Genomic DNA, 57311 nt, shown 5'->3' with positions numbered 1-57311 from the left:
GGGACACCGCCAGGAGCGCGGCGGCCGGTGACCTGGGCACGGCCCGCATCGGATACAGCCTCAGCGCGGGGGCAGAGACGGTGCCGGCGCTGGTGGACAGGTTGATGCGCGGCAACACCGGACTCGAGGTCGGCGCGGTCCCGATGGCGACACCGGAGATCTCCCCCGCGGTCGCCGACGGCCGCATCGACGCCGGGATCACCCGCGGTGAACAGCCGGGCCGTGGCGTGCGCCGGTTACTGCTGCGGCGTATGCGCGTCGGGGTCCAGCTGGCGCAGCACCATCCGCTGGCCGAGCAGCCGGAGATCGAGATCGCCGACGCGGCCGCCTATCCGCTGCGGCTCCCGGACCGTGCGGCCAACCCCGTGGTCCACGATCAGCTGTCCGCACTGTTCCGAGACACCCGGCCACAGCCCCGATTGCACACGCCGGCAGTCTCTTTCGACATGTCGCAGCGCGACCTGCACGACGGGGTCACGCTCGCCCCGGCCGGAGAAGCCGCGGCCACGGCACAACCGGCCGGTCTCACCTGGCGACCGCTGCGGGGCGCGCCCAGCCTGACGATCCATCTGGTCCTCCCGCGAGAGCAGTCGCCACTGCACCGCCGCATCCGTGCCGTCGCCAAGGCCCTGGCGCACGAATTGCACTGGCTGCCTGAATGACGCGAGATGTCAAGCGAGCCGGGCTCCTGCGACGGCAACCACACGCTGCGGCGCTCTTGACTCGATCATGATCTGGTCTTCGTGAGACGGTCCGTGACTGGGCTCAGGCCACCGGACCTGCCGACGCCGATGATTCCCGGCCCGTGCGGGAGTCTGTCCTTCGACAGCACCCTTCCGGAAGGCGGCCTCATGACCACCCTGCACGATTTGCTCGAAGCCCACGTCAGTGCCGGTGCATTGCCGGGAGCGGTTGGCCTCGTGGCCCGGGGGGACCAGGTCGAGGTGGCGGCCGTCGGCGCGCAGGACGTCGGCGACGGCGCCCCAATGGCGAGGGACTCCATCTTCCGGGTCGCCTCCATCACCAAGTCCGTCACCGCCGCCGCCGTGCTGATCCTCGTGGAGGACGGCAGGATCGCACTGGACGACCCGATCGGGACGTGGCTGCCGGAGCTGGGGAAACCGATGGTCGTACGGACGCCGGCAAGCCCGGTGGACGACGTGGTGCCCGCCGACCGGCCCATCACCGTATTCGACGTGCTGGCCTCCCAGGCCGGGTACGGATTCCCCTCCGACTTCACCCTGCCGGGCGTGCAGGAGTTGTTCACGGTGCAAAAGGACGGCCGGGTGCCGAGCAACTTCCCGCCGGCCGACGAGTGGATGGCGGCGCTCGGCCGCATCCCGCTGCTCTACCAACCGGGCGCTGCCTGGCTGTACGACACCTGCTCCGTCTTGCAGGGAGTACTGATTTCGCGCGTCACGGGACAGTCACTGCCGGAGTTCCTGGATGAGCGGATCTTCGGGCCGCTGGGCATGGTGGACACCGGTTTCGAGGTGCCCGCCGCCAAGCGGGGCCGGTTCACCAGCTTCTACCGGCCAGGCGACGACGGCAGCCTGGACCTCGCCGACGGCCCGGACGGCGAGTGGAGCAGCCTGCCCGCCCTACCGCTCGGCAACGGCGGGCTGGCCTCGACCGCCGACGACTGGCTGGCCTTCTGCCGGATGTTGCTGGCCGGCGGGGTGACTGCCGACGGCCGCCGGGTTCTGTCTGCCGACTCCGTGCGCATGATGACCACCGACCATACGAATCCGACGCAGCGCGACATCGGCCGACTGTTCCTGGAGGGCCAGGGCTGGGGTTTCGGCGGCTCGGTCGACATCGACCGGATCAACCCCTGGAATACGCCCGGTCGCTACGGCTGGGTCGGCGGCACGGGCACAGCGGCACACATCGTCCCGGCCACGGGTGCGGTCACCATCCTGCTGACTCAGGTGGCAGCGATGGGCCCCGTGCCGGCACCGGTGATCAGGGAGTTCTGGCGGTACGCGGCGGACGCCTGACACAGGGCAGGAAGGATCATGATCGCGTCATGCGCTCTTACCGAGCTGTGATGGCGATGGCGACCAGCGGCCGTTGTCGCCGCATGATCCGGTCGAGGAGGCGCACGGAGGCGGGCCGCTGCGGGGGTGGTGGGTGCGCCAGGGGGCGGGGACGGTGCCGCTCATGCGCACAGCGCGGGTGGCGCGCATGGCCTGCGCCCCGGGCCGAGCACGGCCGGGGCGCAGGTCAGGACGGTGGGCGTCGGCGACGGCCTTGGCCGCGGCGGCGGGCACAGGGGGCGTTCAGGGACATCCGTGTCCTCGACGTAGTCGCCCTCCGGGCTCGGCCAGGGCACGCTGCGAGCGGCGCGCTACTTGCTGACGGCGAAACGCATCAGGGAGTGCTCGTCACCCTGCTTGATCTTCCCCGTCACATTGATCACCTCGAGCTTCCAGCTGCCGCCGACCCGTATCGCCTTGGCCACGGCGCATCCGTTGTCCTGGGTGAGCAGGCTGGGCCAGATGTCGGCGACCTGCTGCGAGCTCCCCCCGGTCGCGTCGTAGACCTTGAAGCTGATGTTGCGCGCCTTCTGGAAGGAGCTGCCCTTCTTGAACGCGGCTGCCACGAACACGATCGACGTGATGTGCGGCGGAACCCCCGCGAACTCGACGGTCACCACCTCGTCGTCACCGTCACCGTGCCCGGTCTGGTTGTCGCCGCTGTGCACCAGCGAACGGTTGCCCATGGGATCGAGCGAGTCGAGCCCCGCCAGGCGTACCGGGTCCGCGCCCTGCATGGCGATGGCGATCAGATCCAGGTCGGTGCCCTGCTTGCGGCGCAGCTTGCCGAGCACACCGCCGCTGCTGCCGGCGGTGGGGTCCCAGGACACGCCGATGGAGAGGTGGGTGACTCCGTCGAGGTCTGCTGGGCCGTCTTCCTTGGTGAGCGTGATCATGACTGGTTCGTCCTCAGTGGTGTGGTGAGTTGCTGGGCCATGATGGGGTGCGCTCGGCGGCTCACGCCGCCGACCGCTGTGGAGGTCCGTACTTCCGGCGCTTCTTGGCGCCCATCTCCGCATCCGAGCGGCGCCGCATGCCCGCGTAGAACAGCGTCACGGTGGTCACGGCGAACAGGCCGCCGGTCGCGGACAGGCTGAGGGTGTCGAGGCTGCGGTCGTCCGTGGCTTCGATCCAGGGCTTGAGGCCGCCGAGCGGGTCCGTGAACAAGACGACGTGCTGCTTGCGCCGGTACTGGCCATCGCAGTTCTGGAGGTCCTCCAGGTCCTGCACCGTGCCCGAGGTGTCGACGACTCGGCAGGTCCACAGCTCGGTGCCCTTGCGGTTCACGTGCTTGGCGGTGTCGACCACCAGGGCATCGACCTTGTCACCGAACTGCTTGACGTACGTCTCGTGCAGGGTGGGACCCGCGAAGAGTCCGAGTGCCATGGTTGTGGCGGTCGCGAGGAGCGCGGCGCCCGCTCGGTTCCACACGCCGCCGGCCACGATGGCGGCCGTGGCGGCTGCGGCGAGTACGAGGACGACGCCCAGCCAGCCCCACAGGTAGACACCGATGAGTGCACTCAGCATCGTAGCCAGCGGAAGGAGGACGGCCCACGCCACGGATCCCAGCACGCGGCGGTGCGGCGGACGGGTGGCTTCTCCTTGACCAGGTGCGGCCGCCCCACTCGCCGGGGCCGTCTCGGTCATCCCCACGCGGTATCCCTCGCTCACATCAGTCGGACAGTCCGGCAGAAACCCTACGCGGCGGCCGGGCGGGCCGGGCCGGGCCCCTGCCAGATGACGAAGCGGCGTCACTCACCGGTTCCATGCGATGTGGCGTGGCGTAGGAGGTGCTCACGACAGCGACGCTGATCGACGATCCGCCGCTGAACTGGAACTGCACATCCGGCAACAGCGATTGGCCGGCACCAGGGCCATGTCGATGAGGCCGTCGCCCTGCTCGGCCGGAGCAGCGAGCACCACCTCGTTCAACGGCCGCGACAAGTTCGCGGACTTACTGGCCGGGCATGGCCGAATCGGCGAGCTGCGTGCCTGCGCCGCGACCGAGGGCCTGGGCCGGGGCCGCGCCACACAACGGCTCGCAGAACTGCCGTAGGAACGCGCTGACTTTGAGGGCGTGCCTCTGCCGGGACCCTCGCCCGCCGCGACGCCTTCACCCCGGAGGGCAGCGGCGAGCAACCACCCTCTCCGTAGGTCTTCGGCGTGCCCGACGTGCAGGGGCAAGCCCGCACCGGCGTGGGTCGCGAAGCACCAGCCGAACTGCACGACAAAGGACGGGAAGTCGCCCTCCACGACCACTGAACCTTTTCTGTCCTGACTGCGGCGTCGGGGTTCCAGGTCGGCGCGCCTGCCGTTCAGAAGGCGGAGTGGGCGAACCAGTGGGTCAGCAGGTCCTCGTCCCCCTCGTGAGTCAGGGTCTGCGCACGGTGAGGCAGGCGGCCGTAGACGAGCAGGAGCAGGTCGGCCGCGGTTCCCCGGACGGTCGCGTCGGCGGTGTCGGCGGCTGCGCCGGGGGCGTCCAGGCCGAAGCCGTCGGGGCGCAGGCGTACGAGCCAGGCGTCGTCGCCGTCGGTCGTGCGGAAGCGGATGGTCCTGTCGGGGCCGCGCAGTTCGGCCACGTTGGGGGCGAAGGGCGTGGCGAACGGCAGGTTGACGAGGAACTCGTCGATCCCGTCGACGGCGAGCGAGCGGTCGATCGCGGGCCGGAGCCCGAGGGCGAGCTCGGCGTCGGCCCGGTGCAGCAGCGTCTCGAAGAGCATGCGGCGGGCCCAGAAGCGTGCGTGCTGGTCGACGCCCCACGCCCACATCGGCAGGTCCGGGTCCGTGGCGGCGAAGGCCTCGGCGGCCACGGTCGCGCTCTCGGCGAGCCAGTCGGGGTATCCGTCCTCCCGTTCCGGAAGCCGCAGGTCCACTTCGCGCGTGCGCGGCGGCTCCTGGACGCGCGACCGCAGCAGGACCGAGAACCAGCGCTGCACGCTGCCGGTGTGCTTGACGAGGTCGGCCAGTGTCCAGCCGGGGCAGCTCGGCACAGCGGTGGTCAGGTCGGCGTCGCTGAGGGTGGCGACGAACCGTGCGGTCTCCTCCGCGACCGCCGCGCGGTGGTCGACCCGCGGGGCGGGGGAAGCGGGGTGGGTGTCTTCGGACATGGTCATCGTGCGCTGCCTTTCCGGGAGGGTGCGGGGTCAGGGGGCCGGCTGGTCGGCGACGGCCCGGGAACGGGTTTCGGCGGCCTTTGTCAGGACGGGCGTACGAGGAGCGTGTGCCGCCTTGATGCCGACGAGCGATACGGCGACCACCAGGCCGAAGGCCACGCCCGCGAGCGCGAAGCCGATCGTGAACTGGCTCTCCTGCGGCAGTGCGGGCATGCCGTGCGGCAGCGCGATGGTCTTCGACGCCAGCAGCGTGGTGATCACCGCGCTGGCGACGGCGCTGCCGACCGAGCGGGAGATGGAGTTGATGCCGTTGGCGATGCCGGACTGGTGGGCGGGAACGCTCGCCACGATGAGGGCGGGCATGGCGGCGTAACCGAAGCTGATGGCGAGTCCGATGACCATGCCCGCGCCGATCACCGAGGCGGACGTGTCGTGCGCCAGGGTCAGCCACGTGAAGCCGGCCACGCCGAAGCAGGCCCCGGCGGTCAGGGTGACGCGCGCCCCGAGCCGGCGCACCAGCACACCGCCGAACTGTGAGCCGACGAGCGAGACGAGAGTGGTCGGAAGCAGGTACACGACGGACGCTCCGAGCACGGAGGCGCCGAAGCCGTAGCCTGCGATGGCCTCGGGCACCTGGACGAGGTAGGAGACGCCGATGAACTGGGCGAACATCGCGAAACCCAGCAACAGACCCGCCAGGTTGGTGAACAGCACGGGCCGGTGGGTGAACATCTTCATGTCCACCATGGGTTCCTTGACCCGGCTCTCGGTCATCACCCACACCGCTGCCATGACGGCCGCCCCGACGAAGGCGCCGAGGGTACGGCCGGACGTCCATCCCCACTCGTGTCCCTGTGAGACGGGCAGGAGCAGCAGTACCAGCAGCGCTCCCAAGGTGACCGCGCCCAGCCAGTCGGTCCGCCCTCCGGTCGCCGCCCGGGAAGCGGGCACGGCGAACCACACGCCTGCCAGCGCCACGACGGCGAGCGCCACCGCGAGCCAGAAGACGCGGTGGTAGTCGGGGTCGGTGCCCCGTGTCAGGAGTCCCGCGCCGACCAGGGCGAGCCCGCTGCCGAAGGCGAGGGTGCCACTGACCAGGGCCATGGCACCGGGCAGCTTCGCGGGCTCGATCTCCTCGCGCAGGACGGAGAGGGCGAGCGGGAAGATCGCGGTCGCCGCGCCCTGCATGACACGACCGACGATGAGCCAGGTCAGGGAGGTGGTCGTGGCGGCGAGCACCGAGCCGGCGACCATCACGACCAGAACCCCGACGAGGGTGCTCTTCTTGCCGTGCTGGTCGCCGAAGCGGCCGAGCAGCGGGGTGAAGACGGCGGCCGACAGGAGCGTGGCGGTGGTCACCCAGCTGACGTTCGCCGTGGTGGCCTGCAGATCGTTCTGGATGATGCCGAGGATCGGGACGACCAGCGTCTGCATCATCGAGACGACCATCGCGGCGAGCCCCAGGGTGAGGATCAGCACGCTGTCCGGTGCGCGCCTCGGGCCCGCCGTGCGCGGTGCTTGTGACACGGAATCTCTTCCTTGGTGAGACCTCGGCCCCGGCGAACGCAGAGCACGCCGAAGTCGGAGGACGATGAAACTTGAGAACATGGAAGCTTGAGGACTTCAAGCAATTGCGGATGACCGTAGCCAGCAATATTTGAGATCGTCAAGTTTCGCGGCGTAGGGTGACGCACATGACAGCACTCCCCCGCGTCGACTCCGCCCGGCTCATGGAGCTGCTCTCGGTGTCACTGGCCGCCTATTACGGCGACTTCACCATGGCCGCCGCCGACGAGAACCTCACGGCCAGCCAGGGCAAGACGCTCAACGTGCTGCGCCGGGGGCCGGCCTCGATGAGCACCCTGGCCACCACGCTGACCTGTGACGCCTCCAACATGACCGGCATCGTCGACCGGCTGGAGAAGCGCGGCCTGGTGCGCCGGGAGCCGAGCGCCTCCGACCGGAGGGTCAAGAACGTCGTCCTCACGGAGGAAGGCGAGCGGGTCATCGACGTGATCCGCGGCAACATGCATCGCACGCTCGCCGGTCTGGACAGACTGGACGAACAGGAGCAGGGCGCCTTGGGAGCCCTGCTGGAGCGCGTCTTCACCGGGCAGCCCGCTCCCGCCGCCCGGCCCTGAGGCCGCCACGGGCCCGCCCCGAGAACGCCCTGCCCCGATAAGGCCGGCCCCCGAAAGGCCGCGGCCGGCAACTGATCAGCGGGGCCGGTGTCAGGATGCGCGGCGTGCGCTCGCCTCGACGGGCTCCTTAAGTGGCGGGTTTTCCGGACCGCCGGCCAAGTTCGGCACTCACTCCCCGGCCCGCGCCTTTCGATCCTGCTTCGGAAGCCCCGCTGCTCCGGCTTTGCCCGGCCGTGCGACAGGTGCAAGCTGGAGGGGAGGCCGCCTCACGATCCTGGGAGCGGGCTCGGGTGACACGCGGTCTCGCACTCCGAGTGGGCTCCTGCGAGCCCGGCGGGAGGTGAGCGGGATGACAGAGCAGGTCACCACCGGTACGCGCTGGCGCCTTGCCGGTGACTGGTTCGACGTGTGCAACTGCGCGATACCGTGCCCCTGCACCTTTGCGCAGCCCCCGACCTACGGCACATGCGAAGGTGTACTGGTGTGGCACATCCGCGAGGGCACGTTCGGTGACGTGCGGCTCGACGGTCTCAACGTCCTGATGCTCGGCTCCTTCGTCGGCAACATCTGGGCCGGCGAGCACACCGACGCGTATGCCGCAGTCTTCCTCGACGAGCGCGCGGACGACCAGCAGCGCGGTGCGCTCGGCGCCATCTTCGGTGGCGAGGCCGGCGGATGGCCGGCGCAATTCGGCGGGATGCTCCAGCCCGAGATGCGGGGTATGGATTTCGCTCCCATCCACGTGGAGATCGACGAGGACCTCGCCACCTGGCGGGCCGAGATTCCTGGCCGCGTCACAGCCACCGTCGAGGCTTTGGCCGGTCCGACGACTCCGGACGGCGCACGCGTCCAGGTCCACAACGCCCCGGGCGCCGAGGTCGGGCCCGGCCAGGTCGCCACCTGGGGGCGAGCCACCACCGACCGCGCCGAGGCATTCGGGTTCTCCTGGGAGCGCTCGGGGAAGTCGAGCAAGCACTTCCCCTTCGACTGGAGCGGACCCGAATAGACCCTCGGTGGAATCGGCCGAGCCCCGCGGCCCCAAGGGCGCAACGCCGGCGGAGCCGGTCGATCGGCAGACGGTCCATCGCCGGGGCGCGCTGCGTCACATGCCGCCCATCGACGGCATCGCGCCCCGCAGGCCCGGCAGCAGCCAGTCCTGGAACGGGGTCACCACGGCCAGGACGACAAAGGCGACACCCACGGCCCGGGCGAGCAGCGGACCGCGGGACCACAGCTTCTCCACGAAGATCACCACGGCCAGGCCGGCCATCGCCGCCACGTTCATCACGCCGAGCGGGACGAGGACGACCATCAGTCCCGCACAGCAGCCGGCGCAGTAGGCGCCGTGATGGACACCCACCCGGAGGTCGCGGGCCGGCTGCGGAAACCCGGCGTAGCGCACCAGGTGGCCCATGGGGTCGCGGCAGTGCCGCAGGCAGACGTGCTTGAGGGGGCCGAGCTGGTACAGGCCCGCGAGCAGGAAGGACACGGCTCCGATCCAGCGTCCGGCGGTCGGATGGTCGTCCACCAGGCCGCCGGTGAGGGCGAGCACCGCGTACGCGAGCAGCCCGAACGCGGTCCACACGAGGAGGTATCCGCCGATGAACTCCGTGGTGCGCGCGGTCCGCGCCCAGCCCGAGGACTGCCGGCCGATGCCACGCGCCCAGGTGATGGCCACGGGAGCCATGGACGGCAGCATCATGGCCGCCATCATCGTCACCCACAGCAGCAGGAACAGCGGTAGCGCCATCCCCATGGTGCCGGGCTCGACGCCCATCTGCCGGGCCTGCCCGATGGTCAGCACCCAGGCGGGCACCGCGATCAGCACGACCAGGAACCACGCGGCCGCCAGTTCCCTGGTCGGAAGCAGACCTCCGCCCGCTCGGGTCGGTGCGGGCGACCGGGCGGGTGCGAGGGCGGAACTGCGGCTGCGACGCATCGGTGTCGGGCTCCTGTGGCTTCTTCCAGAACAGCACGCATCCCCGTCCCGTGCGAGCGCGCAGGGCCTCGGTGCGCCGCTGGAGCGGTCGCCCCGGGCGGCAGGCGCTGCAGCGACGACCCTGGTTACGTCGAGCTGCGCAGGGTCCAGGGCGGTGACGCGGGCCACCTCATGATCCTCAGCTTCCCCGGCGAAGCGGCGGCCTCGCTCGAACTGGTCCACCGTCCCGTCGCCGGACGCGTCGACGTGGGCACCGGTTTCGACCACCTCGCGATCCAGGTGGACACACTGACCGCCACCCTGGACCGGCTGACCGACGCCGGTCTGGAGCCGGGACCCGTCCAGTACCCCGGCGGACCTCGCGGCCCGAAGACGTCGTGGCTCACCGACCCGGACGGCTACCGGATCGAGTTGGTGGAGTGGCCGCCCGGACACCCCGACGGCATCACCGCCGCGGACTTCTCCTGATCGGTTGGGTGAGCGGCAGTCGGGACCGTCCTGGTCAACGAGTTACGGCGCTGAGGCGGACACTTGGCACGCCGTCAGATGGTCGGGGTGTCCGTGCTGGCCCAGGTAGCCCTCTCCGACTGTGGCGACGGCGCCTGGGGGGAGGGTGGTGCACGGGCCGGCCGCTCCGTCTTGGTACGCGACGGAGATGCTGACGGCGTCCGCGCAGTTGTTGGCGGCACTCGTGTACCGCCAACTCTCATACATCGTCACGCAGGCCGGGGCAGGCGCCGGCGGCTCGTCCTCGGCGACGGCAGGTGCGGCCGGAGCGAGCGGGAGGATCAATGCCGTGAAGCCTGTCATCGCCGCAACTGCCGGTTTCGTCCAAGGTTGCATCGTCAACTCCTTAAGAATAGTGAGACGCGAACGCCCGTTGTGGAGACCTACATGTTCAAGAAATGAAGCTTGCAGTCATGGAGGGGCGGCGCAAAGGGCAGTCGCTCGCTTTGGGACAGCCCAGTGCTTTCATGCTGGGAGGGGCGTCACCAGCGCACATGGGTTCGGAACGGCCTGATTCGTAAGGTGACCCTTCAACCATTTCAGCGGCAAGGGGACCGTTGAGGCCGTCTGGCCAGGTTGCCGACGCCCAGCGCATCACCGGTGAGCCGGGACCTGCAAGGCGTCCACCCGCGGCAGGAGCCGCAAGATGGCCGGTACGACGTGCTGGAAGCCGGCAGGCCGTGGCCGCCGGGTCGGGTCAGGCCGGGTCGCTGCGGTTGCTTACCGTGTCCCGTGCAGCTGAGGGGGGTCAGTGTCCGACGGCATCCGGTGACGGGTAGATACTGAGCACGCGATCCACGCCGGTGAGACGCAGCATCTGCTGCACAGGGGGACTTGGTGCGATCAGTGCGAGGCGGGCATCCGTGTTCCGGGTGGCGCGGTAGGCGCTGATCAGGCTGGTCAGGCCGGTGGAGTCGAGGAAGGTGACGGCGGACAGGTCGACAAGCACCAGATGCTCGGCGTCCAGCAGGGGTTCCAAGGCCTCGCTGAGACAGTGGGCGGTGTGCAGGTCGAGGTGACCCGTGACGGTCACCAGGGTCCGGTCTCCGGCCAGACGCTGGACGCCCACCGTGACAGGTAGGTCCCCGTGCTCGTCGTGAGGTGTCGGTGGGACGCTGCTCACGCACGCCTCCTTCCCGCGAGGGCACGGCTCAGGGGGTCAGTTCTTCCTGGCGGCCACCGCGCCATTCGGCGATCAAGACCGTGGCGTCGTCGTTGAGTTGCCCGTCGTGATGCTCCATGACGGCCGCCATCAGCCGTCGCAAGGTTTCATGGAGTGCGTGCCGGCCGGCGTGCTCACGGCGGATGAAATCGACGAACCGGTCGCGCCCGAACTCCCGGCCCCGGCCGTCCCGGGCCTCGACGACCCCGTCGGTGTACAGCAGGAGACGGTCATCGGGCTGCAACTGCTCCTTGCACGTGGCCACCGGCAGCGCGAGGTCGGTGCCCATGGGCCCGGCGGGCGGGCAGCCCAGTTCGGTCGTCCAGCGATTGTCGCGGATGAGGACCGGGAGGTGATGGCCACGGTTGACCCAGGTCAAGCGGCCGCTCTCGGTGTCGAGTTCGGCCAGGATCGCCGTGACGTAGCGGCTTGTGCTGAACTGCCTCAGCAGCACGCGTTCCACCTGCTCGCTGGTCTGAGCCAGGGACGCGCCCTGGCGGCGGGCGTTGCGGCAGGCCGCCACCGCCACGTTCGCGGTGATGCCCGCAGTCGTGTCGTGCCCCATGGCGTCGAAGATGCCCAGGTGCACGGTGGTGCCGTTGACGGCGTAGTCGAAGGCGTCACCGCCGAGCTGGTAGGCCGGTTCCATCACGGCGGCCACGGTGACGTCCCGCCCGGCGTAGGCGGTGGGCGGGGTGAGGTTCCACTGCATCTCAGCGGCGACATTCATCGCCTCGGTGCGCACCGACTGTGCGTAGGAGTCACTGAAGGACCGCTTGCTGAGCAGGAGCAGAGCCGTCATCGACGCCAGATCACGCAAGATGTCCCGGGCCGTGCCCTCGTTGGTGCCGCTGTCGGTGTCGGCGCGCAGGACCCCGAGCCGCTCCACTCCGTCGGTGACAGCCACCCACCAGCGCCGCAGTCCTCCCGGCGCGCCGGCGGGCCCCGGCTCGGGCAGCACGTCCACCCGTTGGAAGGCCTGGCCCGGCAGGCTGCCCCGGACGGTGAACATCTGCTCACCGCTCGCTGTCTCGCTCCCGCGGCGGGCAAGCCGGCGCAGCACCGTCTCACGGACGTCCACGACGAACAGGGCCGTGTCGTACAGTCCGGCTTCGGCGGCGTGCTCGGCGATCAGGTCCGGGAGCTGGTCGAGTGTGACGGTGTGGCTGGCCTGCATCATCCGAACCAGCACCAGGGCTGCCGCAGCTCTGTCAAGCATGGCAGGTGCCCCCGCGGCACTGGCCGTCCCCGGTGGGCAGAACACCGGGCCGGGACGGTCGTGCGGGGTGACGACGGGTCGTCGGCATCGCGGTTCCTCCTGGGCAGAACCGGACGAAGTGCTTGTCGGGCTCCTCCCCCCTCAAGCACCACGGGGGCGGTCGCGGAGTCGCGTTCCGCGTCCACACCGGGTACCCGACCCGCGCGTCCGGAACAGCCCGTTGTCGGTCACCGGCAGCCCGTGCGTCACGCCGGGTCGCCCGAGACTCGGGTCAAGGTCTCCGGGGGCGAAGGAACTCCGCCGTCGCCTTCGGCTCCCGCTCGCGTGCTTCTGCGCTTGTTGGCTTGGAAGCGGGCCTTCTTCTGCCGGTTCCCGCAGGTGTTCATGTCACACCACTTGCGGGTGCGGCTTTGACTGGTGTCGAAGAAGGCGGCTCGGCAGGTCGGGGATGCGCACAAGGCGAGTTTTCCGTCTCGCTCGCCCGCGATGATGCTGATCGCGTCGGCGGCGATCACACCGAGAGCGTCCTCCACGCAGGAAGGCGAGCTGAGCCGCCACTGCCGCTTGCCCTCGGGTGTCAGGATGGCCGCGGCCCGGCCCCGAGCGCTGCAGTCGTTGATGACTTGGACAGCGGGCGCGGGGAGACCGTCCTGGACCGCGGCCGCTGTCGCGGCGGCGTGAATCGCCTCCCTCAGTTCCCGGGCGAGGTCGAGCTGAGCAGGGGTGCAGGAGTCCACGGCGAGGCCGTTCACCGCCAGCCAGTCGACGAGCCGCTGCGGCGTGGGGATGCGCTCGACGGCGTCGCCGTGACGCTCCGACAGAGTTCCCGTGAAGCTGGTCGCCAGCACGCTACCGAGGCGGAAGTCGGGGAACGCAGCAGCCATGGAACCAGCTTAGCCGGTTGCCTGCCGGCATGACATCCTGCTAGAACCGGCTTAGCCGGTTCGCAGTCGTTCGCGGCCGGTTCCGCGATGGCCAGGAGGTCTCATGCCCCGTCCAGCCGACGACGTACGAGCGTTTGCAGCCCACGCGCCCGACGCCGACCTCGACGACCTGCGCGCCCGACTGGCCGCGGCGCGGCTACCGGAGGCCGAGACGGTCCGTCCCTCCGCGCCCGGTCCTGGCCGGTGGGGCCAGGGCGTTCCGCTCGACTTCCTCGTCGATGTCGTGCACTACTGGCGCACCGAGTACGACTGGCGGGCGTTCGAAGCACGCCTTGATCGGATGGGCCAATTCCGAACGACCATCGACGGTCTGGGGATCCACTTCCTGCACCGCCGATCTCCGCGGGCGGACGCCACTCCCCTGGTCCTGACGCACGGGTGGCCGGGCAGCATCGCCGAGTTCATCGATGTGGTGGACGATCTGGCGGACCCGGAAGACGCGGACGCGCCGGCGTTCCACGTCGTGGTGCCGTCGCTGCCGGGCTTCGGCTACAGCGACAAGCCGGTCACCACCGGGTGGGGAACCGAGAAGATCGCGGCCGCGTGGGTGGAACTGATGGTCAGGCTCGGCTACAGCCGGTTCGCAGCGCACGGCGGCGACTGGGGAGGCAATGTCACCACGGTCCTCGGCGGCAGGTTCCCGGAGCACGTTCTCGGCATCCACACCACGTTCGCGCAGGGGCCGCCCGCGTCGTCGACGGACGGGCTGACGGCGGTCGAGCGCAGGTGGGCCGAGGAAACCCACGACTTCTGGCACCATCGCGCGGCGTACGCGAAGCAGCAGGCCACCCGACCGCAGACCATCGGCTACTCGCTCGTCGACTCACCGGTCGGGCTGCTCGCCTGGATCCTGGACAAGTTCGCCGAGTGGTCGGACACCGAGGACAGCCCGTTCGAGACGATGTCCCGAGACCGTGTTCTCGACGACGTCACTCTGTACTGGCTGACACGGAGCGGTGCGTCGGCGGCCCGCATCTACTACGAGAGCCACAACTCCCTCGATCCCGAACTCCGGGTCGACGTCCCCTCGGCGATCACCATGTATCCCGGCGACATCGAGAAATGCCCGCGCCCCTGGGCGCAGGAGCGGTACCGGCAGATCGTCCGCTGGAGGGCACCCGAGACCGGAGGTCACTTCCCGTCGCTGGAGGTTCCCCAGTACTTCGTCAAGGATCTGCGCGAGGGCCTCGCGGCGGTGCTCGCCGCCAACCGGTAGATCAGGAAGGGGAAGGGCGGCCCGTGATCGGCGTCCCTGTCCGTGTCGGGGCCGCGCTGTCCTCCGGCGTCGCCTCCGTGGCGGGGTCGAGGCCGCAGGTGCCGCTCCGCGCGGCGCCGTCCTGGCCCTTGAGGTGCACGGTGACCGCGCCGTCGGTGTTCCTGGTGTAGGCGATCGTGCAGATCAGCTGGCGCAGGGCCGTCCGGTTCAGTCCGCCCAGTGCGAGGGGAAGGCCGACCGTGACCGCCCCGTCGGGCGAGGCGTTCACCGTGACGGCCTTGCCTCGGCCGGCGGGTGGAAGCGAGGTGCGCAGGCCCACGGCCCGGTCCTGTGCGCTGGGGCCCTCGAGGAGGGCGACGACCACCTTCTCCGTGGTCACGGGTTGCTTCGGCTGGTTGCTGCCCTGGCCCGTGCCCGACCGTTGGTACTCGTCACCGAACCGGGCCGGGGGCTCCGTCGAGCGGATCACGGGGCTCAGGCTTCCGTCCGGGGAGGTGAAGAAGATCAGCATGCGGGTGTCCGGCGCGAGGAAGGCCTGAACGGTCGCGGGGCTGCCCGCCCCGATGGCCTCGGTCTGCCGGATGCCGCAGCCGGCGAGCAGCGCCAGGCCCGCGGCGACGGCGGCGGCCGGCGCGCGGCGGCGCCTCCGCGTACGGATCATCCGTCGGCCTCCTGCGTGCGCTGCGGTATGTCGACGGTGAAGACGGCGCCGCCCGCGGGAAGGTTCCCGGCGTGGATCGTTCCGCCGTGCAGGCGCACGTTCTCCAGGGTGATGGCCAGTCCCAGGCCACTGCCCGCCGAGCGGGTACGGGCCGCGTCGGCCTTGTAGAAGCGGTCGAAGATGTGCGGAAGCACCTCGGGGCGGATCCCGGGGCCGCTGTCGAGGACCTCGATGATCAGTGCCGCGGGGCCCGAGGAGCGTGCCTCGGTACGCAGACGCACCGTGACGGGTGCGCGGCCGTGGCGCAGGGCGTTGCCGACCAGGTTGGCGATCACGACGTCGAAGCGGCGTGGGTCGAGGCGGGCCCGGATGCCGTCGGCCAGCTCGGTGCGGACCCGGTCGTCGGTCCAGTGCCGGTTGTGCAGCGTCTTGCGGATGGCTTCGGCGACGTCGATGTCGTCGGCGTGCAGTTCGGCCGCGCGTGCGTCGAAGCGGGAGATCTCCATGAGGTCCTCGACGAGTACGGCGAGCTTGCCCGTCTCGGCGCTGACGAGCCGGACCGCCCGGGCGGTGTCGGGATCGAGCCGGCCGGCGTCCTCGTCGAGGACCTCGGTGACGGCCAGCATGCCGGCGAGGGGGGTGCGCAGTTCGTGGGAGACGTCGGAGGCGAACCGGCGGGCGCGCGCCTCGGCTTCGCGCAGTTCGTGTACGGAGCGTTCGAGCTGGGCCGCGGACTGGTTGAAGGTGCGGGCGAGGTCCGCCAGTTCGTCGCTGCCGCGCACCGGGATCCGGGTGTCGAGACGTCCGCTGCCCATGCCCTGGGCGGCCTTGCGCAGTTCGCGCACCGGGCGCAGCACGCTGCGCGCGGCGATCAGGCCGGGGATGAGCGCGACGGCCAGTCCGGGCAGGGCCCCGTCCCGTGCCGCGGTGAGGAGCGCGTCCACGTTGGTCTGTTCGTCGCTCATCCGCATGACGGCGTAGAGGACGATGCCGCTGGGCAGCACGCCTCTGGGACCGGTCTTGAAGACGGTGGGCATGGCGATGGTCAGGTAGGGGACGCCGTCCTTGACGACCCGCTGGAAGCTGCCCTGGGGGTGGCCTCGCGCTGCGCGGCGCAGTTCGGGGGTGATGACGGTGGAGACGGGGTTCTCGCCGGAGGAGGCGCGCAGGGTGCCGTATTCGGCGAACACCACCCAGGGGCGTGGTTTGCCCTTGCGGGCGATTTCGCGCAGGAGTTCCTCCAGGCCCTCCTTCTGCACGGGCAGTGTCCAGCCGGTCTGCTGGACCTCGTCGCGGAAGGAGGAGACGGCGGTGTCCTGGGCGGTCTTCAGCAGCGCGTTGCGGGCCTCGCGGTAGGTCAGGGCCGCGGTGGTGCCCGCGCTCACCGCGGCGACCAGCAGGAAGGCCAGCACCAGGCGGGTACGCAGGCCGAACGCCCTGGTCCGCACGCGGGCGTCGGCGGTGGCTGCGAGCGTGATGCTGTCGGCCGTTCGCGACCGGTCCGCGGGCCGGCCACGGCGCGGGTGTCGTGGGGCCGGGCCGGTGCTCACAGGGGTCCGAAGCGGTAGCCGAAGCCCCGCAGGGTCTGGACGTAGCGGGGGCTGCCCGCCTCGTCCTCGATCTTGGTGCGCAGGCGGGCGACGCACGCGTCGACCAGTCGCGCGTCGGCGTGGTAGCTGTGCTCCCACACGTGTTCCAGCAGCTGCTGTCTGCTGAACACCTGCTCGGGTGCGGCGGACAGGTGCAGCAGGAGTTTCAGTTCGGACGGGGCGAGCGGGAGACGCCGGCCGCCCTTGGCCACGGTCAGCGCGGTCCGGTCGATCGCGAGGTCGCCGTGGACCTCGATGACCGGCCGGCCGGGTCCGGTGGTGTCGATGCGGCGCAGCACGGCGCGGATCCGGGCCTCGATGACCTCGGGGCGGGCGGGTTTGACGATGTAGTCGTCGGCTCCGGCCTCCAGGCCGATGACGATGTCGAAGTCGTCCCCGCGGGCGGTGAGCATGATGATGGGCAGCTGGCTGTCCTCGCGGACCCGCCGGCAGACCTGTACGCCGTTCATTCCGGGCAGCATCAGATCGAGCAGGAGCAGGTCGGGACGGAACTCGGCCAGCGCGGCCAGTCCGGCCTCGCCCGTGGCGGCCGTACGGATCTCGTGGCCACGGCGGCGCAGGCCGAGTTCGACTCCTTCGCGTACGGACGGGTCGTCCTCGATGAGGAGTACGCGGGGCATCGGTGGTTCTCCCTCGGGGTGATCAGGTGCGGGACATGCGCCGGCGTGCGGCGGACATCAGGGTGTGCAGTTCGGTCAGCCGCAGCGGGCGGGTGAGCAGGGCGAAGGTGAGCAGTACGACGGCGGTTCCGGCGGCCGTGGCGGCCACGGTCCCGGCCGGGGCGGCGCCCACCGCCGCCATGTGGCCGAGCGCGGTGGCGGGCAGTGCGGCGGTGATCAGCCGTGCGTGGGCCGCGGCGGCGGACGAGCGCAGCGGGCGGGTCACGCCGAGGCGCCGGCTCAGTACCAGGGCGGTGAGTGCCCAGCCGGCGGCCAGGGCGAGCGAGTACGCCGCGGCCATGCCCGTCACGGTCCAGCGGGCCGGCAGGAGCTGGGCGGCCGCCGTGGACAGGCCCGCGTTCAGGGCGACGATCACCAGGTTGAGCAGGAACGGGGTGCGGGTGTCGGAGAGGGCGTAGAAGGTGCGGGACAGTACGTACTGGCCGGAGAAGGCGACGAGGCCGGGCGCCAGCGCCATCAGGATCACGGCCATGGCGGCGGTGTCGCCGGCACTGGTTCTGCCGTGGCCGAAGACGACGGCCATGAGCGGCTGGGCGACGGCGAGCAGCAGGCAGGCGGCGGGTACGACGGCGGACGCGGAGGCGCGCAGGGCGCGGGAGACGTCGTGCCGTACGGCGCCGTGGTCGCCGTCGGCGGCGGCCGCGCTCATGCGGGGCATCAGGGCGGTCACCAGGGACACGGTGATGATGCCGTGCGGCACGGCCCACAGGGCATAGGCGTTGGTGTACGCGCTGTATCCGGGGCCGCCGTCGAGGCCGGCGGTCGTGGCGAGGCGGGTGGTGACCCAGTAGGCGGCCTGGTTGGCCAGGACGAGGAGCACCAGCCAGCCGGCCGACCGTAGCGGCCGGGTCAGTCCGCTGCCACGCCAGTCGAAGCGGGGCCGCCAGCGGAAGCGGGCCGAGCGCAGCGCGGGGACGAGCGCGAGGGCCTGGACGGCGATTCCGGCGGTCGTGCCCCATCCGAGGACGGCTGTCCCGCTCGCGCCGAGGGTGTCCCCGCCGCCGGTGGCGAGGGCGAGATACAGGCCGAAGACGGCGATGACGACGAGGTTGTTCAGCACCGGCGCCCACATCATCACGCCGAACCGGCCGCGTGCGTTGAGCACTTGTCCGAGCAGCGTGAACACGCCGAGGAAGAAGATCTGGGGCAGGCAGTAGCGGGCGAAGGCGATCGTCATGGCCGCCTGCCCGCCGGTGTAGTCGGTGTAGGCGCCGACGATGGCGGGGGCCGCCCACACCGCGGTCGCGGTGATCGTCAGCAGGGCCAGGACGCAGACCGTGACGAGGCGGTCGGTGTACGCGGCGCCCTGGTCCTCGTGCTCCTTGGCGGCCTTGACCAGTTCGGGTACGAAGACGGCGTTGAGCGCTCCGCCGAGGAGCAGCATGTAGACGATGGTGGGCAGCGCGTTGCCTACGGCGTAACCGTCGGCGGTCGGTCCGATGGTGCCCAGCGCTGCGGCCACCACGGCGGACCGGACGAATCCGGTGGCCCGGGAGACGATGGAGCCACACGCCATGACGGCGCTGCTGCGCGCCGTCGAGGCCGTCTGCCCGGGGTGCACGGACGACGTGTGCGGGCCGGGCGCGGCGCCCTCGGGGCTCGCCGCGCGGGCGGCGCTGTCCGCTCCGACCGGTGTCGCGGGCCTCACCGGCGGCTCAAGTAGGCCTGGAAGGCGCGGTAAAGCGTCTGGTTGGCGGTGCCGGCCAAAGGTCTCTCCCATTCCCCCAACGTCTCGACGACCTGTCCGCCGGTGCCGAGCTTCCACCTCAGCAGTCCGTACGCGCGTTCGTCGGGATCGAGAGTGGAGGGTACCCCGCGCATGTCGTAGACGTCAGCGCCGAGGGCGTGGGCGTCGCGCAGCATCCGCCACTGCAGGGCGTGGGAGGGGCGTACCTCGCGTCGGTGGTCGGCGGAGGCACCGGTCTGGTACCAGACGCGGCGGCCCACGCGGATCATGGTGTGGGCGGCGAGGATCTCGCCGTGGTGACGGGCGAGGTACAGCTTCATGCGTCCCGGTTCCTCGGCGTTCAGGGCCGCGTACTGGCGCTGGTAGTAGGCGAGCGAGCGGCCCAGCCGGAACCCGTCGCGCTTCTCGGTGACGCACAGCAGCCGGTAGAAGTCGGGAAGTTCGACCGCGCTGCCCACCACCACCTCGACGCCTTCCTTCCTCGCGCGCCGTACGTTGCGCCGCCATTCCTGATTGAAGCCGGACCACAGGTCGTCGGTGGTGCGTCCGGCGAGCGGCACATGGAAGACATGGCGCGGCTGGGCGTCCCCGTCCTCCCCCGTCCCCTCGCCGCCGCAGCGGCGCCAGCCACGGGCGCGCAGCCGCTCGGCCACGGCGGTGCCCAGGGCGTCGACCTCGCTGGCGAGCACGTCGCCGAGCCGGCGGCCGGGCCCGGCGCACGACTTGAGCGCCGTGGCGTCCCAGCGCCGGTAGGCGGGCGCAGGACCCATGCGCACCGCGAAGACACCCGCGCGCCGCAGGTGTTCCAGCAGCGGAGTGAGCCAGGCGTCGATGTCCGGGTCCGTCCAGTCGGCGACGGGTCCTTCGGGCAGGTAGGCGAAGAATTTGCGGGTGCCGGGGAACTGACGCAGCAGGACCAGGGTCACCCCGGTGAGCTCACCCGCCGCGGGGTCCGGTCCCCAGCCCAGGAGTTGCGCCTTCCAGCCGTCCTTCACGCCGGCCCAGGACGGGCATTGCAGGAATCCCGCGCCGAGCGCCGTGCCGGCTGGGGAGGCGAGGAAGGCGCGATAGGCCTCCGCGGTGACAGGGGCCAAGGTGACGGCCGCGTCGCGCCCTCGGGGGACGCGGCCGGGTGGCACGAGCAGGGACACGGGCTGAGCCTCTCCTTCTCCCCGGAACGATCGCGGGGACGGCGAGGATGCTCACAGCGGCGCATGACCGTTCCGAGCGGCGAATGTGACGGGACCATGACCGTTCCTCACCAGTGGCCGTCACATCGCCCTGCAGCGGCTGACCTGCGCTTTTCGCGCTCTACAGTCACGACATCCGCCGACTCGTCTGTTGTTCCGCTCGTCCCGGAGGTCCTTGTGCACCGCTCGCGTTCGCTCTCTCCCACCCAGGTTCGGGTCGCTGTCGCGGCGGCCCTGCTGGCGCCGCTCACCGCCTGCTCGTCGCATGCGTCTCCCACCGCCGGGGACACCGCGGCGGCCAGGAGCGTCGACGATCGTCCTGTCACCGTCACCGTGACCCCCACGGGAGGACGGACCGCCCCCGGCAAGCCGGTGACGGTCGTCGCGAAGGGCGGCACACTCACCTCCGTGACCGTGACCGACGCCGCCGGGCACCGGCTCGCCGGCAAGGCGTCCGCCGACGGCACGTCGTGGGTTTCCAACCGGGGTGCCGCTCCCGGTACGGCGTACACGGTCGCGGTGGCGACCCGCAGCGGGCGTGGCACCGCCGCCGTCTCGCGGGCCTCCTTCACCACGGCGCCCGCGACCCGGGTCAACAAGGTCGACTGGCGGCCGGGCACCGGAACCACGGTCGGTGTCGCCCAGCCGGTGTCCCTCGTCTTCGACCACCCCGTCACCGACCGTGCCGCGGTCGAGAAGCGGCTGTCCCTCACGACCTCGGACGGCACCGAGGGCTCCTGGGGCTGGATGCGGGACTGGTCGGGCAGGGACCGCGTCGACTGGCGCCCCAAGAGCTACTGGAAGCCGGGAACGAAGGTCACGCTGAAGGCCGAGCTGAACGGCACCGACTCGGGCGGTGCCGGCGGGTGGTTCGTCCGCGACTACACGACCACCTTCACCGTCGGCGCGCGCCAGGTCGTGAAGGTCGACCTCGACAGCCATCACCTCACCCTCGAACGCGACGGCAAGGCCGTGCGGCGCATCCCCGTCTCCGGCGGAACCCCCGGTGGCGACAAGCGCTCCTGGCGCGGGACCGCGGTGCTCATGGCCAAGGAGGGCACGGTCAACATGAACTCCGAGACGGTGGGCCTCGGGAAGGCCTACGACAAGATGGTCGCCTATTCGATGCGGCTGACCTGGTCGGGCATGTACGCGCACGCCGCCCCGTGGAACGCCCGGTACTTCGGCAACACCAACCACAGTTCGGGCTGCATAGGCATGAGTGACGCCGACGCGGCCTGGCTCTACGGGCAGCTGCGGCCCGGCGACCCGTTCGAGATCACCGGCGAGGAGACCAAGGGCGTGGTCGAGCCGGGCAACGGCTTCGGGGACTGGAACGTGCCGTGGGCCCAGTGGCAGCAGAAGAGCGCCCTGCGCTGACGGGCGGCCGCTGCCGTACCGCGTGACGGGCGGGCCGGCCTCCCCTACCCGGTGAAGCCGGTCCGCCCGTCACGCGGAGCTCCAGCGCGCCGGCCCCGCGGCCGTCCCGGGGGTAACGGGCTCGATGCCGGTCAGGGTGGGGACGACCTTCTCAAACGGCCAGCAGGCACCTCAGCGTCCCCGGGACCGTTCGCGCGGTCCAGGTGAGGCGGCGGTGGGGAGGGGGCATGGGCGGTTCCTTCCGGTGAGGGTCGTGGCGCGCGGTCCCGTCGCGGGGGCGGCGGCGGGTGCTGCTGGTGCTCCCTGCGTGGGGGGTGAGGCCGGCGGCTCAGTGCGTCACGGGCTTGCCGCGGCCCCAGGCCCAGGCGAGCCGGTCGGCCCCGGAGCGGTTCGTCGTGGCGAGCCAGGGCCGCTCGGGGTCCCCGACGAGCTGTTGCAGCGTGTACGTGTCGCCGGTGCGCAGGCCGGGCCAGTAGACGGAGCCCATGCCGAGCTCGCGGAAGGTGTCGGTGACGGCCTGCACATAGGTGACGAAGTTGTCGGAAGGGGTGGCCTTGTCGTAGTCCAGGCCGGTCGTCATGGGGGCGCCGAACTCGTCGGCGACGGTCCGGCCGGCGCAGTCGCCGATGCGTTCCTTGAGGTCGGCGACCCACTGGTCGTAGGTGGCGTAACTCTTCCAGAACCCGTAGTGGTGCAGGGACAGGTGCGTGCCGCGCAGCCGCGGGTCGGCGCACACGGTGGTGACGTGGTCGTTGTAGCCCGCTCCGCTGACGAAGACACGCTCGCGGGGGACGTCGGGGTAGGCCGCCAGCCAGTTCGCGGCGATGTCGGCCCATTGCGTGTCGGTGTAGCCGTGGGGTTCGTTCATCGGCTCGAAGTGGACGCGCGCGTTGTCGCCGTAGGCGTGGACGACGGTGTCCCACATGGTGCGGTAGGCCCGGGTGTCGTCGATCAGCCCGTCCTTGCGGGCGCCGGTGCCCTCCCAGTAGGAGACGATGACCTTGAAGCCCTGCCGGGTGGCGGCGTCGATGACGCCTCGGTACGCCTTCCAGTAGGGGCCGTTGACGGTGTACGGGTTGATCGGCAGCCGTACGGTGTCGGCCCCCAGGTTGGCGCGGAACGCCGTGATCACGCGGGTGGCCTTGGCGTAGGTGTGGGCGTAGTCGTCCGACGCCGACAGGCCGGAGAGGACGACGGGGTCGTCGGCGAAGTTGTCCCGGGGGTCGGCCCAGTTGACGCCCCGGAACTCGGCGGTGTTGTGCTGCGGGGCCGCGGCGGCGGGGGCGCCGGTCACGGTCGCGCCGACGGTGGCGGCCAGGGTGGCGGCCGTCATCAGGGGCGTCCACCGGCCCGTGGTACGGCGTCGGAGCTTGGGCAGGCGCATGTCGATGCCTTTCGGTCGGTGTCGAGGCGCCCTCCCCGCACATCGCGGGGCGGGGCGGGCCCGGCCGCCGCGCGGCGCACGGACGGCCGGGCCTGTCGTGGCAGACGTGCTAGCTGCCGGCGGCTGTCACGTCCGCGATCCGCCACCGCTGGTTGGAGCCGGAGTTGGGCGGCCAGGTGGTGACCGCGGCGCCCTCGCCGGTCGCCTGTCCCCCGACTTCCAGCAGCCGTCCGCCGGCGGCGTTGACCAGCGTCCAGGAGCCGTCGCCGGTGGTGGAGGCGATCCATTCGGCCGCAGCGTCGCGCCGGCCGGTGTCGGGTTCGGCGACCGGGACGTCGTCGCGGACCGCGAGGCGCTTGCCGTCCACGGCGCTGGTGAGGACGTACCGGGTGTCGCTCGCGCTGCCGGGGTGCACCTGGCTCAGCCGCCACCGCTGGGCGGTGGAGCCGCTGGGCGTGCCGATGACGAGGCCGGTGCCGTTGCCCGCCACGGTGACCGCCTTGCCGCTCTGCACGCCGGTCAGGGTGTAGGTGTGGCCCTTGCGCAGCAGCGGGGCGTCCTGCGCGACGCCGGAGACGCCCTGGACGACGAAGGACGTCACGGACTGGGCGGGCACGGTGACGGTGGCCCGGCCGTCCTCGACCTTCACGGCCTCCCGTACGGCGAGTCCGCCGTCGGCGCTGGTGACGACGGGGGTGACGGTGGCACCGCGGCTGATGCTGCGGAACTTCGTCAGGTCGAGGGTGACGCTGCGCGCGCCGGTGGTGCTGTTGACGTGCACCAGCGAGGCGCCCCTGCCGTCCTTGGTGACGGCGGCCGCGCTGGAGGTGTCGTCCACCTTGATCAGCCGGTCACCGGGTTGGATGAAGTGGGTGAAGTTGCGTGCCGTGTCGAACTTGGTGTTGGTGCGGATCGGGCAGGTGGCGAGGGTGTCCGCGGAGGTGCAGCTGAACGGGATCTGGATCTCGCCCCAGTTGCCGCCCTTGGCGGACTCGCCGCCGGGCTTCATGTTGTCGTAGTCCTCGACGGGCTGCCAGAACACCCAGGCGCGTGGCTCCAGTTCGCGCAGGTCGTCGACGATGTGCTGGGCGAGACCGAGTCCGGGGCGCATGTCCGTGAAGCTCTGCCCGTCGCCCCAGTCGCCCTCGACCTCGCTCATCCACAGGGTCTTGTCCGCCGCCTTGGCGAGGTCGCGGACGGTGGTGCGCTGCCCGGTGCCGTAGGTGTGGACGTTCATCCGGCCGACGAGGGCGCGGTCCTGGGCGGTGTAGGCGCTCCAGTTCTGCGCGAAGGTCGAGGGGTTGGTCTCGTCCATCGCGGAGATCCGCGCGTGGGTCTTCGCCGAGCGCAGCGCCGGTGCCAGCGCCTGCAGCACCTTGCGCTGCATGGCGGGGCTCATGTGGGCGCCCTCCTGGCGGCCCCCGACGGGTCGGCCGTCCGTTCCGAGGCGGGTGCCCCAGTAGGGGGTGTTGGGCTCGTTGAACGGGTCGACGGTCTTCACCTTGATGCCGTGCGCCTTCTCCAGCCGCTCGGTGGCGCCGGCCAGGTAGGCGGCGTAGTCGTCGACCGACTCGTTCTTGAGCTGGTCGGCGGTGGCGTCGAAGCCGCCGGAGACATAACCGGATTCCGTCATGAACCAGGGCGGGGAGTTGCTGAAGGTCTCCCAGTGGGTGATGTCGTTCTTGATGCGGTCGACCCACCAGCGCTGTGTGGCGTCGGCGTCGGCGTTCCAGTCGGCCGGGTCGTCGGCGCTCCACCAGCCGGTGTCCGCGCGGGTGGTGCCGTCGGGGGCCTTCCACCAGCCCTGGACGGCGCCTCCGGGCCGCAGGTAGTCCTTGACGTCGGGGGCGTTGCCGCCGCCGATGTTGTAGCGGGCGATGTTCAGGCCGAGGCCGTCGTCGCCGAAGAGGAGGGTGGCGAGCCTGTCCCGTATCTCCGGCGGGTAGCCGCCGGTGACGTTCGCGAACCAGGCGAGGCTGGTGCCCCAGCCCTCGAAGGGCTGCTGCTGGTAGGAGGGGTCGAGCCGGACGGTGACGGAGGGGATGTCCGCGGCCTGTGCGGGGCCCGGGGCCGGAACCAGGGCGGCCCCGGTGGCCAGGGCGGTGAGTCCGGCGGCGGTGAGCAGCCGTCTGCTGCTGGTGCGAAGTGCCATCGGTGTGCTCCCAACTGAAGGGCGGTCGCGCTGACGTGGCCCTCCCGCCCGTACCGGCGCAGGAGGGAACGGCCCTTGAGGAAGGCGTGTGCTGCCGTCCTCACGGGGCTGGGCGCGGAGGGGTTCAGGCGAGCGGCTGGCGCAGTACGGCGACGGCCCGGGGGGCGAGCGTGAGGGTGCCGTCGTCGGCCAGGGTGCCGAGCAGGGCGTCACCGGCGAGGCCGGGCACGGTGACGGAGGTGTCGGTGCGGTTGACGAGGAAGCGGTAGCGGGCGTCGGGGCCGCGGCGCACGGTCGTCTCGACGCGTCCGCGTGCCGCGGGAGGCAGGTCGCTGTGCACGCCGGCCGGGTCCAGCAGGCGCGGAAGGAGCGCGGTGAGGCCGTCGGCACCGAGCCGGGTGGAGACGTAGGCGGCCGAGCCGCTGCCCGTCGGGCGCCGGGTGACGGCGGGGCGTCCCGCGTACGCGCCGGAGCGGTAGTGGGCCAGGACCTCGGTGCCGGGGGCGGTGACGGTGATCCGGTCGGTCCACAGCGTGCCGGTCGCGGGACCGTCGAGGGCGACGCTCTGACCGGCGAGGAGGGGACCGAACTCCTCGATGCGGATGCCGAGCAGGTCGCGCAGCGCGCCGGGGTAGCCGCCGAGCCACACGTGGTCGTTCTCGTCGACGATGCCCGAGAAGTAGGTGGTGACGAGGTGGCCTCCCTGCTCGGTGTAGCGGGTGAGGGCCTTGGCGAGGTCGGCCGGGACCACGTGCAGCACCGGGGCGATCAGCACCTGGTGGCGGTGCAGGTCGCCGCGCGGGGTGACGAGGTCGGCGCGGATACCGAGGGCGAGGAGGGCGGAGTACCAGTCGAGTGCCTCCTGCCGGTAGTCGAGCAGGGAGGTGGGGTGGGAGTCCTGCTCGCTCGCCCACCACGACTCCCAGTCGTAGAGGATGCCGACGGGGGCGGGTTCGCGCTCGCTGCCGGCGACCGGGGCGAGCGCCTTGAGGGTGGCGCCGAGTTCGCGGACGGCGCGGAACAGGTCGCTGTCCTCGCCGGCGTGCGGCACCATCGCGGAGTGGTACTTCTCGGCGCCGGCCGCGGACTGGCGCCACTGGAAGAAGCACACCGCGTCGGCCCCGTGCGCGACGTGCAGCAGCGAGTCGCGGGCCAGTTCGCCGGGCTGCTTGGCCAGGTTGACGGGCTGCCAGTTGACGGCGCTGGTGGAGTGCTCCATCAGGAACCACGGCCGGCCGCCGCTGATGCCGCTGGTGAGGTTGGCGGAGAAGGACAGCTCGTCGCGGTCCTGGGGTCCCGGGTGGACGTAGTGGTCGTTGGAGACGAAGTCGATCTCGGCGGCCCAGTCCGGGTAGTTCATGCCCCTGGTGCCGCCCATCACCATGAAGTTGGTGGTGACGGGGACCTCGGGGGTGATCTCCCGCAGGATCTCCCGTTCGGCGCGCAGATGGTCCTTGAGCGCGTCGGAGGAGAAGCGCTTGAAGTCGAGCTGCTGGGTGGGGTTGGGGTGGGAGGCGGCCAGGCGCGGCGGGAGGATCTGCTCCCAGTCGGTGTAGCGCTGCGACCAGAAGGCGGTGGCCCAGGCGTGGTTGAGGGCGTCCAGGGTGCCGTAGCGGGCGCGCAGCCAGTCGCGGAAGGCACGGGCGGCGTCGTCGGAGTAGTCGTGGACGTTGTGGCAGCCCAGCTCGTTGTTGACGTGCCAGGCGGCCAGCGCCGGGTGGCCGGCGTACCGGGTGGCGAGCTCCCGCACCAGGCGCAGTGCGTGGCGGCGGAAGACGGGTGACGTGGGGCGCCAGTGCTGGCGCGCTCCCGGCCACAGGGTCTCGCCGGTGGCCGTCACCGGGAGGACTTCGGGGTGCGCGGTGGTGAGCCAGGGCGGCGGAGAGGCGGTGGCCGTGGCCAGGTCGACGCCGATGCCGCCCTCGTGCAGGAGGTCCATCACCTCGTCGAGCCAGCCGAAGTCCCAGGTGTCCGCCGCCGGTTGGAGGCGGGCCCAGGAGAAGATCCCCACGGACACGAGGTTGACGCCGGCCTCGCGCATGAGGCGTACGTCGTCCCGCCAGACGGAGCGGGGCCACTGTTCGGGGTTGTAGTCGGCGCCGTAGAGGAGGCGGGGGGTGCGGTCACCGTCCGTCCCGCGTGTCCGGGACAGGAGGGTGGAGATCATGGTGGTCCTTCCGGGAGGGGGCCGCGGGCGGCCCGGGAGGCCGGGCACGCCGCGCCGGCGGTCACTTCTCGACGGTGAAGCCCTGCTCGCTGCCGTACTTGACGGAGGCGTCCTGCCAGGTCTTCAGGCCGTCGGCCAGCTTGGTGTGCGACACGTAGGCCTTGCCGACGGTGTCGTTGAAGATCGAGTTGGCGTACACCTGGTACGGCAGGTACGACCAGTCGTCGGCGACGTTCGCGGCGGACTCGGCGAAGATCTTGTTGGCCTGCTGCCCGCCGAAGTACGGGAAGGCGGTGTTCTGGAAGGCCGGGGAGTTGAGCTGTGCGACGGTCGCCGGGAAGGCTCCGCCCTTCACGCGGGTGTCGACGCCCTTGCCGGCGTCGGCGTACTCGACGAACGCGTAGGCGAGCGCCTCGTTCTTGCCGAGCTCGGGCAGGGTGAGGGCGCTGCCGCCGTTCTCCGCACTGGCGTGGGCGCCCGCGGTCCACTGCGGCAGGGGGGCGACGCGCCAGTCACCGGCGGCGTTCTTGACTCCGGAGGCGAGGTTGGCGGGCATCCAGGCGCCGATGGCCAGGGTCGCGATGGTGCCGTCGCCGAGGCCCTTGTACCACTCGTCGGACCAGCTGGTGACGGGCGCGAGGAGTTTGTCGTCGAGGAGCTGCTGCCAGGTGCCGGTGTACTTCTCGGCTCCCGCGTCCGCGAAGTCGATCCTCACCTTGGTGCCGTCGACCTTGTAGGGACGCGAACCCGCCTGCCACAGCATGCTGGTGGTGAAGCCCGCGTCGCCGGTGTCGTTGGTGATGTACGCCTTGGGGTCCGCCTTGTGCAGGGCGCGCGCCGCCGCCACGTACTCGTCCCAGGTCGTGGGCACCTTGATGCGGTACTTGTCGAAGACCTTCTTGTTGTAGAACAGCGCCATCGGGCCGGAGTCCATCGGCAGGCCGTAGATGCCCTGGCCGCCGGCCTTCACCCCGTTCCAGGGGCCCGGGGAGAAGGAGGCGGCGAGCTTGTCGGCGCCGAAGCCCTTGAGGTCGGTGAGCTGTTCGGTGAGTGCGTACTGGCCCATGGCGTAGTACTCGACCTGGGCGACGTCGGGGACGCCCTTCTTGGCGGACATGGCGTTCTGCAAGGCCTTGTACTGGTCGTTGCCGGTGCCCGCGTTGACCAGGTGGACCTTGACGCCGGGGTGCTCCTTCTCGAAGCCGGCGGCGACCTGCTTGAGGGTGGGCTCCCACGCCCAGACCGTGAGCGTGCCGCCCTTCTTCAGCGCGGCCTGGACATCGGCCTCGGAGACGGACTTCTTCGCGTCCGAACCGCCGTCGCCGGAGCCACCGCACGCGGTGGCGCCGAGAGCGAGGGCGCACAGGAGGCCGATGCCGCGCAGCAGGCGGCGGGAGTGCTTGTGCATGGAGGTACGTCCACTTCTTGCCGGAACACCGACGGGTGAGGGTTGGAGAAGGGGGTCTGCCGTGAGGAGCGGGGGGCGCGCCGGGTGTCGGCTCGCTGCCGGGAGCGGCGGGGCGGGCCGCCGGGGCGGGCCCGGCTCATTCCTTGACGCTGCCCGCGGCGAGCCCCGACTGCCAGTACTTCTGCAGCATCAGGAACGCGGCGATCAGCGGGACGATGGTGATCAGTGAGCCGGTGATGACGAGGTGGAACACGGGTTGTCCGCCGGCGGTGGCGGCCTGCGCGTTCCAGCTGTTGAGGCCGAGGGTCAGCGGGTACCAGTCCGGATCCTTGATCATGATCAGCGGAAGGAAGTAGTTGTTCCAGGTGGCGACCATGGTGAACAGCGAGACCGTGACGATGCCCGGTGCCAGCAGCGGCAGGGCCACCTGGAAGAAGATGCGAATCTCGCTCGCGCCGTCCATGCGGGCCGCCTCCAGCAGCTCCGTCGGGATGGCCTCACCGGCGAACACCCACATCAGGTACAGGCCGAACGGCGAGATCAGCGAGGGGATGATCACCGCCCACGGGGTGTCGGTGAGTCCCATGGTGCTGAACATCAGGAAGGTCGGCACCGCCAGCGCGGTCCCCGGCACAGCGACGGCGCCGATGACGACGGCGAAGACGGCGCGGCGTCCGGGGAAGGCGAACTTGGCGAGCGCGTACCCGCCGAGCACCGCGAGGAAGGTGGCGCCTCCCGCGCCCACCACGACGTAGAGCACGGTGTTGAGCAGCCAGCGGGTGAAGACGCCGTCGTCGTAGGTGAACGTCTGCGTGATGTTGTCCCACAGGGCGAAGTCGCCGTCGAACCACAGGCCGGACGAACGGGACAGCCCCTCCTGGGTCTTGGTCGCGCTGATGACCAGCCAGAGCAGCGGGACCAGGCTGTACAGCAGCACCAGGGCGGTGAGCACGGTCAGCAGGACGCTGCGCCGGGGCCGCCCGGCGGCCTGGCGGCGCCCGGCCGGGCGGAGGCGGGGTACGGCTGCGGCCGGGCGCGGCCGCCGGGTCGCGGAGCCGGACGAGGCGGCGGTGGTCGTGACGGTCATCGCTGTCTCACGCTCCCTTGCGCATGCCGCGCAGCTGCACGACGTAGGCGATGACCATGGTGATCACGCCCATGACGATGGCGACCGTCGCGGAGTAGTTCTGCTGCTGGCCCGAGAACGACAGCGAGTACGTGTAGAAGTTCGGGGTGTAGTCCGTGGTGATCGCGTTGGGGGCGAGCTTCTGCAGCACGCTCGGCTCGTTGAAGAGCTGGAAGCTGCCGATGATGGAGAAGATCGTCGCGATCACGAGGGCTCCGCGGATCGCGGGCAGCTTGATGGCGGTGATGACACGTATCTGCCCGGCCCCGTCGATCTCGGCCGCCTCGTAGAGGGAGTGCGGGACGACCCGCAGCGCCGAGTAGAAGATCAGCATGTTGTAGCCGACGAACTCCCAGGTCACGATGTTGCCGATGGAGGCGAGGACCAGGTCCGGGGAGAGCGGATCGGGCAGGGTCAGGCCGAAGGCGTCGTCGATGTCGCCGACGAGGCCGAAGCGGGTGCCGTACATGAAGCCCCACATGAGCGTGGCGACCACGGCCGGTACCGCGTAGGGCAGGAAGATCGAGACCCGGAAGAAGTTCTTGCCGTAGAGGCGTCCGCTGTCGAGGGCGAGCGCTACGAGCAGGGCGATGCCTAGCATGACCGGGACCTGGACGCACAGGAAGAGGGAGACCCGGCCGAGCGCGGCCCAGAAGTTCTTGTCCTGCAGCGCCGCGGTGTAGTTGTCGAGGCCGACGAACGTGGTGCCGCCGATGAGCTGGTCGCGGAAGAGGCTGAGGTAGAGCGAGTAGGCGATCGGCGCGAGGAACACGAGGGCGAAGACGACCACGAACGGGGCGATGAAGCCCCAGCCCGCCCAGGAGCGGCGGTCCCGGCCGGCCGGGGGTGGCGCCGGCCGCGGCGCGGCAGCCGCCGGCGGTTGCAGCGTTGTCATGTCGTTCCTCGCGCTTTCGGAATGTGGAACAAACGGTGGTGAATCGGCCCGGGTCCGGGGCGCGGGCCCGCGTGGACTACGTGGACATCGCGTCGCGGGGTGACCCCGCGCTGTTATGTTTACGTAAACATGCGACGGCGGAATGTCTACCGTGCCGGGTGATGGCGGTCAATAGTCCCGTCGCGAGCAGAAGCGGGGCGCCCCTCCCCCGCCGCCGAATCAGGTGGCCGCCGACGCCGCCAACTCCTGGGCTGCGGTGGGATGTACGCACGAGGGGTCTCACGCCAGGCTTGCCCCGTGAGACGGCTGGAATGTTATGTTTACGTAAACACCCCTGATGCCTGCGAGACTGCGGCGTCAGTGGCGGTCGAGTGGTCCGCCACGGTGAACCGTCACTCGAACCACGACGGGAAGGCGGCTGACGACCAGTGGACATGGCTACGACAGGTTCGGCGCGCTCGGCACGGTCGGCACGGTCGGCACGGTCGGAGAACTCGGACGGCTCCGAGGCCGCGGGAGCCTCCGGCGGCGCGGACGGGGCGGCTGCGGTGGGGGGCGCGGCCAGGGCCGCCGCGGCGGGAGGCGCGGACGGCACGGCCGAGGCCACGGGCGCCGACGGCACCGCTGCGACCGGGGGCCGCAGGCGCGCGCGCCGCGGCCAGCGGACCGCCTCCATGGCGGATGTCGCCCGTCTCGCGGGCGTCTCCTCCCAGACGGTCTCCCGGGTGTCCAACGGCTATGCCGGTGTCAACGAGGAGACCCGCCGCGCGGTGCTCGACGCGATGAAGGAACTCGGATATCGCCCCAACAGCGCGGCGCGCGCGCTCAAGCGGGGCGAGTTCCGCACCATCGGCGTCATCACGTTCACGCTCGCCACCACCGGCAATGTGCGCACGCTCGAGGCGATCGCCACTTCCGCGGCGCGGGAAGGGTACGCGGTCACGCTGCTGCCGGTCGCCGTGCCCACTCAGGACGAGGTGCGCGGGGCGTTCTCCCGGCTGGAGGAACTCGCCGTCGACGCGGTGATCGTCATCATGGAGGTCCACCTGCTGGACGCTGCGACGATCACCCTGCCCCCGTACGTGCAGGTGGTGGTCGTCGACTCCGACGCCGGTGACCGCTACACCGTGGTCGACACCGACCAGGCCGGCGGCACCCGCGCGGCGGTGCGGCACCTCCTCGGCCTCGGGCACGAAACCGTCTGGCACCTCGCGGGTCCCGAGGGCTCCTTCGCCGCACAGCGCCGCACCGACGCCTGGCGCGCGGTCCTCACCGAGGCCGGACGTGTCCCGCCGCCGGTGATCCAGGGCGACTGGTCGACGGAGTCCGGCTACCGCGCGGGACTCGAACTCGCACAGCGGGACGACTGCACGGCGGTCTTCGTGGCCAACGACCAGATGGCCCTCGGCCTGCAGCGCGCCCTGCACGAACACGGCCGCCGTGTCCCGGACGACGTGAGCGTCGTCGGTTTCGACGACATCCCCGAGGCCGCGCACTTCCTGCCGCCGCTGACGACCGTCCACCAGGACTTCGCGGAGGTGGGACGGCTCTGCGTCGAGGCCGCTCTGCGCAAGGTGCGCGGCGAGGGGGCGGACCGCGGCACCACGCTCGTGCCGACCCGGCTGGTGGTGCGCGACAGCACGGCACCGGCGCCGCCGCGAGAGGGTGGGCCCGGGAGCGGGAGCGGGAAGTAGCCGTTCACGGTTCCCTCGCCGGTGCAGGCGCAGGCCATGGGCAAGTCGGCGGCGCCGGAATCGATCCGTGGCCCGGTTCCCGCACCGAGGTGAGGGCGCGTGGAGCAGGCACTTCGGGCCGGCCCGCCCACGTCCCTCTGCACCCCCGGCCCGCGCCTCAGTCACTTCGGCAGATCGGCGGCGAGGAAGGGAGCAAGGAGCGCGAGCAGCGCGTCGGGGCGGTCGAGGGGGATGATGTGCCCGCAGTCCTCGAGGTGATGTCCGGTCAAGTCATCTGCGAAGGGCCGGAGTTGGCGCTCGAGTCCGGTGCCGACGGGGTGGGAGCCTATGGCCATCGTGGGCATCGTGAGCCGAGCGGTGGCTACGGCGTCCTGGATCTGCTGCGCGCTGGTGGGCAGGGCGCGGTAGTAGGAGAACGCGCAGCGCAGTGCCTCACTGCCGGTGTAGGCATGGACGAAGGCCGCACGGGCGTCGCCGGGCACTCCTCGCCCGAGTGTGCCGGAGTCGAGGAACCAGTCGATGTACGCGGCCTCGTTGCCGGCGAGCACGGTCTCGGCGAGGCCGGGGACGGCGTGGAAACCGAACCACCACGGAGTACCGCCCGCGACGACGTGCTCTGCTCCGGGCAGGCGGCCGAGCAGTGCCTCCATCACGATCAGGCGCCGGACGCGGCCGGGTCGGCGCAGCGCGAGCAGGACGGCGGGTGCGGCACCCGCGTCGATGCCGGCCACTGCGGCCGAGGGCTCGCCGAGTGCGTCGAGCAGCCCTTCGACGTCGGCGGCGAGGGTGCCGGCGTCGTACCCCTCGGTGGCATGCGAACTGGCGCCGAAGCCTCGCAGGTCGGGGGCGATGACCCGGTACTGCCCGGCCAGCCGGCTCATGATGCCGCTCCAGAGCTGCCAGGTGTGCGGGAAACCGTGCAACAGGAGAACCGCGGGTCCGTTACCGGCGACGGCGACGTTGAGTTGTACGCCGTTCGTCGTGATGCGGCGCAGGTGGTGGGCGGTGGTGACGGGCATGGCCGCTCCTCCGGCTGGTTACCATAGGTGACCGCCTAACGATAGGTAACTGTGTCACTGCTTCCCAGACGGCACTTTCAGGAAAGGTGGTGAGCCACAGGTGACCACCCGAGGAGCCGGGGCGGCCGGCCGCGGGGTACGGGGCGATCTGTTCGATCCCCATTGCCCGACACGGCAGTTGCTGGACCGCATCGGTACGAAGTGGACGTCCATGGCGGTCAGGACGCTCGCCGATGCCGCGCCGGACGAGGTGCGCTTCGCTGAGCTGAGACGCCGGATGCCCGGCGTCTCGCAGAAGATGCTGTCCGTGACGCTGCGCAGCCTGACAAGCGACGGGCTGGTGTCGCGCCGGGTCGAACCGACCGTTCCACCGCGCGTCTTCTACCGGCTCACCGAACTCGGGCTGTCCCTGGAAGCCGTGCTTGCGGGGCTGCGGACCTGGGCGGAGGACCACATGGCCGAGATCGAACGCGCCAACGAAGACGCCGACCAGGAGACCGGTCAGGGGTAGCCGGCCGAGGCGTGGACAGGTTTCCGTCACCCGGCCCTGTCTTCGTTCTCGTGGGATGCGGTCAGCCGGTGGGGGTGTCCAGCGCAGGCTTGCGCTGGACCTGAGTCAGGTCGATGTCCTCACTCTCGGGTGCGCCGAACGCTTCGACCACGGCCATGGCCTGGGTGGCGGTGATGTCCAGGGCGAGTTGGCTGCCCAAGGAGCGCAGATCGAGGCGAGCGCGGAGGCTGCCGGACCGGTCGGGCATGCGGTGGATGCGTGCGGCCGGGTACCCCAACGTCGTGAGCTTGTCGCCGAGTTGGGCGTACTCGTGCGGGCCGGCATCTTTGAACGCGTCGGTGATCCGCTTGGCGTGGGCCTGGCCGGTGCAGGTCTCCAGGGGGCTCAAGGGCACCTCCTGCACTCGTATGGCCTGGGTGGAGTCGGGGGTGGGCCGGGCCTTGTCGCCTGTGTCGACGGGGATGTCGCCTTCGGCATCGGGTGTGCCGGGCGGGGTGGCACCCGCCGGGTACCGGGGACTCGGGGTACCGCGCCCCGGGACGCCTTCTGGGCGGGGTACATCGCTGCTGCCCGGGGTGGCGGTGCTGGGGGCGTCGGGAGCGCACTGCTGGGCGATGCGCGAGTTCAGTTCCATGAACCTCAACTCGGCGTCATCGTCGGTGGGGCCGGCCGATACGGCGCTTCCGGCCGGGGCGCTGTCAGCGGATCCGGGGGCACCACAGGCGGTGAGAGCGAGGCAGGCCATGGCCAGGGCGGCTGCGGATCGGGGCAGGGTGAAGGTGCGCATGGGGTGGAGTGTGCGGCATGCCGTCGGGGCGTACATGAGTACCTGTACCTAGATCGCAGACCGAGCAACTCTCCATGCAGGTGGAGGAGTTGACTCCTCTTCTGCGTCCTGCACAAGAGCCGGGGGCGCCGTGCCCGTCGAGCGGCCACGAGGGCAGCGGTCGACAAGCGCGTGCCGGCGTCCTCCCGGCGGGCGCCGCCAGGTGAACGCCGCACGCGCCCCGTGGCGTCAGGCGGGCTGAGCTGCGGGCGTTGCCGGAGTGGTCGCGGCCGTGCGCGTCTCGCGCAGGAACAGCAGGCCGGTGACCACCATCAGGGTCGCGGTCAGGGCGTGGACGCCGAGCGCAGTGGCCACGGAGCCGTGGTGGGCCAGTACGGTGGCCATGTCGCCGTACGCCGCGAGGGCTTCCACCAGCAGCACCCAGCCCAGCGCCCGGCGCTGGCCCGTCACCAGCAGGACGCCCAGGACCAGGGCCAGCACGACGTCGCGGATTCCCTTGACGATCAGGAAGCCGCCGCCGTCGCCGGCGGGCCAGCTCGGCAGGCCGAAGCCCGGCGCCGTCGTCTCCGGGGTCAGGATGAACTCCGACCCGAACCAGAGGATGAAGAGGATGAAGGCGGCGGCCAGGACGGTGTTGATCTTCTTCAGCGACACTGTTCTTCTCCCTACGAGTCTTCGACGGCTTGCGTGAGCTTCGTGGAGCTTGCTGACGGTCGAGGCGCCGTCGGTGTCAGACGAGGGCGGCTACCAGCAGGGCGAAGGCGCCGATGATGACGGCGACGCGGACGTAGTGGAAGCGGTCCCAGCGGTTCATCTGCTCCTTCCAGTCCGCGGGCCGGTTCTCGGGGGTCCACGTCTTGCCCCGGTTGTTGATCGGGACGAGCAGCAGGAGCGACATGATCACGCTGAGGACGAGCAGCGCACCGGCGGTGACGACGAGGCCGATGCCGTGGTGGTGCCGTCCCAGGACGGCCCAGACGGCGACGAGTACGAGCGAGCTGATGTACCAGACCGGCATCACGGCGCCGAGCATCCGACCCCCGTGGGCGCGGCCGAGCTGCCCGCTGTCCTCGGGAAGAGCGTCAAGGATCGGATTGATGACGAAGGCGACGGAGAACTCCACCCCCACCATCACGCCGACGCTCACAGTGGTGACGAGTTCGAGTGCGTTGAGCATGATGTCCCCCTGACATCTAGCATTGCTAGGCGATGAAGCGACGCTAGCACTGCTGTCGCTCGATTGTCTAGCAATGCTAGAATCCGCTCATGTCGGTACAGGAACGCAAGCAGCGCGAACGGGCCAGCCGCGAGCGCCTCATCGTGGCGACGGCCCGCGAACTCGCCGAGCAGCAGGGCTGGGACGCGGTCACCACGCGCCGCCTCGCCGAGCGCATCGAATACAGCCAGCCCGTCCTCTACAGCCACTTCCGCGGCAAGCGCGAGATCATCGGCGCCGTCGCCCTCGAGGGCGCCGCCGAGCTGGCGGTGGCGGTGCGGGCCGCGGCGTCCGCCGCGCACGGCCCACGTGAGCGGGTCGCCGCCCTCGCCCGCGCCTACCTCGACTTCGCCGAGCGCAACCCGGCGGTCTACGACGCCCTGTTCCAGCTCGACGGCGGCTTGGCGTACGCGCAGGAGGACACCCCGGAACCACTGAAGGACGCCTTCGCCGCGCTGATGGAGAGCCTGGGCGAGGTCGCCGGGGACGGCGTCGACCCGGGGCTGTTCACCGAGCTGTTCTGGGCGTCCCTGCACGGTCTCGCGACCCTGACCCGGGCGGGACGGCTGCCGCCGGAGGACACCGAGCGGAGGGTGGAACTGCTGGTGGACCGGCTCGCTGTGCTCTGACACGGCTTCCCGGCGGGCACGCGGCCGGTCCCCCTCGGACCTCCCCGCCGCCCGCCCACCGGAACGCTTCGGGTCAGGACGTCATGCTCCACCCGCCGGAGCCGGCCCGGCCCACCACCGACATCGGGGCAGCATCCGCGCGATCACCGGTCGGCGGCCGAGGCCGGCGACGCCGCGGGAGCCCTGCGCCCTGGCCTCAGTGGGTCGCGCTGCCCGCGACCCACTCGCTCCACGGCATGTTCCAGTCGCTGAGGCCGTTGTCCGGGGCCGGCATCGTCTTGTCCTGGGAGTTCTTGACGATCACGACGTCACCGATCATCGAGTGGTCGAAGAACCAGGCGGCGGGCTGCTCGGCGTCGCCGCCGCCCCTGACGTCCTTCAGGCCCACACAACCGTGGCTGGTGTTGACCTTGCCGAAGACCGAGTCGGCGCCCCAGAAGTTGCCGTGGATGAACGTGCCCGAGTCGGTCAGGCGCATGGCGTGCGGTACGGCCGCGATGTTGTACGCGGGCTTGCCGTCCTTCTCCGTGAGGTTGACGCTCGCGCCATCCATACGGATGTGCCGGAACTTCTCGGAGATGACCATCTGACCGTTGTACGTCGGGTGCTCGTTGCTGCCGGACGAGATCGGAACGGTCCTGATCGTCCTGCCGTCCCGTACGACGGTCATCAGCTTCGTCCTGGCGTCGACCGTGCTGATCTGGCTCCGGCCGATCTTGAACGTGACCGTCTTCCGGGCGCCGTGCAGGTCGAGCTTGACGGTGACGGTGGAGCCGGGCTTCCAGTAGTTCTCGGGGCGGAAGTCCAGGCGGCTGTCGTTGAGCCAGTGGCCGACGGCCCGCTGGCCGCTGCTGGAGTCGATCTGGATCTTCGACTCCATGGCGGCCTTGTCCCTGATCGCCGCGTCGAAGTTGATCGTCACCGGCATACCCACGCCGACGGTCGAGCCGTCCTGCGGGGAGAGGTGGCCGATGAAGTCGTTGGCCGGGGAGACCGTGGTGATCGTCGCGTTCTCGGTGGCGGAGCGGCCCTGCGCATCCTCGGCCTCTGCGGCGATCTGATACGTGGTGGCCCGCTCCAGCCGGCCGTCCGGCTGCCAGGACGTGCCGTCCGCGGACAGCCTGCCCGGGATCTCGTCTCCGGTCGCGACGGCGGTCATGGTCACCTGGGTGAGCTTTCCGTTACCGACGGTGACCTTGACGGGGCTGCTGAGCGCGACGTCGTGGGCGCCCTGCCCGGGAGTGATCTTGATCCGGGCGCCGGAGGGCTCCTGGGCGGCCATCTGCTTCACCTTCGAGTGCGGCTTCGCGGGGCTGCCGGGGCCATCGCCGCCGGTGGCGGCATTGCTGGTGCCGCTGAGGGCGGCAACCGCGACCACGCCGCCGATGACGCCGGCCGCAGCCGTCAGCCTGGTCCGTCGTTTACGTGCGGTAATCAAACGCTTTCCCTGCCGTTGGTGCCACGAGCTTTCGGACTGGTTGCCTCGGAAGCACAACCACCCCTTCCCTCACTTATACGCATTCGTCCGACTTAATGGGGCACTTTGTGGCGAAGGCCACCCGATGTACGACCGGCGGCCAGGGCTGCGCCCGCACCCGGACGAGACCCGGTCACCGGCTCTCACCCTCTGGCGCCGGGCGCGTTCCGGGCGGCGAAGTCACCGGCACCGACGCCCTCCCCCGTACGGGCAGGACCCGGCGAACTGCGTACACGGTGTTCCATGCAACTCGGGCCCCACACACGAGAGTTGCGCAATCGTCCCGGTGTCTCGACATCGAGCCGTGCAGGGGATGTCATGTCCTTGGCATTCCACCCCTCACGCAACGAGAAGGCCCACGTGAAATCAACGCGCCCGGCCCGGTGGCCCAGATGGCTGCTGGTGCTCTCGACCTTGATGGCCGTCCTCGGATCACTCACCCTCGGTTCCGCGCCCCGCGCACAGGCGGCCTGGCCCGACCCGGATCCGGGAAACCCCGTCTGCGGCCCCAGTTGGGTGGTGATCTCCGCCTACGGCACCGAGGAGGACACCACCCACACAGGCCCCGGCATGCAATGGGGATCCAGCGGAGTCAACAGCTGGTTCATCACCGGCCTGCTCAACGCCCTGCACGGCAAGGGCGTTCAGGACTCCACCATCGCGGTCCGCAATCTGAAGTATCCCGCCGCGTTCCTCACCCCCTGGCTGCCGGACTACTGGACCGGGCTCGGCATCGGACGTGACCGGCTCGCGAGCGAGGTCAACTTCTACGCCGGCTGCCCCAACCATCCGCACCTCATCCTGCTCGGTTACTCGATGGGCGCCCATGTCGTGAAGTCCGCGCTCCAGGTGCCGTCCGTACAGGCGCACGCCGACACGATCGGCGCGGTCGTGACCGTCGCCGATCCCAGCCGTGACAACGGCCAGATCGGCATGGCCCAGTCCGGAGCGATGCTCACCGTCAACCCGGACTTCAGCACCGGATCGGCGGCGGCCGGCGACGGCGGCCTGCTCGGCCGTATCGCCGTGCCCGGAGTGTTCGCCGGGTTCCTGTCCGACGGCCGGTACTTCGACGTGTGCCGCACCGACGACCATGTGTGCAACCGTCCGGGCGCGCCCAGCACCGATGACCTCGCCGGGCAGTTCGCGTACAGCCTGCCCGCGCACACCCAGTACGGAGCCGGTGACCGCGGCGCGACCGCCAACCGTGTCACCGCCAGGGCTGTCGCCGCCGCGCTCGACTCCACCGGAGGCGATCCCAACCCGGGCACCGCCTGTGCGCCGCACACCGACGCCGACCCCATGGGCGTGGCCGCCGTCACCGCCGCGTGCGAGGTCATCGCCGCCGGCACCTGGTACACCTGGGGCGGCGGGCACAGCGTGTCGCCGCCCCAGGCCACCTACGGCACGGTCGACCGCTCCGATCCGGTGCGCAGCGCCAACGACCCCTACCGCAAGGGTTTCGACTGCTCCGGCTTCGTCCGCTACGTCTACTACCGGGCGGCGCACTACGACATCATCGGTGACCGCACGGCCGACTCCGCCTACCGTGCGCCCTGGACGGTCCGCTTCGGCGCGGCGCAGGGGACGGGAGTGCTGCGGGCCGGGGACATCGTCTACTTCGGTACCTCGGCGCATATCCACCACACCGCGCTGTACCTCGGCAAGGGGATGATCGCGGAGGCTCCGCAGTCCGACGAGAAGATCCGCGTCTCCCCCATCTCCGCGCACTCGGACTACATGGGGGCGGTGCGTCCCTCCGGATACGGCAGCGGAGGTGGCGGAGGTGTCGGCGGGGCCAACTCCACCTGGGGCACCGACGTCCGCATCCACACCTCCCCTTCCGTCTCCTCCCAGGTCGTCACCACTCTGGCCGGACCGACTCCGGTCCGTATCGACTGCCAGAAGCATGCCTCGTCGGTGACCGCCGAGGGCTACACCAATGACGCCTGGTCGCATCTGCCCGACCTGGGCGGCTGGGTCTCCAACATCTACGTCAAGGGCCAGGCCTGGCTGGCGGGCATTCCGGCGTGCGACGGCTCGTCATCGGCCGGTGGCAGCCACTCGACCTGGGGAACGAACGTCAACATCCGTTCTATACCGTCCGTCTCGGCGCGCCTCGTCACGACCCTGGCCACACCGACCGACGTCGGCATCTCCTGCCAGAAGCACGCGGAGTCGGTCACCGCGGCGGGCTACACCAACGACGCCTGGAGTTACCTGCCGAACTACAACGGCTGGGTGTCCAACATCTTCCTGAAGGGCGACGCCTGGCTCACGGACGTCCCGACCTGTGGTGGCGGAAGCGACGCGGCTGTCGGCGGTGACCATATGACATGGGGCACCGACGTCTTTCTGCATACGGCTCCGTCCAGCGGCAGCGAGCGCGCCGACCTGCTCCCCGGTCCGACCGCCGTCAAGATCGACTGCCAGGTGCACGGGGAGTCGGTGACCGCCGAGGGCATCACCAACGACGCCTGGAGCCATCTCGCCGACCGAAACGCCTGGATCTCCAACATCTACGTCAAGGGCGAGGCCTGGCTGGCGGGCGTGCCGGCGTGCGCGAGCGTTCCCTCCACGGGCGGCGAGACGCACGACGCCACCCGCAGCACCTGGGGCACCAACGTCCGCGTCCACCAGAGCGCCGCCGCCGGTTCCCCTGTCGTGACCACGCTTGCGGGCCCGACCACGGTGGCGGTCGTCTGTCAGAAGCACGCGGAGTCGGTGACGGCGGACGGCTACACCAACGACGCGTGGAGTCTGCTGGGTGACCAGCAGGGCTGGATCAGCAACATCTATCTGGTCGGACCCGACTGGGACCCCTCCCTGCCCACCTGCTGACGGACAGCACCGACAGCCGACAGCGACACAGCGAACGGCCGGGTCGGCCTCGGCTGACCCGGCCCCAAGACGTTGAGCAGGCAACGAGGAAGTGGGGCTTTTGTTCGATTTGCGGATGCAGGCCATGGACTCCGGGGCTACGGTTTTTACGTGGGGGCGGCGACGACTCGGATGGCAGCGGACGCCTCCACCACTGGTTCGGCGTGGTCACTGCGGATGGCCTCAACGCCCTTCTGGAAACATCGATCATGTGGCGTCACGGCGGCGGAGGGGGCGAGGCGAGCCGTGATGATCAAAAGAGGAACCTCGTCGAGCGGCTCTGTGTATGTGTACAGGTTCTTCCGGTAGTCACGGCAACTGAGGCACTGCGCACAGCAGTTGGCAGCCGCCCTTGGACTCCGGGCGGGCTGCTTCGGCCCAGCCGGTGAGGGGTGAGCCGGCACCGCGTCTGCATGGCCGGTTGTGGCGCGAGGCCCTGTGCGGGGGCGGCGCCCGTTGTCGGGCGCCGCCCCCGTGCCTGCCTGCCCGGGTCGGTCAGTTCGCCAGCGACAGCAGGGGGAAGGCGTCGAGGCCGGGACGATGCCGGTTCAGCAGGTCGCGGGCGTGTTCGGTCAGGCGCCAGCCGTAGCCGAGAGACTCGACGGCGCAGCGGACGCTCGCGTACCGGGCGCCGGGGTGGCCGGCGCGCTGGAGGTCGAGCCAGGCGTCCAGTTCGCCCAGGAAGGTCTCGTCGTCGATGACGTCGCGTGCGCCGGTGAGGCGGGTGGCACGGCCGCGCTCGCGTTCGTACTCGCTGAATCCGCAGAGCTTCAGGCTGACGGTTTCCGCGTCGGCCAGGGTGTCGGGCCGGGTGTCCAGCAGGCCCTGGGCGACGCGGTTGTGGCCGAGGGCGTGTTCGAGTGGCAGGTCCCAGACGCGGCCGCTGCGGTCGGTGAGCGGGATCGGGCCGGCGTCCTGCCGTGTCAGGCACGGGCCGCGCAGACCGGCGGCGGCCGCGGTGACCAGGGCACTGGCCTCGGACGGGTTCCAGCGGAGAACGTCCGCGGCCCACCCGGGGATGCCGGAGTTCAGCGCGGTGCCGTTGCCGGTGAGGCGGGTCAGCAGGGTCGCTTCCGGTATCTCCCCGTCGAGGCCGGGGCCGGCGACGTGGACGGTGGTGCGGGTGCCCGCCAGGTGACAGGCCGCGAGCGCGAGCGCGTCGAGCAGGGGGCTGGCGAGGGTGGGTTCGTCTCCGTGGGCGAGGATGTCGCCGCCCACGTCGACGACGCGGATGTGGTCGACGTCGAGTGCGCGGGCGGTTCGCCCGATCTGATCGGCGAGGCCGGCGACACCGGCGTAGGGGTCGAGCAGCGCGAGCCCGGTCGGCAGGTGGCCCGCCAGTCGCGGCAGGGTGGATCCGCGTGGTGCGACGGGTTCGGTCGCGGTGGTGACGAGCGGCACCGGGAGGGTGTCGTGGTCGAGGCCGGTGAAGTCCTGCGGGGCTGCGGGGCCGGGGACCGGGTCCACGGTGAGGCGCTCCCAGCCGTAGGTGAGGACGACGGCGTCGGGGCCTCCGCCCAGGCCGGCGTGGACGAGGGCGGTGCCGACCGGGTCACCGCCACCGCCGGCCGCGATGAGCAGGTCGGTCACGAAGCGGCCTGCGCGGTGCGGATGCCCGAGATGCCGATCGGGGTGCCCATGTGCTTCCGGGCTCGCTCGTTCTGTTCGTGCAGACCCTCGTAGTACTCGCGGTCCAGCTGGACGACGGTGTCGGAGAAGAACATCCAGGACAGGATGTCGCGGTACTTGAAGCCTTCGGGAGTGAGCTGGACCCGCCGGCCGAGGCGGCGCAGAAGGCCGGTCTCCTCGGCTGCGTCCAGGATCGGCTCGAAGAGGTGGGCCTTGTCCTGGTAGCCGAAGCGGTCCAGTTCGCGGAGGTCCAGGTCGAAGGTGTCCAGGACGAGGCGCTTGCGGATGATCTCCTCGTCGTCGAGGACGAAGCCGGTGACGGGCTGCAGCGTGCGCGCGTGGGCCTTGGTGATGTAGTCGGCGACTTCGGACATGGACGGTTTGACGGAGCCCACCATGTAGTCGAGGACTCCGGTGTAGGAGCGGGCGCCGACACCGAGTCCGAGCAGCGGCACACCATGGAAGGTGAGCACCTTCTGCTTGTAGCCGCCGCGGCCGAGCTTCTTGTAGCGGACGGAACCTTCCTGGACGTAGCCATGGTCGGTGAAGACCTGGCGGGCGTAGTCGTAGCGCTCGTACAGGTTCGGCGACTGCGCGTACCGGTAGGCGCCGGTCTTGGAGAACCAGGCGTCGGGTCGCACGGTGAGGAAATACGTGCTGATCGTGGACGGGTCGAGTTTCGCGAGTTCGTCGACGGAGGTCCGCCAGGTGTCGTCGGTCTGGCCGGCGAAACCCATGATGAGGTCGGTGGACAGGTCCGGCAGGCCCTTGTCGTGGGCGATCTCGATGGCCTTGCGGATGACCTGCTCGCCCGCCTGGCCGCGCCCGGCCTCACGGATCTCCTTCGGCACCAGTGACTGGATGCCGATGTTGGCACGGGTCAGGCCGAGTTGCAGCAGGCCTTCGAGGGTGCCGGGCTCGTTGACGATCGAGTCCGGGGTGGCCTCGATGGCCACTTCCTCCACGGTCGAGCGCCAGTTGGGGTACACCTCGTCCAGCGTGCCGAACAACTGCTCGAAGTGGCGCAGCGACAGCAGACTCGGGGTTCCGCCGCCGATGTAGACGGTGCGCAGCCGGCGGGCCCGGATGATGTCGGCGTGTTCGCGCAGCTGCGTGCACAGGGCGTTCATGTACGCCGTGTAAACGTCCGCGTCCTCGCTGATGATCGTGTACAGGTTGCAGAAGCCGCACTTGTACCGACAGAACGGCACGTGCAGGTACAGGTTCAGCTCGGGTACCTGATACAGGGTCAGGTCCTGCTGCCAGGCGTCCTCGACGCTCCAGGAACCGTTCAGGGGCCGGTAGGTGGAGCGTGAGGGGTAGGAGTAGTTGTACGGCGGGATGACGCCTTGGCGGATGTAGTCGGTGATCTGTGCGGCGTAGCCGGTCACGCGGAGTTGCCCCTCTCGTGCAGGTATGACGGGTGGGTCGTCCGAGAGTCAATCCGCGTATCGCTGCGGGGACCCAGGTCCGGTACCGACGAAACCCCGGGACACTGAAAGCGCTCTTCGCTGTGCGATGGTCCGAACTTCTGCGGAAGAGTCCCGTCCGCGAAGGCGGTTCTTTACGATCAGGGCCGCGGGCGACCTACTGGAGCTTCCTACGACGGTTGTCGTGAAATCGCCGTTCTGCTCTGGTTGTTACGTTCATGGCACCGGCCCGGCGGCGGCGTGTCTACTGCGCGGCGTGAAGAGGATCCTGCTGATCGAAGCGCTCGCAAACTCCGGCCCCTATGTGCTGGACGCCGCCCGTTCACTCGGCGCGCACGTCCTCGTCGCCACTCACGAGGACGTCTACGGGAGTTACCCCGCCGCTCTGCGTGAACGGATCGACGGCACGGTGTTCACCGACCTCACCGACCCGGACCGGGCGCTGGCGGACCTGGCCGCGTTCGCCGAGGCGACGGGGATCGACGCGGTGGCCGGCTGCTGGGAGTTCTTCACCCCGCTCGTCGCCCGTCTGGCCCGGCGTCTGGACCTGCCCGGCAACGACCCCGGGCGCGCCCAGGCGTGCCGGAACAAGGCCGAGATGGCGCAGGCGTTCGCCGCGGGCCGGGTGCCGGCGCCGAGGACGGTCGTCGCGGACACGGCGGAACAGGCGCAACGTGCCCTCGCACGGGCCGGCATCGGATTCCCCGTCGTCGTCAAACCCGCCGAGCAGGGCGGTTCCTGGGGTGTCAGCGTCGTCGGGAGCCCCGGACAGCTCGACGCCGCCGTACGGCATGCCCAGTCCTGGCCGGTCGCCGCCCCGCACGGCCTGCCCATGGATCAGCGTGTCGTCGTCCAGGAGTACGTCGGCGGACCGGAGTTCAGTCTCGACACCGTGGTGTGGCGCGAGGAGTACTTCCACCTGCCTCTGGTCGAGAAACACACCACCGGTGGCTCCTACCGCGCCGAGACCGGACACACCTGCCCCGCCGCCGTACGGCCCGCCGACCTCGCGGCGGTGCGGGCAGCCGCCGAACGGGCCCTGAAAGCACTCGGCATCCGCAACGGCGTCGCCCACACCGAGGTCAAGATCTCCCCCGAGGCGGGTCCCGTCGTCATCGAGGTGGGCGCCCGCCTGCCCGGTGACCACCTGGTGGACGTCGTACGCCGGGCCTCCGGCATCGACGAGGCCCGGGCCTATCTGCAGGCCGTCCTCGACGAGAAACCGGACGTACCCGCGCCTCGCGAGGGGGCGTGCGCGATCCGGTTCCTCACCCCGCCGCGCGCGGGCACCTTCCGCGGGGTGACCATCCTCGGCCGGCACGACGGCCTGGTCGACCGGCACCTCACCACACCGCCCGGTGCCGCCGTCGGCAGCGCCCACGACAACTCGGCCCGCATCGGTCACCTGGTGTTCACGGCCCCCACCCCCGGCCAGGTCAACGCCGACGCCGCTCGCGTACTCGCCCACACCCGCGTAGAAGTGAGCTGACATGCAGCGCATCGCCTTCCTCCGGTCCGCCGACATCCGGCGGGCCGACCCCTACATCCACGGCATCGCGCCGGTCCTGGCGCAGCTCGGCGCCGAGGCTCGCCTCTTCCACACCAACCGCCAGGACTGCGGCCCCGGTCGGTTCCCTGGTACGAGCGAGCGGCTCAACCCCGCCGCGACCCCGGACGACTTCGTCGAGCGGGTGCGTGCCTGGGGCGCCGACGCCGCCGTGGCGATCTCCCTGCCCGACGAGAACGCCCTGCGTGACGCCGTGGTGAAGACCAAGCTGGAAGCCGTCGGCATCCGGACCGTCATGACCCCCCTCGCCGCCACGCGAGTCCTGTGCGACAAGTGGGAGACCAAGCGGGTCCTGCACGCGCACGGCCTCACCACCCCGCCCGGCGTCCTGGTGGACAGTGACCTGCTCAACGACCGGGCGCTGCCCGTTCCGGCGTATCCGGACGCCGTCCGCCTCGCCGCGGAGGGCCTCGGCTATCCCCTCATGGCGAAACCGCTGTGGGACTCCACCAGCATGGGCATCGAGTTCCTCCCCGATCCCACCGCTCTCGACGCCTACCTGGCCGCCCGGCCCACAGCGAACGCGGTCCTGGAGAAGTGCGTCGGCGGACGGCTCTGTTCGGTCGACATCGTCGGTGCCGCGGGCCACTACACCGTCATGCCGCTCATCTGGACCGGCACCGCGGGGGGCCCTCCCGCCTTCACCTTCGACGATCTGCGGTACGTCGAACCGTCCCGGAACGACGACTTCCGGCCCACCGCGCGGCGCCTGGTGGACCTGTGCACGGCACTCGGCGTCGAAGGGTCCGTCAACGTCGACATGATCCACGCCGACGGCGTCTACCACGTCCTGGAGATCAACCCCAGGATCGGCGGCGCCACCACGCTGTCCATCGCCGGCAGCGGACTCAACACCTTCGTCGCCCTCCTCGACATCCTGCGCGGCACGTGGCCGGCCCGCACCGACGCTCCGGCCGCGCGATTCGCGATCGAGTGCCTCACGGCCAACCCCACCCCCACGCTGCTCGCCGAACTCCGCGCCTGCGTCGACCTCGTCACCTGCCACGACCTCGTCATCGACGGACACGACCACGGTGGCATCCTCACCTTCACCGTGGACCCCGGCGACGAGCAGCGCGCGGTGAAGAACCTCGGTGAGCTGTGCGAGCGGACCGGTTTCATCGCGGCGCCCATGCTCGACAAGATCCGCCGTCTCCTGACCCCCGCGGCCCGGTGAGCGTCCCCACCGGCAGGCGATCGGCACGAGGTCGCCGCGACGGCCGACGGCGCTCCCGACCGCACGGCACCCCGGCCGGCGGCGGAGGCCCCCGCGGGCTGCGGGCCCGGGCAGGACTGCCCGTGCTCACCGGAGCGGGCCGCTTCGTGGCCGCGCACGCGGTCGACAGCCTCGGCACCGGCCTCATGTACGCCTTCACCGTCGTCTACCTCACCCACGCCACCCCTCTCTCCCTCGCGGAAGTCGGAGCGGCACTCACCGTGGGCAACCTCCTCGCCCTGCCCACTCCCGCCCTCGGCGGGCTGCTGCTGGACCGCTTCGGGGCGAAAGCGGTCGTCGCGCTCGCCAACCTCGTCTCCGCCGCCGGGTTCGCGGTGTTCCTCGTGGTCGGGTCCGCGTGGCAGATCAGCCTCGCCTACCTCGTCGTCCAGTCCGGCATCAACCTGTACTGGACGGCCGCCCGCAACCTGGTTCCCCTGGCCTGTGTGCCCGGCGAGGAACGCCTGTGGTTCGGGTTCGTCTCGTCGCTGCGCAATCTCGGCATCGGTGCCGGCGCCGCCGTTTCCGCAGTCGCCCTGGCCGTGTTCGGTCCGGACAGCCTGTACGTGCTCATCGCCGCGAACGGCGGCACGTTCGTGTGCGCGGCGCTGCTGTTCCTCACCTGGAAGCCCAAGCGAGGGGCCGACGTCCCCGGTCGGCGGGAGGATCGTGGCCGGCAGGTCCGGCGGGGAAGCTGGGGAGCCCTCCTGCGGGACGGCCGCTACCTCCTGCTCGTCGGCGCCAACCTGGCCTTCGTCCTCGCGCAGATGGTGCCGCCGGTCCTGCTCGCCGTGTACGTCACCGACACCCTGCACGCCGGCACGTGGATTCCCGGCACCCTCCTGGTCGTCAACACCGCCGCCGTCGCCGTCCTCACCCCCGCCGTCACCGGCCGCTCGGCCCGTCACCGCCCGCAGCGTGCGATCGCGGTGGGTTTCCTCGTCGCCTCCGCCTCCTTCGCCCTCTTCGCCGCGCCCCTCACCTTCGAGGGCGCGCCCGGGTGGGCCGTGGCCGCTGTTCTCATGGCGGCGATGCTGCTGTTCACCCTGTCGGAGATCCTCAGCTCTCCCGCGCTCAACGAACTCTCCGTGGCCCTGGCCCCCGCCGAGGCCAACGGGCGTCACCAAGCCGCTTTCCAGCTGTCCTGGTCCATCGGCGGCGCCGCGGCGCCCGTCGTCCTCACCGCGCTCCTGAGCCGGCAGCCCGCCCTTCCCTGGCTGCTCCTCGCCTCGCTCAGCGTGCTCGCCGTCCCCGCGGCCCGCGCCCTTGCCCCACCCGACCGGGAGGAACCCCAGCCGTGATCCTCACTCACGTACACGACATCACAGAGGTTCCCGCCGACCGGTGGGACGCCCTGGCCGCGCAGGCGGGTTTCTATCTCTCCCACCGGTGGCTCGCGGCCCAGCAACACGATCCCACCGCCGCGGTGCGCTACGCACTGGTCCACGACCAGGACCGCTTGGTCGCCGCCGCACCGCTGTACCTGGTCGACAGTGAACCCAACGCCCTCTACCGCGTGCACGAGCTGATCCCCGGCCGCACGCCGGTCAGGACCGTGCTGGCGGGAGCACGCCGCGGCTATGTCAACGCCCCCCTCCTGCACCCCGGCCTCACCCCCGGCAGGCGGCGCGAGGCACTGACACTGCTCGTCGCGGCGGCGGGAACGCTCGCCTCGGCCCATGACGCACAGCCCTGGTGGCTGTACGTCACCGACGCGGCAGCCGCCGAACTGGCCGAGGCGTGCGGCACCACGCCCACGCGGCTCGGCCAGGACGCTCACCTCACCCTGCCCGGCCGCACCTTCGACGACTACCTCGCCGGCCTGCCGTCCAAGCGGCGCGTCACCATCCGCCGCGAACGCCGTGCATTCGCCGAAGCCGGATACGAGCTGCGCACCCTGCGGCTCTCCGAGTGCGCCGACGCCGCCGGCGCACTGCTCGCCCAGTTGCAGGCGCGCCACGGCCACCCCGCCGCACCCGACGACATGGCCCGGCTGCTGCGCGCACAGGCCGACGGCATGGCCGACAGCGGAGTGGTCCGTGCCGCGTACGCGCAAGGGCGCATGGTCGGCTTCAGCCTCTTCTACCGCCACGCCGGCACCAACTGGCTGCGCGCGACGGGTTACGACTACGCACGACTGCGAGGCGCCCACGAGTACTTCAACCTCGTCTACTACCTCCCCGCCGAGGACGCCTACGCCCACGGCGGGGGCGCCCTCCATCTCGGAATGGAGTCCCTCCGCGCCAAGACGCTCCGGGGAGCGGTCGCTTCACCACTGTGGGCGATCGAGGGGGCATGAGCGGGCGGACTGTGCCGGTTCACGACCCGCACACGCGCCCGCCCTGCCTTCGCCCGCCCTGGCGTCTCGCGGGGGCCGCTGGTGAGGACGCGGCCCCGCGAGGCCGGGTTCACACGCGGTCGGCCGCGATCAGGACGTACTGGAAGGAGCCGTCCCGGTAGGACTCGATGAACGCCTTCTCGATCCCGGTGACCAGGGACGACGTTGCCCGCAGCTCCCAGTAGGGCAGGGTGTCCGGGGTGAGGTCGACGATGGTCTGCGGCACGAGCCGGTTGTCGGCCATGGCGCGCAGGTACTCGCGGCGGGAGTGGATGTTGCACTCGAAGTGGGCGTTGATCTGGGAGACCCACTTCGACGGCTGGCCGTAGCGCGGGTTCCAGCAGCCGGTGATCGTCACATACCGGCCGCCCACCTTCAGGAAGCGGGAGTGCTCGGCGAACAGGTCGTGCAGGTCGACGTACATCGTCGACTCGTTGTTCCACGAGGCCGTGATGCTGCCCTTGTCGAAGGGCGTGTCGAGCATGTTGCACACACGGGAGCGGACGTGGTCCTCGATGTGCAGTTCCCGCGCGCGCCGGTTGCCGAAGTCGGCCTGGGTGGCGGACAGCGTGACGCCCTCGACCTTGCAGCCGAAGCGGCGGTGGGCCATGACCATGGATCCGCCCCGTCCGCAGCCGGCGTCGACGAGGGTGTCGTCGGGACCGACGGGGCCGAGGTGGTCCATGAGGAACTCGGCCTGTGCCGACTCCAGCCGGTGCAGCTCCGCGATGAGCTTCTTCTCGTATTCGCTGTGTGCCGGGTCCCCGAGCGCGGCGTGGTCCACGGCGCCGATGCCGTAATGGTGGTGATAGAGCCCGTCCACGTCACCGAGGCGGAGGTTGACCGGCCGCGCCTCGTTGTTCCAGTAGCGGGCGATGTCCCCCTGATACGGCGTCGCCGGAGCCGGGATCTTCGCGGTGGCGGTGGGGGTCGTTTCAGTGGTCACAGAGATGTCCGTTCCTTACCAGAAGTCGGGCAGGCTGTAGCGGTAGGTGTTGGTGCGGTGCCAGTCGTGGTTGCCGTCGACCCAGGCGGCCACGCCCTTGAGGAAGCGCAGCACGGCCGGGACGGGGCAGGCCTGCGCGAGGTCGGCCGCGGCGGCCTCGAAGGCGTGCTGGAGTTCGTTGTGGACCTCGACGGCCTTCAGATAGGCGTCGCGCTCGGAGAGCCGCTCGCGTTCCGCGATCACCACCGGCAGGTTCAGGTGGCGGCCCGGGCCGGCGAGTTCCTTGGTGTACGAGTACAGGTCGTTGACGATGGTGGTCGCGTTGCCGGCGAGGGCGATGACCCGTTGCATGTCCGGCCGGGCATGCAGGTCGGCGGGCAGTTCGTAGCCGCCGACGGTGTCGGTGATCGTCGGGCAGGGGCGGAAGTTGTTGAACTGGCGCATCGCCAGGTACTCCCACACCTGCGGAACGTAGCCGGTCTGCGCCCAGGCGGCCTCCGCGAGATACCCCATGTGCAGCCGGGCCATGTCGTGCCGGTAACGGTCGGCCTGCGAGGGCGTGGCCGCGCGGACGAAGTAGTCCATCGCGCTGCGGTACGCCCGGCGCGGGGCGTCCGAGGTGAGGGATTCCTGCCACGCGGGCGCGTACTCCCCGGTGGTGTGGAAGTGGTCGAGCGCGGTGTGCGCGAGGAGGAGCCGCCCGCCGAGACCGACGGGTGACCCGCCGTGGTCCTCGCAGTAACAGTCGTCCACCGCGTTCTCCGCGACCATCAGGCGCGTGGCGAGCATCAGATGGTCGACCGTCGGGGCGTCGGGATGGCAGGCGACCATGTAGCGGCCCACCGAGAAGCCGTCGAACTGCCCCTCCCACTCCTCGGGATAGAGCTGGACCTCGTCCTCGGCCCAGCGCTTGATCCGGCGGCTCACCTCCTCGACGCGCACGGGGTCGGGCTCCGCGACGGGGTGGTGGTACAGGCCGGGAACGGCTCGCCCCTCGGCGGCCGGAGCCGATGACGGGGGCGCCGGGTCCGGGAGCGGGGGCTGGTACCGGTCGGCCAGGGCGAGCGAGGTCGTGCCCAGTCCCGTCGGTCCGCGCAGCAGCGCTTGGAGGGCGGGGCCGGCGGCTGTCGTGTCCGGCGTCTCGCGCACGGCGGAGGCGGCCGGCGGCGTTACCGGTGGCGGCGGCGGTGACGGCGTGGTGATCGTGACCGGTGGGTGCAGTGCTGCCAGGAAGTCGGAGGCGGTGGGCGTGGCCGACGGGTGCGGGACGACCGGCGCGGGCGCGTCCGGCACGGCTGTCGGCGGCGTCGGCCGTTGCTCGGGGCGTGCTGATCCGAGGGGCCCGGAGTCGGGCATCGGCGGCTCCTTGCTGCGGTGGGTGGGGGCTCGGTTGCGCGGTGGGGCGGCGTGTCATGCGGGGACCTGCCGGCCGGTCAGGGGTTCAGCGGGGCCTGGGGGCGATCTGCACGTTCTCCATCACGCCGAGAGCGTCGGGCAGGAGCACCGCGGCGGAGTAGTAGGTGCTGACGAGGTAGGAGATGATCGCCTGTTCGTTGATGCCCATGAACCGCACGGAGAGCCCGGGTTCGTACTCGTCCACCAGTCCCGTCTGCCGCAGGCCGATGACACCCTGGCTCTTCTCGCCGGTGCGCATCGCGAGGATGGAACTGGTCTGCTCCCTGCTGATGGGGATCTTGTTGCAGGGCAGGATGGGGACCCCGCGCCAGGCCGGGACGGACTGCCCGCCGAGGTCGACATGGTCGGGATAGAGACCGTAGGCATTGAAGCCGCGTCCGATGGCGGCGATGGTCCTGGGGTGGGCGAGGAACAGTTTGGTGCCGCGCCTGCGGCAGAGCAGGTCGTCCATGTCGTCCGGGGTCGGCAGGCCGGAGCGGGGCTGGATGCGCTGATTGTAGTCGGCGTTGTGCAGCAGCCCGAACTCACGGTTGTTGATGAGCTCGTGTTCCTGGCGTTCCCGCAGGGCCTCGACGGTGAGCCGGAGTTGCTCCTCGGTCTGGTTCATCGGACCGTTGTAGAGGTCGGCGACCCGGGTGTGGATTCTCAGGACGGTCTGGGCGACGGAGAGCTCGTACTCGCGCGGCCGCAGTTCGTAGTCGACGAAGGTGCCCGGCAGTTCGGCCTCGCCCACGTGACCGGCCGACACCGCGATCTCGGCCTCACCGTGTTTGTTCTGCCGCTGCCGCCTGCGGGAGTCGAACTCGTCGACGTGGGCCTGGAGGTGGGGCGCGGAGGCCCGGACGGCGGCGAAATCGGCGCGAGAGAGGGTCAGGAGGGTGCCGGAGGTCTCGGCGGTGACCGTGCAGTCATGGCGGGCGTCGGCGTCCGTCAGGGCGTTCGCACCGAAGTGGTCGCCGTCCGCGAGCACCGCGACGGCGGCCTCTTCGCCGTACGGGCCTGCGGAGGTCTGGCTGACCCGGCCGTGGGCGATCAGGTGCAGCCGGTCCGCGGGGGTGCCGCGCTCGGCGAGGACGTCGCCGGCCGCGAAGTCGCGCTGTGTGCAGCGGTCGGCGAGGGCCGTGAGGACGTCCGTGTCCTCGAAGCCGCGCAGCAGGGCCAGTTCACCGAGTTCCCGGGGGATCACCCGGACCGTGGCGCCCTCCTGGACGAACTCGATGCGCCCGTCGCCGAGGGTGTGGCGCAACCTCCGGTTGACCCGGTAGGCACCGCCCTCGGTCTCGACCCAGGGCAGCATCCGCAGCAACCAGCGGGAGGTGATCTCCTGCATCTGCGGAGCGGACTTGGTGGTGGTGGCGAGGTTGCGGGCGGCGGCGGTGCTCAGGGACTGCTGCGGCGCGTCGGCGGTGGTCCGGGCTTCCGGGATGCTGTCGACGGACATCGGGGGGCTTTCTCCTTGCACGACGGGGCGTCCGGCGCACACGCGTGCGTCGACCGGGAGACAGGGAGGAATGGGCGGCGAACGGGAGGATCTTGGGAACCCATCCAGAAGGTAGCCCCTGAACTGGCCGCATCCACCAGGGAGACGAGATGCTTACCTCGAAACAGTGACAATCCGTTGCAGGCGGTTTAACAGCCCGTTGTGCGTGATCGCGCCATCACCGGCCGGAAACCTTGTGGACGGTGGTGTCGTCGGGGTTCAGCCGCCGGCCGTCCGCGGACAGCACCTCCAGGGGGCGCAGGGGTTGCCCCTGCCGCCGGTCCACCAACTCCGAGTGGGGTTCGCCGGGGGTGAAGAAGTTCTGTTCGCCCCACTGCCGCAGGGCGACGATGACGGGGAAGAGCGCCTTGCCCTTGGGGGTCAGTACGTACTCGCGGTAGGCGCTGCCGTCCGAGGCGGGGACGGATTCGAGGACACCGCCGGCGACCAGGGCGCGCAGGCGCGCGGTGAGGATGTTCTTCGCCACGCCGAGGCTGCGCTGGAACTCCCCGAAGCGCCGGCTGCCGTCGAAGGCGTCCCGCACGATCAGCAGGGACCACCAGTCCCCGATCGCGTCCACCGACCGGGCGACGGGACAGTCGCTGTCGTCGAAGCGCGTCCGGCTGACCATGGCTTACCTCCCTCACGACGGTTGCAACATGCTACCAAGGTGGCTACGGTCTGCGGTGGTAGCAAGTTGAAACCATCTGCGGAGGGGTGCTGATGCCCGGCAACCAAGAGGCCGTGACACGACGGACCGCGGGCCGGGGCGGGGAGGGTTCCGCATCCGTCCTGTCCCGCGGCGTCGTCATACTGTTCGCCGTCGCCTGCGGGGCAGCCGTGGCCAACGTCTACCTGTCCCAGCCGCTCCTGGTGACCATGGGCCGCGACCTCGCCATGAGCCCCTCGCTCGTCGGCGGCGTGGTCACCCTCACCCAGGTCGGATACGGGCTGGGACTCCTCTTCCTCGTCCCGTTGGGCGACGTGGCCGACCGCAGACGGCTCGTCGTGGCCCAGTTGCTGCTCCTGGCGGTGGCACTGGCTGCGGTGGCGGCCGCCCACACGGCAGCCACCCTGCTCACGAGCATGGCCGCGGTGGGGCTTCTCGCGGTCGTCACACAGACGCTGGTGGCCTTCGCCGCCTCCCTGGCGTCCCCTCGCGAGCGCGGCCGGGTCGTCGGTCTGGTGACCAGCGGCGTGGTCGTCGGCATCCTGTTCGCGCGCACCGCCTCCGGCCTCCTGGCCGATCTCGCGGGCTGGCGCCGGGTCTACCTCGCCTCGGCGTCGCTCACCGCCCTGCTCGCCCTGGTCCTGCACCGAGTGCTGCCACGCAGCACCGCCGAGCCGGCCGGCCTGCGCTACGGACAACTCCTGGGTTCCATGATCAGCCTGTTCGCGCGAGAACGGCTGCTGCGGATACGGGCCCTGTTCGGGCTGCTGATCTTCGCCGCTTTCAGCACCCTGTGGAGCAGCGTCGCACTGCCGCTCAGCGAGGCCCCCTACTTCCTGTCCCACAGTGCGATCGGGGCGTTCGGGCTGATCGGTGTGGCCGGGGCCCTGGCCGCGACCGTGGCGGGCCGCCTGAACGACCGCGGACTCTCCCGGAGGACCACCGGCATCGCCTTGGCTCTGCTCGCCGCCTCATGGCTGCCCTTGGCCTTCCTGCGCAGCTCACTCTGGGCCCTGGCCGCCGGGGTCGTCCTTCTCGACCTCGCCGTTCAAGCGGTCCATGTCACCAACCAGACACTGATCCACGCGCTGGATCCGGACGCGGGAAGCCGGCTGATCGGCGGATACATGGTCTTCTACTCCCTCGGCAGCGCCACCGGCGCCATCGCCGCAACCTCCGTGTACACGCTGGCCGGTTGGGGCGCCGTATGCCTGTTGGGTGCCGCGTTCAGCTGCCTCGGGCTCGCGCTGTGGGTGGTTGCCCGCGATGCCGATGGGCCTGCCGGACGTGCCGTCAGACGACGGTGTGCTCGGTGAGGCGAGAGGGGGTCTGCTGACGTGGTCAAGACCGCTCCCCCGCCGGGGCACCACGGCCGGCGGGACGGCGCGCAGGGGCGGCCGGGCGAAACTCGCCCGGCCGCCGGTGGCCGCCCCGTTCGCCGGTGTTCCACGGTCGGGTGCGCGGCGGCGGCCGCTGTCACGTGGTCCGTGTCCGGTGCCCGGCCCCGGACGTGGGGGCGGTGGTCAGTGGGTGGCGGGGATCTGCTGTGTGATGCAGTGGACTCCGCCGCCGCCCCAGGCCAGTGTGGTCGCGGGGACGCCCACCACCGTCTTGGCCGGGAACAGCGACTGGATCACCGCCAGCGCTGGAGTGTCGGAGGACGGGACGTTGGCGGTGGGCACCACGACCCCGGTGGCCGTCGGGTAGTAGTTCGTGTAGCTGAAGGTGATCACCCGGTCGGTGCCCACGGTGAACTTCGGCAGGAACGGCATCTCCGTCAGCTGGAACCGGCGCCCGCGGGCATCGGTGGCCGATTGGAGGATCCGCTTGTTGCGCAGCAGACGCGGGTAGTTGGCGTCGTTGGTGTCCGACGGCAGGTTGATCAGCAGGGAGGCCGGGCCGGCGTAAGCCGCGACCAGGTCGACGTGGCCGTCGGTGATGGTGTCGCCGTACATGCCGTACGGCAGCCAGATCATCTTGCGGGCGCCGTAGGCGTCCAGCAACGCGGCCTCGATCTGCGCCTTGGTCAGGTTGGGGTTGCGGTTGGGGTTGAGCAGGCACTCCTCGGTGCCGATGATCGTGCCCTCGCCGTCCTGGAGCAGGGCACCGCCCTCGAAGACCAGGCCGACCGGGAGCCGGGGCACGCCGAGGTGGTCGCAGACCCCGACCGGGAGCAGGTCGTCCTTGTCGTGCGGGAACTTGTTGCCCCACCCGTTGAAGGCGAAGTCGAGGCCCAGCAGGTGCGCGCCGGTGGAATCGACGCCGAAGATCGGGCCGTTGTCCCGGGGCCAGCAGTCGTTGATCGGGTACTCGATGACGGTGATACCGGGGCCGACCTTGGAGCGTACGAAGTCGCCCGTTCCCGTGTTGGCCACCATGGTCACCGGCTCGAACCGGGCCACGGCGCGGGCCACGGCAGCGACCTCGTCCTGGACCGCAGGGAGCTTGTCCCCCCAGTTGTCGGCGGCGTCCCAGGGGAAGGCCATGAGACACCCGGCGTGCGGCGCCCATTCGCCGGGGACGGTGTACGTCGTGCCGTTGTAGGTGGCCGCTCCGGCCTGGCCCGCTCCGACGGCGAGGCCGGCCCCCGCCGCGGCGGCCAGGGCGGCGGATCTGTTCAGGAAGCGACGCCGGGACATGGCAGGAATGTTCATGAGGAGACCTTTCCGGTGGGATTGAGGGGGGTGGCGACTGTGGCGCGCGGGCGTTCGCGTCCGGGGTTACGACGCCGGCGCGGAGGGAGACGGGGACGACGGTGACGCGGGCGGCTCGGTCGCGGCCGGCTCGGCGGACGTTGCGTCGGCGCGGGCGATCCGGTGGTGTGGCCGGCGGACGAGGAGATAGAGCACGCCGGTGCCGAGCACCACGGCGACGCCGAGCGGCGCGGCCCAGATCTGGTACCAGGGCGCCCCGGGCGGTGCGAGCAGGGCGCGCGGCCAGCACACGTTCACCACTTCGAAGCCGGCCCAGAGCGCGGCGAGGACGTTGAGCGCGGTCCCCCAGCGGCCCAGCCGGATCGCACCGGCCGGGACCCAGGTCCCGCGCAGCCGGGCGACGAGCGCGGCGGCGGACACCAGGAAGAACGGCACGAACGTGGCCGCCGTACCGAAGGAGATCAGCGATCCGATGGCGGTGGCGTTCAGACCGAGCAGCAGCGCGGAGGCGGAGACCAGTGTGGAGGCGACCAGGCCCCCGATCGGCGCGGCCCGCCGGTTGACCTTGCGGACCTGGGCGGAGAAGGGGAACACGCCGTCCCGGGCCAGCGAGTACAGTCCCCGGGCGGCGCCGCCCTGCGAAGCCATCGCGCAGGCCAGGAAGCTGACCAGCACGATCGCCACGAACGGCTTGTCCGACCAGGAGCCGAAGGAGGTGACCACGGCCGTGGTCACCGGGTCGATGTCCTTGCCCGCCACGGCCGCCGTCGGATTCGGGTAGGAGATCGCCACGGCCACGGCGTTGAGCATGACCACCGCGCCCACCGACAGCAGCGCCCACCACATCGCCCGGGGCACCTGCCGGGCCGCGTCCTTGGTCTCCTCGGCGGTCGACACGCAGGCGTCGAAACCGATGAACGCCCACCCGGCCACGGCGACGACCGCCATGAACGCCATGGGCAGCGAGCCGCCCGACAACTGCTCGGCGCCGAAGGTGCTGGTGAACATCGAGAACGAGTGCTTGCGGAAGAACAGCAGCAGACACAGGCCGACCAGGACCGAGGCGATCGCCTCCCCCGCGATGCCGGCCGACACGAACCAGCGCAGCATGCCGATGCCGTAGGCGTTGACC

At 70.8% G+C, this 57311-nt stretch carries 48 protein-coding genes and 1 pseudogene (2 of these 49 running past the window's edge); 16 read left to right on the top strand and 33 right to left on the bottom strand.

What is annotated here, in order from left to right; translation table 11 throughout:
* Together AB0E88_RS22505 and AB0E88_RS22500 are read left to right on the top strand one after the other, a co-directional pair.
* Nucleotides 1–662, top strand: partial view of a LysR family transcriptional regulator gene (locus AB0E88_RS22505; protein ID WP_361633039.1) — the 3' portion only. 241 nt of this gene lie to the left of the window's left edge; the window shows 662 of its 903 coding nt (coding positions 242–903); its start codon lies off the left edge, out of view; its stop codon occupies nt 660–662.
* 189 nt (nt 663–851) lie between these two features.
* The gene (locus tag AB0E88_RS22500) at nt 852–2000 is read left to right on the top strand and encodes a serine hydrolase domain-containing protein (RefSeq protein ID WP_361633037.1); all 1149 of its coding nucleotides are present in this window, start codon (nt 852–854) and stop codon (nt 1998–2000) included.
* 350 nt (nt 2001–2350) lie between these two features.
* On the opposite strand, the gene AB0E88_RS22495 is transcribed toward AB0E88_RS22500, so the two are convergent.
* The 4 genes from AB0E88_RS22495 to AB0E88_RS22480 form a co-directional block, all read right to left on the bottom strand.
* The gene (locus AB0E88_RS22495; RefSeq protein WP_361633035.1) at nt 2351–2935 is read right to left on the bottom strand and encodes a TerD family protein; all 585 of its coding nucleotides are present in this window, start codon (nt 2933–2935) and stop codon (nt 2351–2353) included.
* A 61-nt stretch (nt 2936–2996) separates the two neighbouring features.
* Nucleotides 2997–3566, bottom strand: a complete 570-nt coding sequence (locus AB0E88_RS22490; protein ID WP_361633033.1) for a hypothetical protein — start codon at nt 3564–3566, stop codon at nt 2997–2999.
* A gap of 788 nt (nt 3567–4354) precedes the next feature.
* Nucleotides 4355–5152: a maleylpyruvate isomerase family mycothiol-dependent enzyme gene (locus tag AB0E88_RS22485; protein WP_361633031.1), complete on the bottom strand. Its 798-nt coding sequence runs from the start codon at nt 5150–5152 to the stop codon at nt 4355–4357.
* Nucleotides 5153–5182: 30 nt separating this feature from the next.
* The gene (locus tag AB0E88_RS22480; RefSeq protein ID WP_361633029.1) at nt 5183–6679 is read right to left on the bottom strand and encodes an MFS transporter; all 1497 of its coding nucleotides are present in this window, start codon (nt 6677–6679) and stop codon (nt 5183–5185) included.
* Nucleotides 6680–6846: 167 nt separating this feature from the next.
* On the opposite strand from AB0E88_RS22480, the gene AB0E88_RS22475 reads away from it, so the two are divergent.
* Together AB0E88_RS22475 and AB0E88_RS22470 are read left to right on the top strand one after the other, a co-directional pair.
* Entirely contained in the window at nt 6847–7293 is a 447-nt protein-coding gene (locus tag AB0E88_RS22475; RefSeq protein WP_361633027.1) for a MarR family transcriptional regulator, read from the top strand.
* A gap of 349 nt (nt 7294–7642) precedes the next feature.
* A complete protein-coding gene (locus tag AB0E88_RS22470) occupies nt 7643–8299 on the top strand; it encodes a DUF1326 domain-containing protein (protein ID WP_361633025.1) in 657 nt (218 codons plus the stop codon).
* Between the two features lie 96 nt (nt 8300–8395).
* Here AB0E88_RS22470 and AB0E88_RS22465 read toward each other — a convergent pair whose 3' ends face one another.
* Nucleotides 8396–9232, bottom strand: a complete 837-nt coding sequence (locus AB0E88_RS22465) for a DUF2182 domain-containing protein (RefSeq protein ID WP_361633023.1) — start codon at nt 9230–9232, stop codon at nt 8396–8398.
* A 123-nt stretch (nt 9233–9355) separates the two neighbouring features.
* On the opposite strand from AB0E88_RS22465, the pseudogene AB0E88_RS22460 reads away from it, so the two are divergent.
* Nucleotides 9356–9700: pseudogene (locus AB0E88_RS22460) on the top strand (VOC family protein); the annotation flags it as partial.
* Between the two features lie 42 nt (nt 9701–9742).
* Here the strand turns inward: AB0E88_RS22460 and AB0E88_RS22455 are convergent.
* From AB0E88_RS22455 to AB0E88_RS22440, 4 genes are all read right to left on the bottom strand, one after another.
* Nucleotides 9743–10042 (bottom strand): alpha-amylase, encoded by a 300-nt coding sequence (locus AB0E88_RS22455; RefSeq protein ID WP_361633066.1) that lies wholly within the window; start codon nt 10040–10042, stop codon nt 9743–9745.
* A gap of 445 nt (nt 10043–10487) precedes the next feature.
* Nucleotides 10488–10808 carry an STAS domain-containing protein gene (locus AB0E88_RS22450; protein ID WP_361633021.1) on the bottom strand — a complete coding sequence of 107 codons (321 nt, stop codon included), beginning with the start codon at nt 10806–10808 and terminating at the stop codon, nt 10488–10490.
* A gap of 82 nt (nt 10809–10890) precedes the next feature.
* Nucleotides 10891–12120 carry a PP2C family protein-serine/threonine phosphatase gene (locus tag AB0E88_RS22445; protein ID WP_361633019.1) on the bottom strand — a complete coding sequence of 410 codons (1230 nt, stop codon included), beginning with the start codon at nt 12118–12120 and terminating at the stop codon, nt 10891–10893.
* 245 nt (nt 12121–12365) lie between these two features.
* Nucleotides 12366–13004, bottom strand: a complete 639-nt coding sequence (locus AB0E88_RS22440) for a CGNR zinc finger domain-containing protein (protein WP_361633017.1) — start codon at nt 13002–13004, stop codon at nt 12366–12368.
* 103 nt (nt 13005–13107) lie between these two features.
* Here AB0E88_RS22440 and AB0E88_RS22435 point away from each other — a divergent pair, with 103 nt between their 5' ends.
* On the top strand, nt 13108–14280 hold the full coding sequence (locus AB0E88_RS22435) for an epoxide hydrolase (protein ID WP_361633015.1): 1173 nt from the start codon (nt 13108–13110) through the stop codon (nt 14278–14280).
* Nucleotide 14281: 1 nt separating this feature from the next.
* On the opposite strand, the gene AB0E88_RS22430 is transcribed toward AB0E88_RS22435, so the two are convergent.
* The 5 genes from AB0E88_RS22430 to AB0E88_RS22410 form a co-directional block, all read right to left on the bottom strand.
* Nucleotides 14282–14941: a hypothetical protein gene (locus AB0E88_RS22430; RefSeq protein ID WP_361633013.1), complete on the bottom strand. Its 660-nt coding sequence runs from the start codon at nt 14939–14941 to the stop codon at nt 14282–14284.
* Nucleotides 14938–16389 (bottom strand): HAMP domain-containing sensor histidine kinase, encoded by a 1452-nt coding sequence (locus AB0E88_RS22425; RefSeq protein WP_361633011.1) that lies wholly within the window; start codon nt 16387–16389, stop codon nt 14938–14940. The genes AB0E88_RS22430 and AB0E88_RS22425 overlap by 4 nt, the downstream gene beginning before the upstream one ends.
* A gap of 98 nt (nt 16390–16487) precedes the next feature.
* A complete protein-coding gene (locus AB0E88_RS22420) occupies nt 16488–17171 on the bottom strand; it encodes a response regulator transcription factor (RefSeq protein WP_361633009.1) in 684 nt (227 codons plus the stop codon).
* 22 nt (nt 17172–17193) lie between these two features.
* A complete protein-coding gene (gene murJ, locus AB0E88_RS22415) occupies nt 17194–18792 on the bottom strand; it encodes a murein biosynthesis integral membrane protein MurJ (RefSeq protein WP_361633064.1) in 1599 nt (532 codons plus the stop codon).
* 83 nt (nt 18793–18875) lie between these two features.
* A complete protein-coding gene (locus AB0E88_RS22410) occupies nt 18876–20063 on the bottom strand; it encodes a peptidoglycan bridge formation glycyltransferase FemA/FemB family protein (RefSeq protein ID WP_361633062.1) in 1188 nt (395 codons plus the stop codon).
* A gap of 222 nt (nt 20064–20285) precedes the next feature.
* Between AB0E88_RS22410 and AB0E88_RS22405 the strand changes: the two genes are divergently transcribed.
* Complete coding sequence (locus tag AB0E88_RS22405; protein ID WP_361633007.1) at nt 20286–21488, top strand: Ig-like domain-containing protein; 1203 nt, start codon at nt 20286–20288, stop codon at nt 21486–21488.
* A gap of 328 nt (nt 21489–21816) precedes the next feature.
* Here AB0E88_RS22405 and AB0E88_RS22400 read toward each other — a convergent pair whose 3' ends face one another.
* The 6 genes from AB0E88_RS22400 to AB0E88_RS22375 all read right to left on the bottom strand — a co-directional run bounded on the left by AB0E88_RS22400 (nt 21817) and on the right by AB0E88_RS22375 (nt 30620).
* Entirely contained in the window at nt 21817–22821 is a 1005-nt protein-coding gene (locus AB0E88_RS22400) for a cellulase family glycosylhydrolase (protein WP_361633005.1), read from the bottom strand.
* A 160-nt stretch (nt 22822–22981) separates the two neighbouring features.
* The gene (locus tag AB0E88_RS22395; RefSeq protein ID WP_361633003.1) at nt 22982–25024 is read right to left on the bottom strand and encodes a glycoside hydrolase; all 2043 of its coding nucleotides are present in this window, start codon (nt 25022–25024) and stop codon (nt 22982–22984) included.
* Between the two features lie 124 nt (nt 25025–25148).
* On the bottom strand, nt 25149–27191 hold the full coding sequence (locus AB0E88_RS22390) for a beta-galactosidase (RefSeq protein WP_361633001.1): 2043 nt from the start codon (nt 27189–27191) through the stop codon (nt 25149–25151).
* 61 nt (nt 27192–27252) lie between these two features.
* Entirely contained in the window at nt 27253–28599 is a 1347-nt protein-coding gene (locus AB0E88_RS22385; RefSeq protein ID WP_361632999.1) for an extracellular solute-binding protein, read from the bottom strand.
* A gap of 136 nt (nt 28600–28735) precedes the next feature.
* Nucleotides 28736–29686 (bottom strand): carbohydrate ABC transporter permease, encoded by a 951-nt coding sequence (locus tag AB0E88_RS22380; protein WP_361632997.1) that lies wholly within the window; start codon nt 29684–29686, stop codon nt 28736–28738.
* Between the two features lie 7 nt (nt 29687–29693).
* Nucleotides 29694–30620: a sugar ABC transporter permease gene (locus AB0E88_RS22375; protein WP_361632995.1), complete on the bottom strand. Its 927-nt coding sequence runs from the start codon at nt 30618–30620 to the stop codon at nt 29694–29696.
* A 674-nt stretch (nt 30621–31294) separates the two neighbouring features.
* Between AB0E88_RS22375 and AB0E88_RS22370 the strand changes: the two genes are divergently transcribed.
* Complete coding sequence (locus AB0E88_RS22370; RefSeq protein WP_361632993.1) at nt 31295–32314, top strand: LacI family DNA-binding transcriptional regulator; 1020 nt, start codon at nt 31295–31297, stop codon at nt 32312–32314.
* A gap of 161 nt (nt 32315–32475) precedes the next feature.
* Here the strand turns inward: AB0E88_RS22370 and AB0E88_RS22365 are convergent, their stop codons facing one another.
* Nucleotides 32476–33333, bottom strand: a complete 858-nt coding sequence (locus tag AB0E88_RS22365; RefSeq protein ID WP_361632991.1) for an alpha/beta hydrolase — start codon at nt 33331–33333, stop codon at nt 32476–32478.
* A 100-nt stretch (nt 33334–33433) separates the two neighbouring features.
* On the opposite strand from AB0E88_RS22365, the gene AB0E88_RS22360 reads away from it, so the two are divergent.
* Entirely contained in the window at nt 33434–33844 is a 411-nt protein-coding gene (locus AB0E88_RS22360; protein WP_361632989.1) for a helix-turn-helix domain-containing protein, read from the top strand.
* 61 nt (nt 33845–33905) lie between these two features.
* Here AB0E88_RS22360 and AB0E88_RS22355 read toward each other — a convergent pair whose 3' ends face one another.
* The 3 genes from AB0E88_RS22355 to AB0E88_RS22345 all read right to left on the bottom strand — a co-directional run bounded on the left by AB0E88_RS22355 (nt 33906) and on the right by AB0E88_RS22345 (nt 35808).
* Complete coding sequence (locus AB0E88_RS22355; RefSeq protein ID WP_361632987.1) at nt 33906–34631, bottom strand: hypothetical protein; 726 nt, start codon at nt 34629–34631, stop codon at nt 33906–33908.
* A gap of 228 nt (nt 34632–34859) precedes the next feature.
* The gene (locus tag AB0E88_RS22350) at nt 34860–35285 is read right to left on the bottom strand and encodes a DUF4267 domain-containing protein (protein ID WP_361632985.1); all 426 of its coding nucleotides are present in this window, start codon (nt 35283–35285) and stop codon (nt 34860–34862) included.
* 76 nt (nt 35286–35361) lie between these two features.
* Entirely contained in the window at nt 35362–35808 is a 447-nt protein-coding gene (locus AB0E88_RS22345; RefSeq protein WP_361632983.1) for a DUF1772 domain-containing protein, read from the bottom strand.
* A gap of 89 nt (nt 35809–35897) precedes the next feature.
* On the opposite strand from AB0E88_RS22345, the gene AB0E88_RS22340 reads away from it, so the two are divergent.
* Entirely contained in the window at nt 35898–36476 is a 579-nt protein-coding gene (locus tag AB0E88_RS22340; protein WP_361632981.1) for a TetR/AcrR family transcriptional regulator, read from the top strand.
* Between the two features lie 196 nt (nt 36477–36672).
* Here AB0E88_RS22340 and AB0E88_RS22335 read toward each other — a convergent pair whose 3' ends face one another.
* Nucleotides 36673–37914, bottom strand: a complete 1242-nt coding sequence (locus AB0E88_RS22335) for an Ig-like domain-containing protein (protein ID WP_361632979.1) — start codon at nt 37912–37914, stop codon at nt 36673–36675.
* 399 nt (nt 37915–38313) lie between these two features.
* On the opposite strand from AB0E88_RS22335, the gene AB0E88_RS22330 reads away from it, so the two are divergent.
* On the top strand, nt 38314–40794 hold the full coding sequence (locus AB0E88_RS22330; RefSeq protein WP_361632977.1) for an NlpC/P60 family protein: 2481 nt from the start codon (nt 38314–38316) through the stop codon (nt 40792–40794).
* Between the two features lie 534 nt (nt 40795–41328).
* Here AB0E88_RS22330 and AB0E88_RS22325 read toward each other — a convergent pair.
* Complete coding sequence (locus tag AB0E88_RS22325) at nt 41329–42423, bottom strand: DUF1152 domain-containing protein (protein ID WP_361632975.1); 1095 nt, start codon at nt 42421–42423, stop codon at nt 41329–41331.
* On the bottom strand, nt 42420–43853 hold the full coding sequence (locus AB0E88_RS22320) for a radical SAM protein (RefSeq protein ID WP_361632973.1): 1434 nt from the start codon (nt 43851–43853) through the stop codon (nt 42420–42422). The genes AB0E88_RS22325 and AB0E88_RS22320 overlap by 4 nt, the downstream gene beginning before the upstream one ends.
* 295 nt (nt 43854–44148) lie before the next feature.
* Between AB0E88_RS22320 and AB0E88_RS22315 the strand changes: the two genes are divergently transcribed.
* The 4 genes from AB0E88_RS22315 (at nt 44149) to AB0E88_RS22300 (ending at nt 48974) form a co-directional block, all read left to right on the top strand.
* Complete coding sequence (locus AB0E88_RS22315; protein ID WP_361632971.1) at nt 44149–45381, top strand: ATP-grasp domain-containing protein; 1233 nt, start codon at nt 44149–44151, stop codon at nt 45379–45381.
* A gap of 1 nt (nt 45382) precedes the next feature.
* Nucleotides 45383–46636, top strand: coding sequence for an ATP-grasp domain-containing protein (locus tag AB0E88_RS22310; RefSeq protein ID WP_361632969.1), 1254 nt, complete (start codon nt 45383–45385; stop codon nt 46634–46636).
* Between the two features lie 122 nt (nt 46637–46758).
* Nucleotides 46759–47976 carry an MFS transporter gene (locus AB0E88_RS22305; protein ID WP_361632967.1) on the top strand — a complete coding sequence of 406 codons (1218 nt, stop codon included), beginning with the start codon at nt 46759–46761 and terminating at the stop codon, nt 47974–47976.
* A complete protein-coding gene (locus AB0E88_RS22300; protein WP_361632965.1) occupies nt 47973–48974 on the top strand; it encodes a GNAT family N-acetyltransferase in 1002 nt (333 codons plus the stop codon). Before AB0E88_RS22305 ends, AB0E88_RS22300 begins: the two co-directional genes overlap by 4 nt.
* A 109-nt stretch (nt 48975–49083) precedes the next feature.
* Here AB0E88_RS22300 and AB0E88_RS22295 read toward each other — a convergent pair whose 3' ends face one another.
* The 4 genes from AB0E88_RS22295 to AB0E88_RS22280 form a co-directional block, all read right to left on the bottom strand.
* Nucleotides 49084–49959, bottom strand: a complete 876-nt coding sequence (locus AB0E88_RS22295) for a geranyl diphosphate 2-C-methyltransferase (protein WP_361632963.1) — start codon at nt 49957–49959, stop codon at nt 49084–49086.
* Between the two features lie 15 nt (nt 49960–49974).
* Entirely contained in the window at nt 49975–51315 is a 1341-nt protein-coding gene (locus AB0E88_RS22290; protein WP_361632961.1) for a family 2 encapsulin nanocompartment cargo protein terpene cyclase, read from the bottom strand.
* 85 nt (nt 51316–51400) lie between these two features.
* Nucleotides 51401–52816 (bottom strand): family 2B encapsulin nanocompartment shell protein, encoded by a 1416-nt coding sequence (locus AB0E88_RS22285; protein WP_361632959.1) that lies wholly within the window; start codon nt 52814–52816, stop codon nt 51401–51403.
* A 217-nt stretch (nt 52817–53033) separates the two neighbouring features.
* Nucleotides 53034–53486 (bottom strand): helix-turn-helix domain-containing protein, encoded by a 453-nt coding sequence (locus tag AB0E88_RS22280; RefSeq protein ID WP_361632957.1) that lies wholly within the window; start codon nt 53484–53486, stop codon nt 53034–53036.
* Between the two features lie 92 nt (nt 53487–53578).
* Between AB0E88_RS22280 and AB0E88_RS22275 the strand changes: the two genes are divergently transcribed.
* Nucleotides 53579–54841 (top strand): MFS transporter, encoded by a 1263-nt coding sequence (locus tag AB0E88_RS22275; protein WP_361632955.1) that lies wholly within the window; start codon nt 53579–53581, stop codon nt 54839–54841.
* Between the two features lie 207 nt (nt 54842–55048).
* Here the strand turns inward: AB0E88_RS22275 and AB0E88_RS22270 are convergent, their stop codons facing one another.
* Both AB0E88_RS22270 and AB0E88_RS22265 read right to left on the bottom strand, forming a co-directional pair.
* A complete protein-coding gene (locus AB0E88_RS22270) occupies nt 55049–56179 on the bottom strand; it encodes an agmatine deiminase family protein (RefSeq protein WP_361632953.1) in 1131 nt (376 codons plus the stop codon).
* A gap of 66 nt (nt 56180–56245) precedes the next feature.
* On the bottom strand, nt 56246–57311 hold the 3' portion of the coding sequence (locus AB0E88_RS22265) for an APC family permease (RefSeq protein WP_361632951.1). It continues 473 nt past the right edge of the window; the window shows 1066 of its 1539 coding nt (coding positions 474–1539); its start codon lies beyond the right edge, outside the window; it ends in the stop codon at nt 56246–56248.

It is taken from the genome of Streptomyces sp. NPDC028635, assembly GCF_040637635.1.
GTDB lineage: Bacteria > Actinomycetota > Actinomycetes > Streptomycetales > Streptomycetaceae > Streptomyces.
This window is presented reverse-complemented; position numbering and strand designations above follow the sequence as displayed.

Excerpts from the sequence above, each read along its gene's own strand:
- AB0E88_RS22375 (WP_361632995.1), bottom strand. The coding sequence starts at position 30,620 with ATGACAACGCTGCAACCGCCGGCGGCTGCCGCGCCGCGGCCGGCGCCA.
- AB0E88_RS22470 (WP_361633025.1), top strand. The coding sequence starts at position 7,643 with ATGACAGAGCAGGTCACCACCGGTACGCGCTGGCGCCTTGCCGGTGAC.
- AB0E88_RS22355 (WP_361632987.1), bottom strand. The coding sequence starts at position 34,631 with ATGCGCACCTTCACCCTGCCCCGATCCGCAGCCGCCCTGGCCATGGCC.
- AB0E88_RS22345 (WP_361632983.1), bottom strand. The coding sequence starts at position 35,808 with ATGCTCAACGCACTCGAACTCGTCACCACTGTGAGCGTCGGCGTGATG.
- AB0E88_RS22500 (WP_361633037.1), top strand. The coding sequence starts at position 852 with ATGACCACCCTGCACGATTTGCTCGAAGCCCACGTCAGTGCCGGTGCA.
- AB0E88_RS22385 (WP_361632999.1), bottom strand. The coding sequence starts at position 28,599 with ATGCACAAGCACTCCCGCCGCCTGCTGCGCGGCATCGGCCTCCTGTGC.
- AB0E88_RS22310 (WP_361632969.1), top strand. The coding sequence starts at position 45,383 with ATGCAGCGCATCGCCTTCCTCCGGTCCGCCGACATCCGGCGGGCCGAC.
- AB0E88_RS22395 (WP_361633003.1), bottom strand. The coding sequence starts at position 25,024 with ATGGCACTTCGCACCAGCAGCAGACGGCTGCTCACCGCCGCCGGACTC.
- AB0E88_RS22285 (WP_361632959.1), bottom strand. The coding sequence starts at position 52,816 with ATGTCCGTCGACAGCATCCCGGAAGCCCGGACCACCGCCGACGCGCCG.
- AB0E88_RS22495 (WP_361633035.1), bottom strand. The coding sequence starts at position 2,935 with ATGATCACGCTCACCAAGGAAGACGGCCCAGCAGACCTCGACGGAGTC.
- AB0E88_RS22465 (WP_361633023.1), bottom strand. The coding sequence starts at position 9,232 with ATGCGTCGCAGCCGCAGTTCCGCCCTCGCACCCGCCCGGTCGCCCGCA.
- AB0E88_RS22420 (WP_361633009.1), bottom strand. The coding sequence starts at position 17,171 with ATGCCCCGCGTACTCCTCATCGAGGACGACCCGTCCGTACGCGAAGGA.
- AB0E88_RS22380 (WP_361632997.1), bottom strand. The coding sequence starts at position 29,686 with ATGACCGTCACGACCACCGCCGCCTCGTCCGGCTCCGCGACCCGGCGG.
- AB0E88_RS22390 (WP_361633001.1), bottom strand. The coding sequence starts at position 27,191 with ATGATCTCCACCCTCCTGTCCCGGACACGCGGGACGGACGGTGACCGC.
- AB0E88_RS22435 (WP_361633015.1), top strand. The coding sequence starts at position 13,108 with ATGCCCCGTCCAGCCGACGACGTACGAGCGTTTGCAGCCCACGCGCCC.
- AB0E88_RS22440 (WP_361633017.1), bottom strand. The coding sequence starts at position 13,004 with ATGGCTGCTGCGTTCCCCGACTTCCGCCTCGGTAGCGTGCTGGCGACC.
- AB0E88_RS22490 (WP_361633033.1), bottom strand. The coding sequence starts at position 3,566 with ATGCTGAGTGCACTCATCGGTGTCTACCTGTGGGGCTGGCTGGGCGTC.
- AB0E88_RS22455 (WP_361633066.1), bottom strand. The coding sequence starts at position 10,042 with ATGACAGGCTTCACGGCATTGATCCTCCCGCTCGCTCCGGCCGCACCT.
- AB0E88_RS22430 (WP_361633013.1), bottom strand. The coding sequence starts at position 14,941 with ATGATCCGTACGCGGAGGCGCCGCCGCGCGCCGGCCGCCGCCGTCGCC.
- AB0E88_RS22400 (WP_361633005.1), bottom strand. The coding sequence starts at position 22,821 with ATGACGGCCGCCACCCTGGCCGCCACCGTCGGCGCGACCGTGACCGGC.
- AB0E88_RS22270 (WP_361632953.1), bottom strand. The coding sequence starts at position 56,179 with ATGAACATTCCTGCCATGTCCCGGCGTCGCTTCCTGAACAGATCCGCC.
- AB0E88_RS22475 (WP_361633027.1), top strand. The coding sequence starts at position 6,847 with ATGACAGCACTCCCCCGCGTCGACTCCGCCCGGCTCATGGAGCTGCTC.
- AB0E88_RS22280 (WP_361632957.1), bottom strand. The coding sequence starts at position 53,486 with ATGGTCAGCCGGACGCGCTTCGACGACAGCGACTGTCCCGTCGCCCGG.
- AB0E88_RS22445 (WP_361633019.1), bottom strand. The coding sequence starts at position 12,120 with ATGCTTGACAGAGCTGCGGCAGCCCTGGTGCTGGTTCGGATGATGCAG.
- AB0E88_RS22485 (WP_361633031.1), bottom strand. The coding sequence starts at position 5,152 with ATGACCATGTCCGAAGACACCCACCCCGCTTCCCCCGCCCCGCGGGTC.
- AB0E88_RS22275 (WP_361632955.1), top strand. The coding sequence starts at position 53,579 with ATGCCCGGCAACCAAGAGGCCGTGACACGACGGACCGCGGGCCGGGGC.
- AB0E88_RS22290 (WP_361632961.1), bottom strand. The coding sequence starts at position 51,315 with ATGCCCGACTCCGGGCCCCTCGGATCAGCACGCCCCGAGCAACGGCCG.
- AB0E88_RS22365 (WP_361632991.1), bottom strand. The coding sequence starts at position 33,333 with ATGCCCGTCACCACCGCCCACCACCTGCGCCGCATCACGACGAACGGC.
- AB0E88_RS22340 (WP_361632981.1), top strand. The coding sequence starts at position 35,898 with ATGTCGGTACAGGAACGCAAGCAGCGCGAACGGGCCAGCCGCGAGCGC.
- AB0E88_RS22370 (WP_361632993.1), top strand. The coding sequence starts at position 31,295 with ATGGCGGATGTCGCCCGTCTCGCGGGCGTCTCCTCCCAGACGGTCTCC.